The 57671-nt window shown below is 73.6% G+C and carries 44 protein-coding genes and 1 pseudogene; 20 read left to right on the top strand and 25 right to left on the bottom strand.

Translation table 11 applies throughout. The features are described 5' to 3' along the window. Window positions 1-68: 68 nt before the first annotated feature. Both V2S66_RS12570 and V2S66_RS12565 read right to left on the bottom strand, forming a co-directional pair. Window positions 69-989 carry a sugar phosphate isomerase/epimerase family protein gene (locus V2S66_RS12570; protein ID WP_330794735.1) on the bottom strand — a complete coding sequence of 307 codons (921 nt, stop codon included), beginning with the start codon at window positions 987-989 and terminating at the stop codon, window positions 69-71. A gap of 1 nt (window position 990) precedes the next feature. Then, window positions 991-2175 (bottom strand): Gfo/Idh/MocA family protein, encoded by a 1185-nt coding sequence (locus V2S66_RS12565; protein ID WP_330795041.1) that lies wholly within the window; start codon window positions 2173-2175, stop codon window positions 991-993. Window positions 2176-2333: 158 nt separating this feature from the next. Between V2S66_RS12565 and V2S66_RS12560 the strand changes: the two genes are divergently transcribed. Next, complete coding sequence (locus tag V2S66_RS12560) at window positions 2334-3506, top strand: ROK family transcriptional regulator (RefSeq protein WP_330794734.1); 1173 nt, start codon at window positions 2334-2336, stop codon at window positions 3504-3506. A gap of 123 nt (window positions 3507-3629) precedes the next feature. Continuing rightward, entirely contained in the window at window positions 3630-4730 is a 1101-nt protein-coding gene (locus V2S66_RS12555) for a DUF5954 family protein (RefSeq protein ID WP_330794733.1), read from the top strand. Window positions 4731-4878: 148 nt separating this feature from the next. On the opposite strand, the gene V2S66_RS12550 is transcribed toward V2S66_RS12555, so the two are convergent. The 8 genes from V2S66_RS12550 to V2S66_RS12515 all read right to left on the bottom strand — a co-directional run bounded on the left by V2S66_RS12550 (window position 4879) and on the right by V2S66_RS12515 (window position 14043). Further along, on the bottom strand, window positions 4879-6318 hold the full coding sequence (locus V2S66_RS12550; RefSeq protein ID WP_330794732.1) for an AlkA N-terminal domain-containing protein: 1440 nt from the start codon (window positions 6316-6318) through the stop codon (window positions 4879-4881). Between the two features lie 64 nt (window positions 6319-6382). Next, window positions 6383-6802 carry an NTP pyrophosphohydrolase gene (locus V2S66_RS12545; protein ID WP_330794731.1) on the bottom strand — a complete coding sequence of 140 codons (420 nt, stop codon included), beginning with the start codon at window positions 6800-6802 and terminating at the stop codon, window positions 6383-6385. Further along, window positions 6799-7905 (bottom strand): aldose epimerase family protein, encoded by a 1107-nt coding sequence (locus V2S66_RS12540; RefSeq protein ID WP_330794730.1) that lies wholly within the window; start codon window positions 7903-7905, stop codon window positions 6799-6801. Before V2S66_RS12540 ends, V2S66_RS12545 begins: the two co-directional genes overlap by 4 nt. Window positions 7906-8019: 114 nt before the next feature. Continuing rightward, on the bottom strand, window positions 8020-9036 hold the full coding sequence (locus V2S66_RS12535; RefSeq protein ID WP_330794729.1) for a LacI family DNA-binding transcriptional regulator: 1017 nt from the start codon (window positions 9034-9036) through the stop codon (window positions 8020-8022). A gap of 101 nt (window positions 9037-9137) precedes the next feature. After that, entirely contained in the window at window positions 9138-10175 is a 1038-nt protein-coding gene (locus V2S66_RS12530) for an ABC transporter permease (protein ID WP_330794728.1), read from the bottom strand. Then, window positions 10172-11134, bottom strand: a complete 963-nt coding sequence (locus V2S66_RS12525) for an ABC transporter permease (RefSeq protein ID WP_330794727.1) — start codon at window positions 11132-11134, stop codon at window positions 10172-10174. Before V2S66_RS12525 ends, V2S66_RS12530 begins: the two co-directional genes overlap by 4 nt. After that, the gene (locus V2S66_RS12520) at window positions 11131-12873 is read right to left on the bottom strand and encodes a sugar ABC transporter ATP-binding protein (protein WP_330794726.1); all 1743 of its coding nucleotides are present in this window, start codon (window positions 12871-12873) and stop codon (window positions 11131-11133) included. Before V2S66_RS12520 ends, V2S66_RS12525 begins: the two co-directional genes overlap by 4 nt. A 63-nt stretch (window positions 12874-12936) precedes the next feature. Then, window positions 12937-14043 (bottom strand): ABC transporter substrate-binding protein, encoded by a 1107-nt coding sequence (locus V2S66_RS12515; RefSeq protein ID WP_330794725.1) that lies wholly within the window; start codon window positions 14041-14043, stop codon window positions 12937-12939. 451 nt (window positions 14044-14494) lie between these two features. Between V2S66_RS12515 and V2S66_RS12510 the strand changes: the two genes are divergently transcribed. Then, window positions 14495-16975: an RICIN domain-containing protein gene (locus V2S66_RS12510; protein ID WP_330794724.1), complete on the top strand. Its 2481-nt coding sequence runs from the start codon at window positions 14495-14497 to the stop codon at window positions 16973-16975. A 103-nt stretch (window positions 16976-17078) separates the two neighbouring features. Continuing rightward, the gene (locus tag V2S66_RS12505) at window positions 17079-19715 is read left to right on the top strand and encodes a glutaminase domain-containing protein (RefSeq protein ID WP_330794723.1); all 2637 of its coding nucleotides are present in this window, start codon (window positions 17079-17081) and stop codon (window positions 19713-19715) included. Window positions 19716-19869: 154 nt separating this feature from the next. Here V2S66_RS12505 and V2S66_RS12500 read toward each other — a convergent pair whose 3' ends face one another. Beyond that, window positions 19870-20013 (bottom strand): hypothetical protein, encoded by a 144-nt coding sequence (locus V2S66_RS12500; protein WP_330794722.1) that lies wholly within the window; start codon window positions 20011-20013, stop codon window positions 19870-19872. A 10-nt stretch (window positions 20014-20023) separates the two neighbouring features. Further along, complete coding sequence (locus tag V2S66_RS12495) at window positions 20024-20302, bottom strand: hypothetical protein (protein WP_330794721.1); 279 nt, start codon at window positions 20300-20302, stop codon at window positions 20024-20026. A gap of 470 nt (window positions 20303-20772) precedes the next feature. On the opposite strand from V2S66_RS12495, the gene V2S66_RS12490 reads away from it, so the two are divergent. Next, window positions 20773-22800: a SpoIIE family protein phosphatase gene (locus V2S66_RS12490; RefSeq protein WP_330794720.1), complete on the top strand. Its 2028-nt coding sequence runs from the start codon at window positions 20773-20775 to the stop codon at window positions 22798-22800. On the opposite strand, the gene V2S66_RS12485 is transcribed toward V2S66_RS12490, so the two are convergent. Beyond that, on the bottom strand, window positions 22787-24307 hold the full coding sequence (locus V2S66_RS12485) for a hydrolase (protein ID WP_330794719.1): 1521 nt from the start codon (window positions 24305-24307) through the stop codon (window positions 22787-22789). The two genes, V2S66_RS12490 and V2S66_RS12485, sit on opposite strands and share 14 nt — an antisense overlap. A 332-nt stretch (window positions 24308-24639) precedes the next feature. Between V2S66_RS12485 and V2S66_RS12480 the strand changes: the two genes are divergently transcribed. Continuing rightward, a complete protein-coding gene (locus V2S66_RS12480; RefSeq protein WP_330794718.1) occupies window positions 24640-26037 on the top strand; it encodes an NADP-dependent succinic semialdehyde dehydrogenase in 1398 nt (465 codons plus the stop codon). Window positions 26038-26039: 2 nt separating this feature from the next. On the opposite strand, the gene V2S66_RS12475 is transcribed toward V2S66_RS12480, so the two are convergent. From V2S66_RS12475 to V2S66_RS12465, 3 genes and pseudogenes are all read right to left on the bottom strand, one after another. Further along, window positions 26040-26330, bottom strand: coding sequence for a hypothetical protein (locus V2S66_RS12475; RefSeq protein WP_330794717.1), 291 nt, complete (start codon window positions 26328-26330; stop codon window positions 26040-26042). 124 nt (window positions 26331-26454) lie between these two features. Continuing rightward, entirely contained in the window at window positions 26455-26769 is a 315-nt protein-coding gene (locus V2S66_RS12470; RefSeq protein WP_330794716.1) for a hypothetical protein, read from the bottom strand. A gap of 153 nt (window positions 26770-26922) precedes the next feature. After that, window positions 26923-28272: pseudogene (locus V2S66_RS12465) on the bottom strand (glycoside hydrolase family 27 protein); the annotation flags it as partial. 281 nt (window positions 28273-28553) lie between these two features. Between V2S66_RS12465 and V2S66_RS12460 the strand changes: the two are divergent. From V2S66_RS12460 to V2S66_RS12435, 6 genes are all read left to right on the top strand, one after another. Beyond that, window positions 28554-29822 carry an FUSC family protein gene (locus V2S66_RS12460; RefSeq protein ID WP_330794715.1) on the top strand — a complete coding sequence of 423 codons (1269 nt, stop codon included), beginning with the start codon at window positions 28554-28556 and terminating at the stop codon, window positions 29820-29822. A gap of 225 nt (window positions 29823-30047) precedes the next feature. Beyond that, a complete protein-coding gene (locus V2S66_RS12455; RefSeq protein ID WP_330794714.1) occupies window positions 30048-34328 on the top strand; it encodes a discoidin domain-containing protein in 4281 nt (1426 codons plus the stop codon). 276 nt (window positions 34329-34604) lie between these two features. After that, window positions 34605-36044, top strand: a complete 1440-nt coding sequence (locus V2S66_RS12450) for a ricin-type beta-trefoil lectin domain protein (protein WP_330794713.1) — start codon at window positions 34605-34607, stop codon at window positions 36042-36044. Window positions 36045-36348: 304 nt separating this feature from the next. Further along, window positions 36349-36861 carry a mycothiol transferase gene (locus V2S66_RS12445; RefSeq protein WP_330794712.1) on the top strand — a complete coding sequence of 171 codons (513 nt, stop codon included), beginning with the start codon at window positions 36349-36351 and terminating at the stop codon, window positions 36859-36861. Window positions 36862-36955: 94 nt separating this feature from the next. Beyond that, window positions 36956-38674 carry an MFS transporter gene (locus V2S66_RS12440; protein ID WP_413966375.1) on the top strand — a complete coding sequence of 573 codons (1719 nt, stop codon included), beginning with the start codon at window positions 36956-36958 and terminating at the stop codon, window positions 38672-38674. Window positions 38675-38702: 28 nt separating this feature from the next. Next, window positions 38703-39206, top strand: a complete 504-nt coding sequence (locus tag V2S66_RS12435; protein WP_330794711.1) for a MarR family winged helix-turn-helix transcriptional regulator — start codon at window positions 38703-38705, stop codon at window positions 39204-39206. An 8-nt stretch (window positions 39207-39214) separates the two neighbouring features. On the opposite strand, the gene V2S66_RS12430 is transcribed toward V2S66_RS12435, so the two are convergent. After that, complete coding sequence (locus V2S66_RS12430; RefSeq protein ID WP_330794710.1) at window positions 39215-40738, bottom strand: DHA2 family efflux MFS transporter permease subunit; 1524 nt, start codon at window positions 40736-40738, stop codon at window positions 39215-39217. Between the two features lie 241 nt (window positions 40739-40979). Between V2S66_RS12430 and pgm the strand changes: the two genes are divergently transcribed. Beyond that, window positions 40980-42620, top strand: a complete 1641-nt coding sequence (gene pgm / locus V2S66_RS12425; protein ID WP_330794709.1) for a phosphoglucomutase (alpha-D-glucose-1,6-bisphosphate-dependent) — start codon at window positions 40980-40982, stop codon at window positions 42618-42620. A 42-nt stretch (window positions 42621-42662) separates the two neighbouring features. Here pgm and V2S66_RS12420 read toward each other — a convergent pair whose 3' ends face one another. The 5 genes from V2S66_RS12420 to V2S66_RS12400 all read right to left on the bottom strand — a co-directional run bounded on the left by V2S66_RS12420 (window position 42663) and on the right by V2S66_RS12400 (window position 47004). Beyond that, a complete protein-coding gene (locus tag V2S66_RS12420; RefSeq protein ID WP_330794708.1) occupies window positions 42663-44429 on the bottom strand; it encodes an ABC transporter ATP-binding protein in 1767 nt (588 codons plus the stop codon). A 189-nt stretch (window positions 44430-44618) separates the two neighbouring features. Then, complete coding sequence (locus V2S66_RS12415; protein ID WP_330794707.1) at window positions 44619-45386, bottom strand: chaplin; 768 nt, start codon at window positions 45384-45386, stop codon at window positions 44619-44621. A gap of 231 nt (window positions 45387-45617) precedes the next feature. Next, the gene (locus tag V2S66_RS12410) at window positions 45618-46163 is read right to left on the bottom strand and encodes a CYTH domain-containing protein (RefSeq protein WP_330794706.1); all 546 of its coding nucleotides are present in this window, start codon (window positions 46161-46163) and stop codon (window positions 45618-45620) included. A gap of 161 nt (window positions 46164-46324) precedes the next feature. Continuing rightward, entirely contained in the window at window positions 46325-46576 is a 252-nt protein-coding gene (locus V2S66_RS12405) for a DUF5133 domain-containing protein (RefSeq protein WP_330794705.1), read from the bottom strand. 251 nt (window positions 46577-46827) lie between these two features. Continuing rightward, window positions 46828-47004, bottom strand: a complete 177-nt coding sequence (locus V2S66_RS12400; RefSeq protein ID WP_330795060.1) for a hypothetical protein — start codon at window positions 47002-47004, stop codon at window positions 46828-46830. 376 nt (window positions 47005-47380) lie between these two features. On the opposite strand from V2S66_RS12400, the gene V2S66_RS12395 reads away from it, so the two are divergent. Continuing rightward, entirely contained in the window at window positions 47381-48679 is a 1299-nt protein-coding gene (locus tag V2S66_RS12395; protein ID WP_330795037.1) for an MFS transporter, read from the top strand. 600 nt (window positions 48680-49279) lie between these two features. Here V2S66_RS12395 and V2S66_RS12390 read toward each other — a convergent pair. Further along, on the bottom strand, window positions 49280-49705 hold the full coding sequence (locus V2S66_RS12390; RefSeq protein ID WP_330794704.1) for a YchJ family protein: 426 nt from the start codon (window positions 49703-49705) through the stop codon (window positions 49280-49282). Window positions 49706-49889: 184 nt separating this feature from the next. Between V2S66_RS12390 and V2S66_RS12385 the strand changes: the two genes are divergently transcribed. Then, the gene (locus V2S66_RS12385) at window positions 49890-50273 is read left to right on the top strand and encodes a hypothetical protein (RefSeq protein WP_330794703.1); all 384 of its coding nucleotides are present in this window, start codon (window positions 49890-49892) and stop codon (window positions 50271-50273) included. A 46-nt stretch (window positions 50274-50319) separates the two neighbouring features. Here V2S66_RS12385 and V2S66_RS12380 read toward each other — a convergent pair whose 3' ends face one another. After that, window positions 50320-51861, bottom strand: coding sequence for an ATP-dependent DNA ligase (locus V2S66_RS12380; protein ID WP_330794702.1), 1542 nt, complete (start codon window positions 51859-51861; stop codon window positions 50320-50322). Between the two features lie 86 nt (window positions 51862-51947). Here V2S66_RS12380 and V2S66_RS12375 point away from each other — a divergent pair, with 86 nt between their 5' ends. Then, the gene (locus V2S66_RS12375) at window positions 51948-52571 is read left to right on the top strand and encodes an alpha-ketoglutarate-dependent dioxygenase AlkB (protein ID WP_330794701.1); all 624 of its coding nucleotides are present in this window, start codon (window positions 51948-51950) and stop codon (window positions 52569-52571) included. Between the two features lie 60 nt (window positions 52572-52631). Here V2S66_RS12375 and V2S66_RS12370 read toward each other — a convergent pair whose 3' ends face one another. Beyond that, window positions 52632-54116, bottom strand: coding sequence for an MFS transporter (locus V2S66_RS12370; RefSeq protein ID WP_413966382.1), 1485 nt, complete (start codon window positions 54114-54116; stop codon window positions 52632-52634). Between the two features lie 494 nt (window positions 54117-54610). On the opposite strand from V2S66_RS12370, the gene V2S66_RS12365 reads away from it, so the two are divergent. From V2S66_RS12365 to V2S66_RS12350, 4 genes are all read left to right on the top strand, one after another. Continuing rightward, window positions 54611-54742 carry a hypothetical protein gene (locus V2S66_RS12365; RefSeq protein WP_330794700.1) on the top strand — a complete coding sequence of 44 codons (132 nt, stop codon included), beginning with the start codon at window positions 54611-54613 and terminating at the stop codon, window positions 54740-54742. After that, window positions 54739-55221, top strand: a complete 483-nt coding sequence (locus V2S66_RS12360; protein ID WP_330794699.1) for a DUF5709 domain-containing protein — start codon at window positions 54739-54741, stop codon at window positions 55219-55221. The genes V2S66_RS12365 and V2S66_RS12360 overlap by 4 nt, the downstream gene beginning before the upstream one ends. A gap of 64 nt (window positions 55222-55285) precedes the next feature. After that, window positions 55286-55981, top strand: a complete 696-nt coding sequence (locus tag V2S66_RS12355) for a hypothetical protein (RefSeq protein WP_330794698.1) — start codon at window positions 55286-55288, stop codon at window positions 55979-55981. A 206-nt stretch (window positions 55982-56187) separates the two neighbouring features. Next, window positions 56188-57183, top strand: a complete 996-nt coding sequence (locus tag V2S66_RS12350; RefSeq protein WP_330794697.1) for a sensor histidine kinase — start codon at window positions 56188-56190, stop codon at window positions 57181-57183. The last annotated feature ends 488 nt before the right edge of the window (window positions 57184-57671 follow it).

Genomic DNA, 57671 nt, shown 5'->3' with positions numbered 1-57671 from the left:
GCGAGGTGTACGGCGGGTGCGGGTGGAGCACCGGTCGGGGCGGCGGCGGTGCCGGTCGGGTCGGCGGCCTAGCCGACGATGAGCGGACGCAGGGTGCGGTGGGCGATCTCCAGGCCCTGGGTGACGCGCTCGACGTCGCCGCTCCAGACCGGGTCCTCGTGCTCCACCGAGAGCACCCCGGTGAAGCCGCCCTCGTAGAGCGTGTCGACGATCCGGCGCCAGTCGACGTCCCCGAGGCCGGGCACCCGGTAGCGCCACCAGCCGCTGTCCCAGCCGTCGGCGCGCTCGACCGTGCGGCCGAAGAAGCCGTACCGGTCCCGGGCGCGCGGGTCGAGCTGGGCGTCCTTGGCCTGGGCGTGCGGGATGCGGTCCACGTACGGCCGCAGCGCGGCGACCGGGTCGATGCCGAGCCACAGCAGGTGCGACGGGTCGTAGTTGAGGTAGAGGCCGAGGCCGAACATCCACTCCCACAGCTCGGGGGAGTAGGCCAGGTTGCCCGGGTAGCCGTCCGGGTGCCAGCCCTCCATCACGCAGTTCTCGATGATGATCTTCACGCCGCGCTCGCCGGCGTACTCCACCAGCGGCGGCAGCACGCGCTCGGCCAGCGCGATGTTCTCCTTGACCGACAGGCCCGGATGCCGGCCGACGAACGTGCCGACGTAGTCGACGCCCAGCAGCCGGGCCGCGTCCACGTTGGCCCGCACATGGGCGGCGATCTGCGACCTGCGGTCCTCGTCGGGGTGCAGGTTGTTCTCGTAGTACGCCAGCGAGGACAGCGTCAGGCCGTGCTTGTCGAAGAGGGCGCGCACGCCGTCGGCCTGCCGCTCGCCGAAGTCCGCCACGTCGATGTGGCTCGCCTCGAAGTCCCGGGAGCCGGTGGACGGCCAGGTGGCCACCTCCAGCGCCTCGTAGTCGTGCGCGGCCGCCCAGGCGGCGATCTCGTCGAGCGGCAGTTGCGGAAGGCAGGCGGTCAGGAAGCCCAGCTTCATGTCAGGAGACCTCTTTCCAGGACCGTTGCGCCGCCGAGTCCAGCACGGTCTCGGTCAGGCGCACCATGCGGGCGGCGTCGTCGAAGGTGGGCAGCGCGGCGGGGCGGCCGCCGTCCCCGTCCCCGTCGCCGCGGATCGCGGCGTGCACGTCGCGCACGAAGGCGGCGAAGCAGTCGAGGTAGCCCATCGGGTGGCCGCCGGGCACCGTGGACAGCCGGGCCGCGGCCGGGGAGAGCAGCGCCGGCTCGCGCAGCGGCGTGGTGTTCTCGCCGCGGCTGCCGACGAAGAGCGACTCGGGGTTCTCCTGGTCGAAGGCGAGCGAGGTCCGCGCGCCGTCCACCTCGAACCACAGCCGGTTCTTGCGGCCGGGGGAGATCTGGGAGACCGTCAGCGCGCCGGTCGCGCCCTGGTCGGTGCGGAACAGCAGCTGCACCGCGTCCTCGGTGGCGGGCCTGCCGGCCCCTGCGGCCTGCCGCTGCGCCTCCGGGCCGGCGGCGCGGACGGGGGGAGGGCCGTCCGCGCCGTGCCGGGGCACCGTCTGGGTGACCGCGGTGAGGTCGGCGATCCGGTGCCCGGTCACCCACTCCACCAGGTCGCACCAGTGCGAGCCGATGTCGGCGAAGGCGCGCGAGGGGCCGCCGGTCACCGCGTCCACCCGCCAGTTGGTGTCGCCGGGCAGCGAGAGCCAGTCCTGCAGGTAGTGCCCGTGCAGCAGCCGCACGTCGCCGGCCCGCCCGTCGAGCACCCGGGCGCGCGCCTCGGCGGCCATCGGGTGGTACCGGTAGACGAAGGGCACCGCCGCGACCCTGCCGCTGTCGGCCGCCAGCGCGGCCAGCGTGCCGGCCGCGTCGGCGGAGGTGGTCAGCGGCTTCTCGCACACCACGTGCTTGCCCGCACGCAGCGCGAGCACGGCGAGCCGGGCGTGCGCGTCGTTGGGCGTGCAGATGTGCACCACGTCCACGTCGTCGCTGGTCACCATCGCCTCGGAGCTGTCGAAGGCCCGCTCCACGCCGAGCGCGGCGGCGGCCTCCTTCGCGCGGGCCGGGGTGGAGGCGCTGATCCCGACCACCGGCGCGCCGCTGCGGCGCACGGCGTCCAGATGGACCCGTCCGATCATGCCCGCGCCGGCGATGGCCGTGCGCAGGGACGACGACCTGCCGGCCGTCGAGCCCGGAGCCGATGGCATCTGAGCCACAACTGCCCTCCCTTTCCGCTTTCCAGAAACGCTAGCCACCCGTCTTTCGGTTGACAATGGCCATATTTACGCTAACTTCTGTCATAAATAAGCGCCCGCGACTCGCGGGCTCCGGGGCCTCCCGGGCACGGACGAAGGGCGGACCCCACGTGACGGCAGCAGCCGACCGGCAGTTGGCCGCGCTCAGCGAACTGGCCGGCCTGGTGGCCGGCGGCACCACCCGCCGCAGCCAGCTCGCCACCGCGACCGGACTGTCCCGCGCGGCCGTCGCCCAGCGGGTGGACCTGCTGATCGCGAAGGGCCTGCTGGTGGAGACCGGCACCGTCGCCACCGAGCGCGGCCGGCCGCCGCTGGCGCTGCAACTGGCCTCGCACGCCTCCGTCGTCTGCGCGGTCGACCTCGGCGCCACCCACAGCTCGGTCGCCGTCGCCGACCTCGGCGGCTCCGTCCTCGCCGAGGCCACCGAGGTGCTGGACATCAACGACGGCCCCGAGGCCGTGCTGACCGGACTGCACGAGCAGGTCGGCCGGCTGCTCGCCGGCTGCGGCCACCCCCCGGCGCACGTCAAGGCGATCGGCATCGGCGTCCCCGGACCCGTCGAGGCCCGCACCGGCACGGTGATCCGCCCGCCGATCATGCGCGGCTGGGACGGCTACCGGGTGCCCGGCTTCTTCGCCGGCCGCTACGACGCCCCGGTGCTCGTCGACAACGACGTGAACATGATGGCGCTCGGCGAGTACGCCCAACGGCCCGCGACCGCCCACCTGATGTACGTCAAGGTCGGCACCGGCATCGGCTGCGGCATCGTCTCCGGCGGCTCGGTGCACCGCGGCGCGTCCGGCGCGGCGGGCGACATCGGCCACATCCGGGTGCCCGGCCAGGACCACGTGCTCTGCCACTGCGGCAACACCGGCTGCGTCGAGGCGGTCGCCTCCGGCGCCGCCATCGCGGCGAAGCTGCGCGAGGCCGGGCTGCCGGTCGCGCACGTCGCGGACGTCGTACGGCTGGTCGCCGCCGGCGACCCCGCCGCCCGCCGCCAGGTCCGACTCGCCGCGCAGCGGATCGGCGACGTGCTCGCCTCGCTGGTCAGCTTCTGGAACCCGGACACCATCGTGCTCGGCGGCAGCATCGCCAGCCTGCACGACGACCTGCTCGCCGACATCCGCGCCGCGGTCTACCGCCGCGCGCTGCCGCTCGCCACCCGCACGGTGGCGATCGAGACCACGCTGCTCGGCCGCAGGGCCGGCATCGAGGGCGCGCGCCGGCGCGCCGTCCACCATCTGCTCTCCCCCGAGGGCATCGCGCGGATGCTCGCCGGCTGACCGCCGCCTGCCTGCCGCCCGGTCGGCGGCCAAGCGTCCGGGGTGGCCCGGCGCGGCCCGCGGACCAAGATCCTTTGTCCGAATCGGCCGCGTAGCGGTGGGCAGGATGGGCATGCTGGTGGCATGAATCCGAGCACCGACGACGATCCGTCGCATCGCACGGGCCGGCTGACCGCGGCGGAGGAGGAACCCCTCACGGCGCTCGCCGACATCGAGGCGTGGAAGGCCCGCAAGCACTATCCCTCCACCCTCTTCGCGGGCGGTCCCGTCTTCGGCGCTGCACACGAACGACCCGACGGCGGCTGGGAGTTGCACCCCTATTTCGCCGGTCTCGCGCCCCAGGACGCGCGCGACGGGCTCGCCGCCCACCTGCGACTCCTGGCCCGCTCGGCGACCGACCGCGGCGACGACGGGGCCGCCGCGGAGTACCTCGCCGCCGCAGGGCGGCTGGACCGCGAACCGCTGGACGCGATCCGCGTCGGCGCCGAGCGGTTCCGGGTGGTCAGGGCCGAACGCTTCATCAGGATGGGGCCCGACGGACCGGAACCGCCGCGCCGCAGCGACCCCGACGCGGGCGCGGGCCACCGCGGCTCCGGCGACCTGCACGCCAGCGACGACCCCGCGGCGGGCCTGGTCATCCACCCGGCGGAGGCGACGCAGGACGGCGCCGCAGGCGTGCTCAGGGTCGAACTCCTCGCCGCGCTGCGGAAGAAGGGGACGGTGCCGCGCGAGGTCCACGAGGACTCCCGGCTCGCGGCGGGCAGCCACCCCGGCGGGGTGCTGCTGCCGGCCACCTTCATGGCCGCGGAGCGTGAGGGCGGCCGCTGGCGGCCGCACTCCACCGGCACCGCCGCCACGCCCGGCGACGCGCGCGACGGACTCGCCCTGCACCTGCGGGTCATGGTGCCGTGGCAGCAGGACCTGACGGTGGCCGAACGCGAGGTCTACAAGCGGGCAGCCGACCGCCTCGACGAGCAGCACTGCGACGAACTCGCCGTCGCCGGACGCCACTTCAGGATCGTCCGGGTCGAACGGCTGGTCCGCGTCGGCCCCGAGGGCCCCGAAGGCCCCCGCCCCTCCGACGCCGACCCGGTCCCCCCGCCCCTCGCCCACGACCCCGCGGCCCCCGACGAGGACGACTCCCCGCCCCCCGAACCCGACGAGCGCACGCGCAGGTTCCTGGCGCTCTTCGAAGAGGAACGCACCCGCCGCACCCGCCTCTGACCCCCCGAGGGGGGGGTTCGCGGGCCACCGGCCGGTGGGGCTGTTGCTGTCGTCGCCGGGCCACTGGCCGGTGGTGGGTCGCTCGCGCCGTTCCCCGCGCCCCTGGTGGCGCGCAGCGCCCGGCGCGGTCTGGGCCGGGGGCCGAGGGTCATGGGGCGGCGGCGGACGCCCAGAGGTGGTGGGTGGCGTAGGACCTCCACGGCCGCCAGGCCGACCCCGCCTCGGGAGAACCGCCCGCCGTGGAGCCCCGGTCCACTGCCAGCACATCAGGATCACCCAACCCCCGCATCCTGATCAGCCGCGCCGCGGAGGGCCCGACCCCGGGCAGCGCGAGCAGCGCCCGCTGCGCCTCGTCGCGGTCCGCGCCGGCGTCGAGCCGTACCGTGCCCTCCACGAGGGCGCGGCTGAGCGTGCGCACGGCCGCCGCCCCGGAGGCGTCCGCGAGGTCCGCGGTGGCGAGCGCCGACGCCGTCGGGAAGAGGAAGGCGAGGGTGCCGCCCGCGGACGGCAGCGGGTCGCCGTGAGCCGCGGCGAGCAGCGCGCCGCGCCGGCGGGCGTCCGCCGGGTCGAGCCCGGCGCCGAGCACCGCGCGGACCGCGAGCTCCTCGGGGTCGGCCGCGCCGGGCGAACGCAGCCCCGGGCGGGCGGCGACCAGCGGGGCCAGCCGCGGGTCCGCGCCGAGCCGCTCGGCCACCGCGTACGGATCGGCGTCCAGGTCGAACAGGCGCCGGACGCGCTGCGCGGCCGTGGTGAGGTCGCGCAGGTCGGCCAGGTGCAGCCGGCAGTCGAGCCAGCCGCCGCCCGCCGCACCGGGACCCCGGACGCTCTCGGCGACCTCGGCGACGCCGGGGCCGTGCGGCAGCCGCAGGGTGCGGCGATAGAGGCGGGCGCCCGGCGAGCCGGTGACCTCCTCCACACCCGGCACCGCCCGCGCGGCGAGGAAGCCGAAGACCTGCTCGCCGTCGTAGGGCCCGCGGTACGCCAGCCGCAGCGGCACCCCGTTCGCGCCGGACGCCCCCGCGGCGCGGCCCGGTCGGGCGGCCCGCAGCTGGGTCGGCGTGGCCGCGTAGATCTCCCTGATCGTCTCGTTGAACTGCCGCACGCTCGCGAACCCCGCGGCGAACGCCACCTCGGCGGCCTGCATCGAGGTGGTCTGGAGCAGCACCCTCGCGGTGTGCCCGCGCTGCGCCCTGGCCAGCGCGATCGGTCCGGCGCCCAGCTCCGCGGTGAGCTGGCGCTGCACCTGGCGGGCGCTGTAGCCGAGGCGTGCGGCGAGCCCGGCGACGCCCTCGCGGTCGACCACACCGTCGCCGATCAGCCGGACCGCCCGGCCGACCACGTCGGCCCGCGCGTTCCAGGCGGCCGAGCCGGGCACCGCGTCGGGGCGGCAGCGCCGGCAGGCGCGGAAGCCGGCGCCCTGCGCGGCCGCGGCGGTCGGGTAGAACGACACGTTCTGCCGTTTCGGCGTCACCGCGGGGCAGCTCGGGCGGCAGTAGATCCCGGTGGTGGCCACGGCGAAGAAGAACATGCCGTCGAACCGCGCGTCCCGGCTGCGCACCGCCTCGTATCTGCTGTCCTCCGCTGCCATGCGTCCAGTATCGGGGGCCGCGCGCAGCCCCGCCGGCGGATTTCGGACGCCGCGTCCCGACGGCTCAGCCGGGCCTGACCGCGCGCGGGCCGATGCACGCGGCGCCCGTCGCGACGACCCGGGCGCGCAGCCCGCGGTCGGCGGTCGCCACCACGCAGGGGCGGTCCGGCGCCGCGACCCTGGCCAGCGCCGCGAGTTCGGCGATCAGGTCGTCCCCGCTGCCCCGCGCCGACTCCACGCGGACCTCGTCCACCGGCTCGACGCCGCGGGCCGCGCCCTCGACGACGAGCACCACCTCCAGCGGGACGCCGACCGCCCATGCGGGGGCGTCGGCGTCGGCGGTCAGGCCGGCCGCGGCCAGCGGGGCCAGCGCGTCGCGCAGCCGTTCCGCGGCGCCGCGCCGGTCCCGCCACCAGCCGTCCGGCACCGAGCCCACCACATTGGCGCCGTCGACGATGAGCAGCGGGCGGCCCGGCCCGCTCATGCGGCGCCCCCGGCGCCCCCGGCGCCCTCGGCGGCCAGGTGCGGGAAGCGGAGTTCGGTGCGGCTGCGCCACGTCTCGCCGGGCCGCAGCACCGTCGAGGGGTACTCGGGGCGGTTGGGGGAGTCCGGCAGGTGCTGCGTCTCCAGGCAGACCGCGCTGTGCCGGCCGTGCGGCCCGCCGTCCGCGCCGGCAGGCCGGCCGTCGAGGCCGTTGGCGGTGTAGACCTGCACGCCGGGTTCGGTGGTGCGGACCTCCATCGTCCGGCCGCTCGCGGGGTCGTGCAGCACCGCGGCGGTACGCGGCAGGTCCGGCCGCGCCGGCGGCCGCAGCACCCAGCAGTGGTCGTAGCCGTCCGCGGACTTGATCTGCGGGTCGGGGTCGTCGATGCCGTCGCCGAGCGCCCGCGGGGCGGTGAAGTCGAACGGCGTGCCCGCCACGTCCTGCGGCGGCCCGTACGGGATCGCCTCCGCCGTCACCGGCAGGAAGCGGTCCGCGTCCACCCGCAGCGTGTGCCCCAGCACGTCGCCGTGGCCGGCGCCGGCCAGCGTGAAGTAGGCGTGGTTGGTCAGGTTGACGACGGTGGCCCGGTCGGTGCGGGCGGTGAAGTCCAGCGCGAGGGTGCCCTCGTCGTCCAGCGAGTAGGTGACGGACGCCTCCAGGGCGCCGGGGAAGCCCATGTCGCCGTCGGGGCTGTGCAGCGAGAGCCGCAGTGCTCCGTCGGGCAGCGGCCGCGCCTGCCACACCCGCCGGTGGAAACCGTCGGGGCCGCCGTGCAGGGTCTGCCCGCGGTCGTTGACCGGCAGCGTGTGGGTCTGCCCGTCCAGCGTGAAGCGGCCGGCGGCGATGCGGTTGGCGTAGCGGCCGACGACCGCGCCCAGGTAGGCGCGGCCCGCCGCGTAGGCCGCGGTGTCCGGCAGCGAGAGCACCACGGACTCGGCGCGGCCGGCCCGGTCGGGGACCCGCAGGGCGTGCAGGATCGCGCCGTAGGTGAGGATCTCGGCGCCGACGCCCGAGGGCGACGCGAGCCGCCAGCGCTCCACCGGCCGTCCGTCGGGGGTGGCGCCGAACGGTTCGCTGGTCGGTGCGGCGGCGGAACGGGGCATGGGCGGTCCTCGGGTTCGGCGGGCTGGCTTCGGGGGCGCCGCGAGCGGCGCGGGGCGGCGCGCGGTACTCCGCGCACGGCGCCGCGGCGGCGCCGTGCGGGGCGGAACCGCACGTCAGACGGGGGACGGCGCCGTCGACTCCCGGGCGATCAGGGTATATCCCGGCTGGATGCGCTCCGCGCTGACCTGCGGCGCGCCGGTGAGCCGGGCCACCACCCGTTCGACCGCGAGCCGCGCGATGGCCTGCTTGTCCGGCGAGACGGTGGTGAGCGCGATGGTGGAGAACCGGCCCTCCTCGACGTCGTCGAAGCCCGCCACCGACACGTCCTGCGGCACCCGCAGCCCCCGTTCGACCAGCGCCCGCATGGCGCCGAGCGCCATCAGGTCGTTGTACGCGAAGACCGCGTCGGGCCGCTCACCGCGGTCGAGCAGCGCGTTCATCGCGGCCGCGCCGTCCCATCGGCCGTACGCGTCGGTCGCCGCCACCAGCGACTCGTCGCAGGGCAGGCCGGCGGCGGTCAGCTCCTCGCGCCAGCCGCGCAGCCGCAGGTGCGCGGGGCGCCTGGCGATCTCCCTGCGGGCCCCGATGAAGGCGATCCGGCGGCGGCCGAGGCCGGTCAGGTGGCGGACCGCGGTGCGCGCGGCGGCCACGTTGTCGATGGCGATCTGGTCGTAGGGCGCGTCGTACTCGCGCTCGCCGAGCAGCACCAGCGGCGCGTCGTCGCGGCGGCCGAGCAGGTCGGAGGTCTCCAGCTCGATCGGGCTGAGGATCAGGCCGTCGATGACGTGCGCGCGGAAGCCCTGGGTGACCAGCACCTCCTTCTGCCGCTGGCCCGCGGTGTGGTCGAGCAGCACCGTGTAGTCATGGCGTGCCGCCGCGTCGATCACCGCCCCGGCCAGCTCGGCGAAGTACGGGTTGCCGAGTTCCGGCACGGCCAGCGCGATGATGCCGGTCCTGCCCTTGCGCAGATGACGCGCCGTCAGATTCGGCCGGTAGCCCAGCTCGTCGATGGCCCGCTGGACGCGCTCGCGCATCGCGGGGGTGACATGCGGGTAGTTGTTCACCACGTTGGAGACGGTCTTGATGGACACGCCGGCCAGCTGCGCGACGTCTTTGAGGCTGGCGCCCACGGAGTTCCTTCCCTCGGCATCCGTACGGGAGACACGGCGGTTCCGGGCCTCGGTGTGCGCGGCGCCGCGCCGCCCCGAGGGCGGCGCGGCACGGCGCACGGTCAGGTGCCGCGCCGGGCGGCGGACAGATACCGCTGCGCGACCACCACGACGATCAGGAACCCGCCGCTGACCACCGACTGGTAGGAGGAGTTGAGCGAGCCGATCTGGTTGATCAGGTTCTGGATGACGCCCAGCAGCAGCACCCCCCACAGCGTCCCGGACACCGACCCCGCGCCGCCGACCAGCAGCGTGCCGCCGATCACCACCGCAGAGATCGCGTCGAGTTCCATGCCGACCCCGATGATCGTCACGCCCGAGGACAGCCGTGCCGCGTTGAGCGCGCCGGCGAGCCCGGCGAGCAGCCCGCTGAGGGTGTAGACCAGCACCTTCGTACGGGCCACCGGCAGCCCCATGAGCAGCGCCGCGTCGCCGCTGCCGCCGACCGCGAACAGCGCCTGGCCGAAGGAGGTGCGCTGCAGCACCACGCCGCCGGCCACGAACAGCGCCACCGCGATGAGCACCGGATAGCCGAAGCCCCACACCGCGCCGCCGCCCAGCTTCTGGAACGCCGAGCCGCGCGGCACGAGATACGTGGTGGCGCCCTCGTGGGTCAGGGCGAGCAGCAGCCCGCGGGCGCCGAGCAGCGAGGCCAGGGTGACGATGAAAGGGGCCATCCCGGCGCGGGCGACCAGCAGCCCGTTGATCGCGCCGATCGCCCCGCACACCGCGAGCGGCACCAGCAGCGCCGGCAGGAAGCCGTACTGCGACGCCCACGCGGCCAGGACGCCGCCGAGCGCGAACACCGACCCGACGGACAGGTCGATGCCGCCGGTGATGATCACCATCGTCATGCCGAGCGCGACGATCGCCAGGAACGACGCCTGGATGGTGACGCCCCGGGTGTTGTCGAGTGTGCGGAAGGCCGGGAAGAGGGCCGCGGAGATCGCGCAGAGCAGCACCAGCACGGCCAGCGCGCCCTGGCGTTGCAGGAGTTCGGCGGCGCGCTGCCGACCGGACGGACGCGCCTGCGCGGTCGGGGTGAGCGAGCTGCTCGCGGCCGTCGCGGGCGCGGACTTGAGGTTCAGGGGTGACGTCATCGCGATCGGCGCTCCCGTGCGGCGTAGACGGCGAGCAGGATGATGCCCGCCTGGACCATCTGGGCGGTCGAGTCGTGCAGGTTGTGGGTGACGAGGGTGGCGTGCAGCAACTGCATCAGCAGCGCGCCCATGACGGTGCCGAGCACCCGCACCGAACCGCCGGTCAGCGGGGTGCCGCCGACCACGACGGCGGTGATCGCGGAGAGTTCCATCAGATTGCCGAGCGAGGAGGGGTCGCTCGCGGTCAGCCGCGCGGTGGCCAGCACCCCGGCGAGCGAGGCCAGCACGCCGCAGATCACGTAGACCCCGATCAGCACCCGGCGGACCGGCAGCCCGGCCAGTGCCGCGGCCGCCCTGTTGCCGCCGACCGCGACCAACTGGCGTCCGAAGGTGGTGCGTTGCACCAGCAGTGCGACCAGTACCGCGAGGCCGGCGGCGATCAGCACGACCGCCGGGACGCCGGCCGCGCTCGCCGTGCCGAGGTTCAGCAGGTCCTTGTTGCGGATCTCCTTGAGCTGCCCGTCGGCGATCACCAGGGCCAGGCCCCGGCCGCCGACGAACAGCGCGAGCGTGGCGACGATCGGCTGCAGGCCCACCAGCGCCACCAGCGAGCCGTTCACCAGCCCGACGACGACACCGGCGAGCAGCGCCACCAGCAGCGAGGGCAGCAGCCCGTAGCCGAGGTAGAGCGGCAGCACCGAACTGGCCAGCGCCATGGTCGATCCGACCGACAGGTCGACGCCCTCGGTGCCGATCACCAGCGCCATGCCGAGCGCGACGATCACCACGGGGGAGACCTGCACGGCCTGGGTGCGCAGGTTGTCCGCGGTCAGGAAGTGGTCGGTGAACAGGCCGTTGAAGGCCAGCAGTGCGACGACTGCGGCGTACACCCCGTACCGCTGGAGCCAGTCGGCGATCCGCGGCCGGTCGATGCCGCGGGGGAGGGCCAGCGAGGTCATGAGGTCTCCTCCGTCGCGTCGTTCGCCCCGAACTGCTTCGCGGTGGCGGCCGGTTGCGGCGGACGCTCGGCGTCCGCGCCCGCGCCCGCGCCCGCGCGCGCATCCGTGTCGGCATCGGCGCCGGGGCCGGTGTCCGCGGCGGCCTCCCTCCGGGGCTCCGCGTCCGCCTCCGCGAGCACGGACAGCAACGCGCTCTCCGAGACGTCGTCGCCGGTGAGTTCACCGGCCACCGCTCCGGCGCGGAGCACGACGATCCGGTCGGCGCCCTCCACCAGTTCCTCCAGGTCGGAGGAGATCAGCAGCACAGCCAGCCCCTCCTTCGCCAACTCGTCGATGAGCGCCTGGACTTCGGCCTTCGCGCCGACGTCGATCCCGCGGGTCGGCTCGTCCAGCAGCAGCACCCGGGGCTCCAGGCAGAGCCAGCGGGCCAGCAGCACCTTCTGCTGGTTGCCGCCGGACAGCTCGCCGACCTTCTGCTCGGGGCTCGCGGCCTTGATCCGCAGTCGCTTCATGAAGATCTCCACGACCCGGTCCTGCCGCCCCCGCGAGACCATCCCGCCGCGCGAGAGCCGGGGCAGCGCGGCGAGCACGATGTTCTCGCGCACCGACAGGCCCGGCACGATGCCCTCGGCCTTGCGGTCCTCGGGCAGCAGGCTGATGCCCGCGCGGATCGCGGCCGGCGAGGTCAGCCGGCGCAGCACCGTCCCGCCGATCCGGACCTCGCCGGAGTCCAGCGGCAGCGCCCCGGCCAGCGCCTTGGCGGTCTCGCTGCGGCCGGAGCCCAGCAGACCGCCCAGGCCCAGCACCTCGCCCGGCCGCAGTTCGAGGCCGATGTCGTGCAGGACGTGACGTCGCGTCAGGTCCTGTGCGGTGAGAACGGGTTCGCGCGCCGCGTCGTGCCCGTCGCCGAAGCTGGTGGTGCCGCTGCGGCGCACCTCGGCGATCTCCCGGCCGAGCATCAGCGACACCAGCTTGACCCGCTCGGTGTCCTTCAGGTCGCCGGAGTGGACCAGCCGGCCGTCTCTGAGCACCGTCACGCGGTCGCAGATCCGGTACAGCTCGTCCATCCGGTGGCTGACGTAGACGATGGCGATGTCACGGGCGTGGAGTTCGCCGATGACCCGGAAGAGCGTCTCCACCTCGCGCGGTTCGAGCGAGGAGGTCGGCTCGTCCATCACCACCACCCGGGCCTTCACCGAGACCGCGCGGGCCAGTGCCACCATCTGCTGGGTGCCGACGCCCAGGGTGTGCAGCGGCCGGCGCGGGTCCGCGCCGACCCCGAAGCCGCCGAGCAGTTCGGCCGCCTCGCGGTGCATCCGCGGGAAGTCGATCAGCCCGAACCGGTTCTTCGGCTCCCGGCCCAGGAAGATGTTGCGGGCCACGCTCATCAGCGGGACCAGGTTCACCTCCTGGTAGATCGTGGAGATGCCCGCCTGCTGAGCCTCGTGCGGCCGGTGGAAGACCACCGGCTCGCCGCCGAGCCTCAGTTCGCCCTCGTCGGCGCGGTGCACGCCGGTGAGGATCTTGATCAGCGTGGACTTGCCCGCGCCGTTCTCCCCGACCAGCGCGTGGATCTCGCCCGCGCGCAGGGTGAAGGTCACGTCGTCGAGGGCGGTCACGCCCGGGAAGCGCTTGCTGACGCCGAGCGCCTCAAGGACGGGCGCGGGGGCAGGCCCGGCGCCGGGCGGCGGCTGGCCGGGCGGCGCGGACGGCGCCGCTGCGGCTTCGGGTGGTGCCATGGTCAGGCCTTCCGGGTTCGCGGTGGTCCGATGGTGACGGGGGAGTGCGGCCGCGGGGCCGGGTCAGAACGCGCCGGCCACCGACGCCGCTGCGTTGCCCTCGTCGTAGGCGCGGTCGGTGATGATCACGTTCTCCGGGATCGCCTCGCCGGAGTAGAACTTCTGCGCGGTGGCGAAGGCCAGCGGGCCGAACCGCGGGTTGGACTCGATGACGGCGTTGTAGTGGCCGTCCACGATCGCCTGCACGGCGTTGCGGGTGCCGTCCACCGAGACCACCTTGACGTCCTTGCCCGGCTTCTTGCCCGCGCTGGTCAGGGCGGTGACCGCGCCGAGGCCCATCTCGTCGTTCTCCGCGTAGACCGCGGTGATGCCGGGCTTGGACTGGATCAGCTGCTCCATCACCTGCTGGCCCTTGTCCCGGGTGAAGTCGCCGGTCTGCTGGGCGACGATCTTCAGGCCGGGGGCCTTGGCGGTGAGTTCGTCCACGAAGCCCTTGGTGCGGTCGGTGGTCACGTTGTTGCCCGAGGCGCCGAGCAGGATCGCCACCTGGCCCTTGCCGCCGGTGGCCTTGACCATCGCGTCGGCGGCCCGCTTGCCCTGCTCGACGAAGTTCGAGCCGAGGAAGGTCACGTAGTCCTTGCAGGACGTCGCGTTGATCTTGCGGTCGATGGTGATCACCGGGACGTGCTTGGCGGCCGCGGCCTGCAGCGCCGGCTCCAGGCCGTCGGAGTTCAGCGGCGCCACGATGAGCAGCTGCGCGCCCTGCGCCAGCATGTCCTGGATGTCGCTGATCTGCTTGGGCAGTTGCGACTGCGCGTCGGTGGTGAGCAGCTTCTTGACGCCGATCTTCTTCGCCTCGTCCTTGATGGACTGGGTCTCGGCGATGCGGAACGGGTTGTCCTCCTTCTCCGACTGGGAGAAGCCGACGACGGCGTTCTTCAGGTCGAGCTTGGGGGCGCCGTACGCGCTCAGCGTGCAGCCGCTGCCGGCCGGCACGGTGGCCGACTGGGTGACCTGCTGCTGGGCGGCCTGGTCGGAAGCGCCGGGCGTGGCACCCGAGTTGCCGTCCTCGGACTTGGAGCAGGCGGTGGCCGCGATGCTCGCGGTGGCCAGCAGCAGACAGGCGGCGGCGAGCGAACGGCTTCTGCGTCCGGACAGGCGTATGGTCATGCTCACGACACTCCTTGGGTTCGGCGACGGCCCGGATGCGGGTGCGGCGGGCGCTGTGCGGGTGCGACGAGGGGCGGGCCGTCCCAGGGGGACGGACCCGGCGGGCCATGGGCCGAGCGGGGCCGGGCGCCGGCCGCCGGGTGTGCCTTGTGAGGCTTTCCCGTGCTCGGGTTTACAACGTTATACAGATCGGCACTGCCGACGACAAGAAGGCTGTCGTACTTTTCGAAACCGCTCCCAACCGGCGCGTTCGGCGCTTGGCGGCACCGTAGTCGGCGCTCTCCGGCGGGGTTGCGCCAAGATCGGCGCGCCTTCCCGCCGCTCTTCCCGGCAACTTCTGCGCACCCCCTGGACATGCCGTCCGGTCCGTGCTGTCATGCCGGTTGGCATCGCTCTTTCCAACGTTGGAAGAACATGTACCGGATGCCCCGAGGCGCCCAGGAGGCCCCGCATGCCCCTGAACCGCAGGCACTTCGTCACCACCGCGCTGACCGCCGCGGGAGCCGGCGCCCTGCCGCTGGCGTTCCCCGGCGCCGCGCAGGCCGGCACCCCGCAAGCAGACGGCGCGCAGAACGCCGGCGCCACCGCCACCGCACGGGTCGCCCCGGCGCGCGGCGGGCTCTACGCACCCAACGCGGCGCCGCTGGCCCCCACCGCGTTCCTCCGGCTGCCGCCCGGCGCGGTCACCGCCCACGGCTGGCTGGACGGTCAGCTGCGCCAGCAACTCGCCGGGCTCTGCGGCCAGTACGCCGCCACCTCGCACTTCCTGGTGATGGCGAACAGCGGCTGGGCGCACCCGCAGCTCGCCGGCTGGGAAGAGGTCCCGTACTGGCTGCGCGGCTACGTCGACCTGGCCGTGCTCACCCAGGACGCCACCGCGCTGGCCGCGGTGCGCCGGTGGATCGACGCGATCGTGGCGACCGCCGCCTCCGACGGGTTCTTCGGACCCACCGCACTGCGCACCTCGCTCGGCGGCGGCCCGGACTTCTGGCCGTTCCTCCCGCTGACCTGGGCGCTGCGCAACTGGCAGGAGTACAGCGGCGACAGCCGGATCATCCCGCTGCTCAGCGGCTTCTTCCGGTTCATGAACGCGCAGGGCCCCTCGGCCTTCAACCAGAGCTGGGTCTCGGTGCGCTGGGGCGATGGCCTGGACACCGTCTACTGGCTCTACAACCGCACCGGCGACGCCTCCCTGCTCAGTCTCGCCGACAAGATCCACGCCAACGGCGCCAACTGGGTGAACCACCTGCCGTCGCTGCACAACGTCAACATCGCCCAGGGCTTCCGCGAGCCCGCGCAGTACGCGCTGCGCTCCCCGTCCACCGCGCTCACCCAGGCCGCGTACCAGAACTACACCTCGGTGATGACGAGTTACGGGCAGTTCCCGGGCGGCGGCTTCGCCGGCGACGAGAACGCCAGGCCCGGCTACGGCGACCCGCGGCAGGGGTTCGAGACCTGCGGCATCGTCGAGTTCATGGCCAGCCACGAGCTGCTCGGCCGGATCACCGGCGACCCGGTGTGGGCGGACCGCTGCGAGGAGCTGGCCTTCAACTCGCTTCCCGCCGCGCTCGATCCGTCCGGCAAGGCGGTGCACTACATCACCAGCGCCAACAGCGTCGACCTGGACAACACCACCAAGACCGAAGGGCAGTTCCAGAACGGCTTCGCCATGCAGGCGTACCTGCCGGGTGTCGACCAGTACCGCTGCTGCCCGCACAACTACGGCATGGGATGGCCCTACTTCACCGAGGAGCTGTGGCTCGCCACCCCCGACAACGGACTGGCCGCCGCGATGTACGCGCCCAGTTCGGTCACCGCCAAGGTGGCCGACGGCACCGCGGTCACCGTCGCCGAGACCACCGACTACCCCTTCTCCGACACGGTCACCCTCACCGTCACCACCCCCAAGGCGCTGGTGTTCCCGCTGTACCTGCGCATCCCCGGCTGGTGCACCGCCCCGCAGGTCACCGTCGCCGGAGCCGCGGTGAGCGCCGCCGCCGGCCCGTCCTGGACGGTGGTCAACCGCACCTGGCACAGCGGCGACACCGTCGTCCTGAAGTTCCCGCAGAACACCACCCTGCGCACCTGGCCGGGCAACCACGGCGCGACCGCCGTCGACCACGGCCCGCTCACCTACGCCCTCAACATCGGTGAGAACTACGTGCAGACCGCGGGCAACGCGCAGTTCCCCTCGTACGAGGTGCACGCGACCACGCCGTGGAACTACGGGCTCGCCCCCAACGACGGCACCTGGACCTTCGTGCGCGGCAGCGGACCGGTGCCCGCCAACCCGTTCACCCACGACGGCACTCCGGTGAAGATCACCGCGCCGGCCCGGAAGATCGCCGAGTGGCAGGCCGACGGGCAGCACGTGGTCACCCCGCTGCAGGACTCGCCGGCCCTCAGCACCGCGGCCGTCGAGACGGTCAGCCTGATCCCGATGGGCGCCGCCCGGCTGCGGATCTCCGCCTTCCCGACCGTCTCGACCTCCGGCCACCAGTGGAGCCACACCGCGGACTACCAGAAGATCCGCAACAAGAACTCCGGCAAGGTCATGGGCGTCGACGTGATGTCGACCGCCAACAGCGCCCACGTCGTGCAGTTCGACGACAACGGCACCGCCGACCACCAGTGGCAGCTGATCGCCAACGGCGACGGCTGGTACCGCATCCGCAACCTCAACTCCCAGAAGGTGCTGGGCGTCGACCTGATGTCGACGGCCAACAGCGCCCAGGTGGTGCAGTTCGACGACAACGGCACCGCCGACCACCTGTGGCAGCTGGTCGACAACGGCGACGGCTGGTACCGCATCCGCAACAAGAACTCCGGCAAGGTGCTCGGCGTCGACCTCATGTCGACCGCCAACAGCGCGCCGGTGGTGCAGTACGACGACAACGGCACCGCCGACCACCTCTGGCAGTTCTTCAGCTGAGCCCCGCCCCGGCGCCCCACACCCCGTAGACCCCCGCAGTTCCCCGCGCAAGTCCCCGCCGCAAGCCCCCACTCCCTTCGCGACCAGGACGGATCCCCCCACCGTGACCTCCGACGAGTCCCGCGTGCCCGCACACCCCGAACCCGGCCCCGCATCCGGCCCAGGACCCCGCCCCGGCCGGCGCGACATGCTCAGGTGGACCGCCGCGTTGACCGCGGCCGCCGCCGGCGGCGGCCTCTTCACCGCCGGTCCCGCCCGAGCGGCAGCCCCCGCCGCCGCAGCGCCGGGCGCCGCCGTGCCCGCCGCCTCGACCTTCGCGCCCCTCCGGCCGCCCGCCGTCCCGCTGGCCGTGCGCTCCCCGTACCTCTCCACCTGGCTGCCAGGCGACAACCTGGCCGGCAGCTGGCCGACCTTCTGGACCGGGCACATCACCGCGCTGTGCGGCCTGGCCAGGATCGACGGCGCCGGTTACGTCTTCGCCGGCGCGCCCTCGGTGCCCGGCACCACGCTGACCACGATGCAGCAACTCTCGCTGCAGCTCACCGCCACCCGCTCGATCTACACGCTCAGCGGCGGCGGCGTCACCCTCACCGTCACCTTCTTCTCGCCCGTCGACCTGGGCAACCTCCAGCGCCAGTCGGTCCCGCTGTCGTACGTCACCGTGCAGGCCGCGAGCAACGACGGGCGCGCCCACACCGTCGACCTCCACCTCGACGTGTCGGGCGAGTGGGTGCACGGCGACACCTCGACGCCCATCACCTGGGCGCAGACCCAGGCCGGCGCCATGACCGTGCTCAGCTGCCAGCCGGCGAGCCCCGGCGTGCTCGCGGAGAACGGCGACATGGCGTCGTGGGGCCGCATGGTGCTCGCCGCCCCCACGGCGGGACTGACCTGGCAGATCGGCCAGGACACCGTGCTGCGGGCCGCGTCGGCCGGCTCCGGGCGGCTGGCCGGGAGCGTGGACGCCGGCCAGCCCCGCGCGATCAGCGACCGGTGGCCGGTGCTCGGCCTCAACCGCGACCTCGGCACCGTCAACCCCGGGACCGCGTCCGCGGAGTTCACCGCGGTCCTCGGCCACGTCCGCACGCCGGCGGTCAGCTATCTGGGCAGCCAACTCCAGCCCTGGTGGACGCGGTTCTGGGGCTCGTGGACCGACATGGTCAGCTGGTTCGGCGCCGACCACGGCGCCGCGCTCAGCGCCGCCACCGCCCTGGACCAGCGCATCCACGACGACGCGGCCGCCGCGGTCGGCGGCGGCGCCACCGGCGAGCACTACGCGGCGGTCTGCGCGCTCGCGCTGCGCCAGGCGGTCGCGGGCACCGAGCTGGTGAGCAGGAACGGCAGCCCGTGGGCGTTCCTGAAGGAGATCTCCTCCGACGGCAACATGTCCACCATCGACGTCACCTACCCGGCGTTCCCCGCCTACCTCTACCTCTCCCCGGCGTACCTGCGGCTGCTGCTGGAACCGCTGCTCGACTACGCCGAACACGGCGGCTGGCCCAAGGAGTTCGCCGAGCACGACCTCGGCTCCGGCTACCCCAACGCCACCGGCCACAACGACGGCAACGAGGAGGACATGCCGGTCGAGGAGTCGGCGAACACGCTCGTCATGGCGGCGGCCCTGCTCCAGCGGCTGCCCGCCGCCGACGCGGCGTCCTTCGTGCAGGCGCACTACGCGATCCTCAAGCGCTGGGCGGACTACCTCGTCGCGAACGCCCTCGACCCCGGCTACCAGAACCAGACCGACGACTTCACCGGCTTCATCGCGCACAGCGCCAACCTCGCCCTCAAGGGCATCGTCGGCATCGGGGCGATGGGCGTCGTCGCCGCCGTGGCGGGCAACACCGCGGACGCCAAGCACTACACGACCACCGCCCGCGGCTACATCAGCCGCTGGACGTCGCTCGCCGAGGACTCCTCCGGCAGCCACCTCAAGCTCGCCTACGACCAGGACGGCACCTGGAGCCTGAAGTACAACGGCTTCCCCGACCGGCTGCTCGGCCTCGACCTGGTGCCCACCGGCACCGCCGCGCGGGAGGCCGCCTGGTACTCCTCGCACGCCGGCGCCAACGGCGTCGTGCTCGACCCGCGCAACGACTACACCAAGGGCGACTGGGAGGTGTGGACCGCGGCCTGGCTGGCCGACCACGGCGCCACTCGCGACGCCCTCGTCAACGGCGTCTTCGCCTTCGCCAACAGCACCCCCCAGCGGGTGCCGCTCAGCGACTGGTACGTGGTCGCCACCGCGGCGCAGCGCGGCTTCCAGGACCGGCCGGTGGTCGGCGGCATGTTCGCGCTGCTGCTGAAGCCGGCCGGCTCCACCGTCGCCTGGCACCGCATCCAGAACCGCAACTCCGGGAAGGTGCTGGCGGTCTCCGGCATGTCCCTCGCCGACAGCGCGGAGGTCACGCAGTACACCGACAACGGCACCGCCGACCACGTCTGGACGCTGCTCGACAACGGCGACGGCACCGTGCGCATCCAGAACCGCAACAGCGGCAAGGTGCTCGCCGTCCACGACCAGAGCACGGACGACGGCGCGCACGCCCAGCAGTACCAGGACAACGGCACGCCCGACCACACCTGGCGCTTCGTCGACAACGGCGACGGCTGGTCGAAGATCGTCAACGTGCGGTCGGGCAAGGTCCTCGCGGTGGACGGCATGTCCCAGGCGGACAGCGCACAGGTCACCCAGTGGACCGACAACGGCAGCGCCGATCACCTGTGGCGGCTCATCTGACACCGCCCCCGAGCACCGGCACGAAGCGCGAGTGGGCGCGCGCGAGTGCCGGGAAGGGCGCGTGGCGGCCGGCCCGCGGCAAGCACAGGCCGGCCGCCACGCGCCCGCACGTCAGCCCGGTGCCGGGCCGGGAACCCCCGGCCCGGCACCGGGCTCAGCCGCCGGTGAGCGCGGCCCGCGCGCAGGGCCCGCAGCCCCCCGGCGGATCGCAGCCCAGGCTGCGATCGCTCTGCACCTGCTCGACGCCGCGCACCGCCGCCTCGTCGTACCCGCCGGTCGCCGGCAAGCGCGCACGCACGTGCGACCGCTCAGTACAGCGGCGGCGGCGCCGGGATCGGCGACGGCTCCGGGGTCGGCGGGACGGGCTGCGGCGTCGGCGAGGGCGGCACCGGGCCGGGACCGGGGCCGGGCGGCACCGGCTCGGGGCCGGGCTGCGGCGTCGGCACCGGATCGGGCGCAGGACCGGGCACCGGGTCCGGCACGGGCTGCGGTCCGGGCGCCGGAGAAGGATCGGGACCCGGTGCGGGCTCGCCCGGCCCCAGCGGCGCGGGGTGCGTGGGGAAGGGTTCGGGTGTCGGCTCGGTCATCGCGTTCTCCGGTCCTTCTGACGGGTCGGGCGCGCCGGGAGCACCCGGCGCGTCGGGCTGCTCGGGCGGCCGGGGCGCCTCGGGCGGTCCCCGTGCGGCGCCCCCGCGCCCGGACCCCTGCACTCGTACCCGGTCGGCGCGCCCCCATGCCGCGCCGTCCCGTGGAGCGCTTTCCCACCTGACCGCGCCCGTGGACCGGGCTGCGGACCGGGCTGCGGACCGGCCGATGCCCCGGCCCACGACCCGCCCGGCGCGGCCACCGTGAAAGCGAGGCAGGGAGACAGCCGCCCCACCGGGTGGATAATGGCAGCAATGCCGATATATCCGGCCGTGCGCGGCCCGACCCCCGGAACAGGCGGATGACAGCTCCCCAGCGCCCGGAGCGCGGCTACGACCCTCGCGTGGGGCTCTCCTCGTCGAGGCGGAGCGGCACGCGCCCGCTGTCCATCGGCCCCGGGGACCGGCTCGCCATGAGCGGGATCGGGAGCTTCGACTGGGACCTCGACCAGGGCCTGCTCGACCTGGACGAGGTGGCCCTGGAGGTCTTCGACCTGCGGCCGGAGGAGTTCGACAGCCGCCCCGACACGATGGTGCTGCGGGTGACGCCCGAGGAGGGCGCCAGGATCGACGCGGCGCTGCGCAAGGTGCTGGACTCCGGCCGCCGCAGCTACGCCGGGTACTTCCAGGTCACCCGCCGTGACGGCGTCAAGCAGTGGACGCACACCCAGGGCACCGTGCTGCGCGACGAGCAGGGCGTGCCGCACCGGCTGGTGGGCATCGTGCGGGACGCCGGCGAGTCCGACCAGCCGCTCTCCCCGGACGGCACCCTCCCCGAGGCCGACCTGCGCAGCGTGTCCTCGATCCTGCAGGGCACCGCCGAGGCGCTCTCCCACGCGGTGACCGTGGAGGACGTGACCGCCGTGCTGACCGGGGCGGGCAGCCTGGCGCGGTTCGGCGCCGACGCGCTGGCGCTCGGCGTGGTGGAGCAGGGCAACCTGCGCATCGCGGTGGTCAGCGGCGCCTCCCCGATCGCCTTCAACAACGCGCGGGTGCGCAGGCTGGACCAGTCGCTGCCGCTGTGCGAGGCGGTCGTCACCCAGCAGCCCCGCTACTCGACCTCCTTCACCGAGCTGGCGGAGCGCTTCCCGCTGCTGCCGCCCTACCTGGCGGACACCGGGATCGACGCGGCGGCGTTCCTCCCGCTGATCGCCGAGGCCCGCTCCATCGGCGGGCTCGCGCTGTTCTTCCGCGGCCGCGAGCGCTTCACCCGCGAGCACCGGGAGCTGTGCGGCGCGCTGGCCGGCATCCTCGCCCAGTCGCTGCAGCGGGCCACCCTCTTCGACCAGGAGCGCGAGTTCGCCACCGGCCTGCAGTCCTCCATGCTGCCGCGGCACATCCCGCGGTTCGAGGGCGCCGAGGTCGCGGTGCGCTACCACTCCGCGTGGAGCGGCCGCGAGATCGGCGGCGACTGGTACGACGTGGTGGCGCTGCCGCAGAACCGGGTCGGGCTGATGGTCGGCGACGTCCAGGGCCACGACACGCACGCCGCCGCCGTCATGGGCCAGCTGCGGATAGCCCTGCGGGCGTACGCCGCCGAGGGCCACTCGCCCTCCACGGTGCTCGCCCGCGCCTCGGGGTTCCTCGCGGAGCTGGACACCGAGCGCTTCGCCACCTGCTCGTACGCCCAGGTCGACCTGGCCACCGGGACGGTGCGGGTGGCGCGCGCCGGGCATCTGGGCCCGCTGATCCGGCACAACGACGGCAGGACCGGCTGGCCGAACGTCCGAGGCGGCCTGCCGCTGGGACTGGCCACCACCCTCGACCTGAACGAGTTCCCCGAGACCCGGCTCGACCTGGTGCCGGGGGAGACCCTGGTGTTCTGCACCGACGGCCTGGTCGAGGAGCGCGGCCTGGACATCACCATCGGCATGGAGGCGCTCGCCGAGGTGGTGCGCGACGGCCCGCAGCGCCCCGAGCAGCTGGCCGACCACCTCGCGGACCACCTGTGGGAGCGCTGGGGGTCCAACGACGACGTGGCCCTGCTGATCATGCGGCGCGCCCCCGACCCCGGCACCCGTCAGGCGCCGCGCATCCACCAGTACGTGCACCAGGCGGACCCCGAGGGCCTGGCCGACGCGCGGTCCGCGCTGCGCCAGGCGCTGGCGGGCTGGGAGCTGGCGGAGATCGCCGACGACGTGGAGCTGGCCGCGGGCGAACTGCTGGTCAACGTGCTGCTGCACACCGAGGGCGGCGCGGTGCTCACCCTGGAGGTGCTCCCCGAACCGGTGCGCAGGGTGCGGCTGTCGGTGCAGGACCGCTCCAGCGTGTGGCCGCGCCGCCGGACGCCCGGCGAGGCGGCCACCTCGGGCCGCGGGCTGCTGATGATCGAAGCGCTCGCGCAGCGCTGGGGCGTCGAGCCGCGGGGCGACGGCAAGGCCGTCTGGTGCGAGTTCGGCCCCGCGGCCGACGCCGGGTCCGCGGTGCTCAGCCCACGGTGAGCGCGGTGTCGTCCACCACGAAGGACGTCTGCAGCTTGGAGCCCTCCACGCCGGTGAACCGCAGCGTGACCGTCTGCCCCGCGTAGCCGCTCAGGTCGGCGGTGTGCTGCTGGTAGCCCGACACCGCGTTGGCGTTGGAGTACGAGCCGACCGTGGCGAGCACCGTGCCCGAGGAGTTGAGCACCTGCACCTTCAGCGTGTCGTACGCGGTCGAGCCGGTCTCGGCGGTGTCGACGTGCAGCCAGTAGGACAGCGTCGCGGAGCAGCCGGCCGGGACGGCCACCGACTGCGAGACCGTGTCGGTGGTGGCGGTGCCGTATCCGTCCAGCCACGCCTTGTACGAACCGCTGTGCGCGGCTTCCTGGGTGGAGTTGTTGATCACGCCGCTCGATGCGGTCCAGGACGAAGTGCCGGACTCGAAGCCCGGGTTGAGGAGCTTCTGGCCGGGGGAGGCGCAGGTGCCGGTGCCGCCGGTGGTGGTGCCGCCGGTGGTGGTGCCGGTGGACGTGCCGCCGGTGGTGCCGCCGGTGCCGCTGCCGGCGAGCCACGCGGTGGCGTTCAGGGCGAGCGCGGCGTCGGTGCCGGCCGGGTCGTTCCAGCCGTCGTAGAGGGTGTTGCCGGACTGGCCGGTGCCGTCGTCGGCCGGCGAGCTGTCGCCCCAGATCGCCACCCGGCCGCTGCCGAAGGAGCTGGTGACGAAGAAGGCACCGGTGTTGCCGGAGTAACCGGTCCGGTACAGCAGGCCCTTGACGTTCGGGTTGTCGCCCGGCTTGAGCGTGAAGGTGGTGCCGTCCCGCAGGATGCTGCCGGTCACCGCGCCGAACGGGCCGTGCAGCACCGGGTTCGAACTGTCACTGATCGCCCGCGGGTTGTCGGTGCTGACGTCCAGCAGGTCGACGGAGAAGCCGAACGGGTCGGTGTTGTCGACGCCGTTGCTCGTCAGCAGGTCGTTGACGACGCACGGCGAGTCGCAACCGTCGTTGTTGCGGTCGCTGTTGTTGTGGTCGGAGATGATGAACAGCCCGCCGCCGTTCTGCACGAACGTCATCACCGCGGTCTTCTCCGCGGCGCTGAGCTTCACGTTCGGCTCGTCGATCACGAAGGTGTCGAACTTGCTCAGGTCCTGCGCGGACGTCCCCCCGTAGGTGATGGTCCTCCCCGACGGGAGGGTGTTCAGGACGTAGCCGCCGGACTTCTGCAGCGCCACGCCCCACGAGGAGAGCGCGCCGGTCCAGTCCGTCTCGGAGCTGGGCGTGGAGTCCTGGCCCAGCGGGTCCGGCTGGCTGGTGCTGATGATCCAGTCGGCGTTGCCGGCCGTCTCGGCCTTGGTGTTGTCGAAGAGCACGCGGTGGGCGGTCGCCGCGGCCGGCGCTACCCCGGCGGCGTGCCCGGCCGGGGCGGCCTGCGCGCTACCCGCGGCGAGTCCGGCGGCGCCCAGGGCGATCGCGCCCAGCGCCGCGGCGGCGCCGATCAGCACGCGGCTGTGCGGGGTACGGGTTCCAAGCATCCGTCAACCTCCAGGTGGGGGGCGGTCAGTGGGCGGGAGATGGCTGGTGCGGGAGCATTCTGCGCGCGTAGAACCTGGCTGCGGTGTGCCGTGCGTAACCAGACGGTGAACGCTGCCGGTCGGCTGGTGCGGCCGGTAGCGGAAGGTCTTCGCGGCGCGTTGCGCCGCCCGGGTGGCCGGGCGGACCGGCCGGACGCGGAGCCCTCGCGGCCCCGGCGGGTCGGGGGCAGGATGGGCGGGGAGCCGCATGCTCCCGGGCCGCGCGGGTACGCGGCCGGGTCGAGGGCCGGGTGCAGCGCCGGGTCAAGGGTCGCATCACCAGGAGGAACGCCATGCCGATCGCCACCGTGAACCCCGCGACCGGGGAGACCGTCAGGACCTTCGAGCCGCTGGGCGCCGAGGGGATCGAGGAGCGGATCGACCGGGCCGAGCGCACCTTCCGCGACTACCGCCGCACCGGGTTCGACTCCCGCGCCGCGCTGATGACGGCCGCCGCGGACCTGCTGGACAAGGAGCGGGACGACATCGCCCGGGTGATGACCCTGGAGATGGGCAAGACGCTGTCCGCGGCCCGCGCCGAGGCGGCCAAGTGCGCGAAGGCGATGCGCTGGTACGCGGCCAACGCCGAGCGGCTGCTCGCCGACGAGCACCCGGCCGAGGCCGACGTCGCCGACAGCGGCGCGCACCGGGCCTTCGTACGCTACCGGCCGCTGGGCGTGGTGCTCGCCGTCATGCCGTGGAACTTCCCGCTCTGGCAGGTCGTGCGGTTCGCCGCGCCCGCGCTCATGGCGGGCAACACCGGCCTGCTCAAGCACGCCTCGAACGTCCCGCAGACCGCCCTCTACCTCGGCGACCTCTTCCACCGGGCGGGCTTCCCGGCCGGCTGCTTCCAGACGCTGCTGGTCGGCTCCGGCGCCATCGAGGGCGTCCTGCGCGACCCCCGGGTGGCCGCCGCGACCCTCACCGGCAGCGAGGGCGCGGGCCGCGCGGTCGCCTCGGTGGCCGGCGACGAGATCAAGCCGACCGTGCTGGAGCTGGGCGGCAGCGACCCCTTCGTGGTGATGCCGTCGGCCGCGGACGAGCTGGACCACGCCGTGCACACCGCGGTCACCGCCCGGGTGCAGAACAACGGGCAGTCCTGCATCGCGGCCAAGCGCTTCATCGTCCACGACGCGGTGTACGACGGCTTCGCCGAGCGCTTCCGGCGGGCCATGGGCGCCCTGGTGGTCGGCGACCCGATGTCCGACCGCACCGACATCGGCCCGCTCGCCACCGAGCAGGGCCGCGCCGACCTGGAGGAGCTGGTCGAGGACGCGCTGGCGCGCGGCGCCCGCGCGCTGTGCGGTGCGGGCCGGCCCGAGGCGCTGCGGCACGGCTGGTACTACCAGCCGACCGTGCTCGCCGACGTCTCGCCCGCGATGCGCATCCACCGCGAGGAGGCGTTCGGCCCGGTCGCCACGCTCTACCGGGTGCCCGACCTGGACACCGCCGTCGCCGTGGCCAACGACACGCCCTTCGGCCTGAGTTCGAACGTGTGGACCCGGGACACCGACGAGCAGCGGCGCTTCGCCGCCGACCTGGAGGCCGGCGGGGTCTACTTCAACGGCATGACCGCCTCGCACCCCGCGCTGCCCTTCGGCGGCGTGAAGCGCTCCGGCTACGGGCGCGAGCTGTCCGGGCACGGGATCCGCGCGTTCTGCAACGTCACCACGGTCTGGTACGGGCGCTGACCTCAGCAGAACCATCCGTCCTGTACCCAGCCGTGCCGGTTGATCTGCCCGTAGGCGAACCCGTACACCCATGACCCGTCCAGCTGCTCCACCAGGAAGGTCTGCCCCCGGTAGAGGGTGCCGGTCCAGGCGCCGAGCGGCTGGGTCCTGACGTCGAGGTCCTGGGCGCAGACGGTCTCGCGCACCCCGACCCGGCCGTTCGCGGCCTGCGCGGGAGCGGCCAGCGCGACCAGGGCGGAGGCGGCGAGCACGGCGGCGGCCGCGGTCGCGGTCGCGGAGGCAGTACGCAGCATGGTGTGGCTCCTTGTGACGGTCCTGCGGTACGAGCGGGTGGCGCGCGCGGGGACGCGGAGGGGACGCGGTCGGGTGGCGGTGCCGGGACGAGGCGGATGGGGCGGGCGGCGGCGCGGCCCGCGGTCACCAGGAGTCGTAGCCGCCGATGCACTCGATCCGCAGGTAGCCCCAGTCGTTCGGGCCGTAGTCGAAGCTCGCGGCCCAGCCGTTGTAGACGGGGTGGGAGCCGGGGGTGTGGCCGATCTTGTCGCCGTACCCGAGCACGCGCTTGAGGCCGACCGGGCCGCTCGCGCTGTCGTAGTTGGCGTAGAAGCTGGCGCTCTGGCACACCACGACGGCGTGCTCGGGCGGCACCGCCGCCTCGGCGGCGGGCAGCAGGGCGGTGGCGATGGGGGCGGAGAGCACGCAGGCGGCCAGGAGGGTGCGGCGTCGTCTCATGTCACGTCCGGGAGTGAGGGGGGTGCCGGATGCTACGCGCGTCAACTCTAGAGGTCTGACGCGCCCCTGACAACTATCGAATGCCGGTGCGAGGGCGGCCTCCGGGAACCGCCCGGGGCCGCCCGCCGGCGCCATGACGCCGCGTCAGCCGGTGGCGGGATCGGGATCGGCCGCCGGCCCGTGCGCCGCGACCCGCAGCATGACCGTGCCGTGCGCCGGCACCGAGGCGCTGATCGCCCCCTCGGTGGTCGAGGTCTCCTTGGACCACAGGTCCTCGAGGGTGTACCAGGGCGCGCCGCCCAGCCCGACCGCCTCCGCGGTGGTGCTGATGGTGGCCGCCGAGCCGTTCTCGTTGGTGAGGGTGACCGCGCGGTCGCCGCCGGCCAGCGGCTTGGTCATCACGTCCAGGCCGCCGGCGTTCGACACCACCGTGCCCTGCCGGCCCAGCGGGTCCTGGTCGACCGCGATGACGTCGGTGTTCCTCAGGACGGCGAGCGTCTCGGCGCTCGCGGTGCGCAGGTCGCTGCCGATCAGCAGCGGCGCCGCCATCTCCGACCAGAGGCTGAAGTGGGTGCGGTACTCGGTGTCCGTCATGCCGCCGTTGCCGACCTCCAGCATGTCCGGGTCGTTCCAGGCGCCGGGCCCCGCGTAGGCGGCGAGCGGCTGGTTCTGGTGCACGATGCCGATCATCTTGGCCCACGTGTCGCCGATGTCGAGGGTGGTGCGCCAGGAGTTGCCGACGGCCGGCGCCCAGGTCCAGGGCTGGGTGCTGCCCCACTCGCAGATGCTGTAGAGGATCGGGCGGCCGGTGGCCTTCAGCGCGTCACCCATCGCCTGGTAGCGGGCCTGCGTCCGGGCGCTGTCGTCGAGTCCGGCGTTGTTGCAGTTGTCGTACTTGAGGTAGTCGACGCCCCACGACGCGAAGAGGTCCGCGTCCTGCTGCTCGTGGCCGAGACTGCCGGGGAAGCCGTTGCTGTCGCAGGTCTTGGTGCCCGCGCTGGTGTAGAGCCCGAACTTCAGGCCCTTGGCGTGCACGTAGTCCGCGACGGCCCTGATCCCGTCGGGGAAGCGCTTCGGGTCGGGGACCAGGTCGCCCGCGGCGTCCCGGCTCGGCAGCGCCCAGCAGTCGTCGATGTTGACGTAGGTGTACCCGGCGTCCTTCAGGCCCTCGGAGACGAAGAGGTCGGCGATGCCCTCGACCATGGCCTCGTCGAACTCCGCCCGGCAGTGGGTGGAGTTCCAGTTGTTGAAGCCCATCTGCGGGGTGCGGGCCAGTCCGTTGCCGACCGCCGCGGCCGGGGGAGCGGCGGCGATCTGCGCGCTGACGGCGGTACCGGCCAGCGCGGTGGCGCCGGTCAGGCCGCCCGCGGCGAGCGCCAGCGAGGCGGCCGACGCGGTCAGCCGGCGGCGGAGGGCGGACCCGGTGCGGCGCGCGGCGGCAGGGCCGCGCGGGTGACGGAGAGTGGTCGTGGGGGCGGGGCGCTGGTGCTCTGTGTGCGGCATGCGCGGCTCCGAGACAGTTGAATAGCGCACAATCCAACGGGGTCGAACGAAAGCGACCGCATCACGGCGTCACCACGCGACGCGTCGGTGACACGCTCGGCGGGCCGCCGCGGGAGACGGTTGAACGTGTGAAACCCGGGGCGATCCCGTCGCGCCGCCACCGTCCCGCGGTGTCGACCGACTCTAAGGTGAGCCGAGCGACGGACCGGGCAGCCCCGGCGGCGACGCGCCGAAGGGTGGGCCGGAGCAGTGAGATCGCCGAGAGCGGGAAAGGGCACGGGATGCCCGACGTACCAGAGCCCATGGTCAAGCTGGTCCGATGGACCGCCGAGCCCGCCGCCGCCCAGGTCCTGCGCTCCACCGCCGCAGCCGTCATCGCCTATCAGGTGGCGGTGTGGCTGCTGCCCCAGCCGGCTCCGCTGACCGCGCCGCTGACCGCCCTGCTGGTGGTGCAGGTGACCCTCTACTCCACTCTGCGCACCGGCATCAACCGGGTGAACTCGGTCGTGGTCGGCGTGCTGATCGCGGTCGGCTTCAGCGCGCTGCTCGGCCTGAGCTGGTGGAGCCTCGGCCTGATCATCTTCGTCTCGCTGCTGATCGGCCGGTTCGTGCGGGTCGGCGAGTTCGTCATCGAGGTGGCGATCAGCGCGATGCTGGTGCTCGGCGTCACCCAGGTGGCGAACACCGCCTGGGACCGGGTCTACGAGACGCTGATCGGCGCCGGCGTCGGCATGCTCTTCAACCTGCTGTTCGCGCCGCCGGTGTGGGTGTCGTCGGCCGGCGACTCGATCGACACGCTGGCCCGCCGGATGGCCGCGCTCTTCCGCGACATGGGCGGCGAGATCGCCGGGCACCTGCCGGTGGACCGGGCCGCGGCCCGGTTGCACGAGGCGCGCCGGATCGACCACGCCATCGTGGAGGTCGACGCCTCGCTGCGGCAGGCGGAGGACAGCCTGCGGTGGAACCCCCGGGTGCGCGAGGGGGTGCTCTCGCGGATCGTGCTGCGCACCGGCCTCGACACGCTGGAGATCTGCGCCGTCGTGATGCGGGTGGCCTCCCGCACCCTCACCGACCTGGCCAAGCACCGCACCGAGGAGTCGCTCTTCCCCGACGAGGTGGCGGCCGAGCTGCAGGACCTGTTCGGACACGTGGCGAACGCCATCCAGAGCTTCGCGGTGCTGATCACCAGTCAGGTGGCGGAGAACGCGGAGCAGGCGGAGGAGCGGCTCGGCCAGGCGCTGGCCGACAGCGCGGTCAGCCGCGACCGCACCGCCGATCTGCTGCTGACCGGGGTGCGGGAGCACCCGCGGCAGTGGCAGCTGCAGGGCGCGCTGCTGGCCGAGGTGGACCGGATCCTCGACGAACTCGCGGTGGACAAGCGCTCCGAGCGGCTGGTCGAGGAGCTGGACCGGTACGGCTCCGAGCTGAGCGAGCGCCACCCCCGGCTGCACCTGATCCGGCGGCGGCTGGCCGCGACCGCCGTGGTCCAGCGCACCTCGGCCCCGATGCGGGCCGCCCTCGGCCGGTCCAACGGGCGGTCGGAGGACTGACCTCCGGTCGCTCCCGCACCGCGCACACCCGAATCGATGCCGTCCCGGGCGTAGACGCCGCCGTAGCGCGTCTGTAACACTGCGCCAACATGCCTGCAAATTCTGAGCAGATCAGCGAGGGATTCGCATGGAGAAGCGCAACTTAGCTGGATCAACCCCGCACGAAACGGATTGTCGAGTAGTTCGTCTCCTGATCCTCCAGACCCCACGACACAGAGGGACGCCATGAGAACGAAGCGCTCCATCCCACGGCTGCTGGCGGGGGTGACCGCCGGAAGCCTGCTCCTGATCGGTGGTCAGGCCCTTCCGGCCATCGCCGCGGGAGGACCGAACGCGGCCGCAGGCAAGACGGCCGCGGCCAGCAGCACCAGCGGCGCGAACAGCGCGGCCCACCTGAACGACGGCAACCAGAACTCCTACTGGCAGAGCTCGGGCAGCGCCCTTCCGCAGTGGGCGCAGGTCGACCTGGGCGGCAGCCGGCTGATCGACCAGGTGCAGCTGAAACTCCCCGCCTCCTGGACCTCGCGCAGCGAGACCCTCGCGCTGCAGGCGAGCGACGACGGCACGCTCTTCGACACGCTGGTCGGTTCGGCCACCTACTCCTTCAGCCACTCCGCGGGGAACACCGTCAAGGTCTCCTTCCCCGCCTCCGTGGCCCGCTACGTGCGGGCGGACGTGACCGCCAACTCGGCGTCGAAGTCAGCCCAGCTGTCCGAGATGACGGTGCACGCCGCCGCGGCGTCCACCGTCAACCTCGCCGCCGGGCGCCCCACCGCCGAGTCCAGCCACTCCGACGTCTACCCCTCGGGGAACGCCGTCGACGGCAACGCCAACACGTACTGGGAGAGCGCCAACAACGCCTTCCCGCAGTGGCTGCGCGTCGACCTCGGCTCCGCGGTGCCGGTCAACAAGGTGGTGCTCAAGCTCCCGCCGGCCACCGCCTGGGCCACCCGCACGCAGACCCTCGCCGTGCAGGGCAGCACCGACGGGCAGAACTTCTCCGACATCGTGCCCTCGGCCGGATACGTCTTCGACCCGGCCACCGGCAACACCGTGACGATCACCTTCAACCAGGCCACCACCCGGTACCTGCGGCTGAACGTCACCGGCAACACCGGCTGGCCGGCCGGCCAGATATCCGAGTTCGAGGCGTACGGGCCGACCACCGGCGACACGCAGGCGCCGACCGCGCCCGCCGGCCTGGCGTACACCCAGCCCGCCTCCGGCCAGATCAAGCTGACCTGGAACGCGTCGACCGACGACACCGGCGTGACCGGGTACGACGTCTACGCCAACGGCACCCTGCGCACCACGGTGGCCGGCAACGTGCTGACGTACACCGACAGCCAGCCCGACACCGCGACGGTGACCTACACCGTCAAGGCGCACGACGCGGCGGGCAACCAGTCGGCGGCCAGCAACAGCGTGACCCGCACCGGCACGTCCGGTGACACGCAGGCGCCGACCGTGCCGGGCAGCCTGGCGTACACCCAGCCCGCCTCCGGCCAGATCAAGCTGACCTGGAACGCGTCGAGCGACAACACGGCCGTCACCGGCTACGAGGTCTTCCGCAACGGCGCCCAGATCGGCACCACCGCGGCCAACGTGCTGACCTACACCGACAGCCAGCCGGACAGCGCGACCGTGTCGTACTTCGTCCGGGCCAAGGACGCCGCGGGCAACGAGTCGGGCAACAGCAACACGGTGACCCGCAACGGCACCACGCCGCCCCCCAACGGCACCAACCAGGCGCTGGGCAAGCCGATCACCGCCACCTCGACGGTGCAGAACTTCGTCGCCGCCAACGCGAACGACGGCGACACGAACACCTACTGGGAGGGCAGCGGCACCAGCTCGCTGACCGTCCAGCTGGGCGCCAACGTCGACACCAGCCAGATCGTCGTCAAGCTCAACCCGAGCAGCGCGTGGGGCCCGCGGACCCAGACCATCGAGATCCAGGGCCGCGAGCAGAGCGCGTCGGGCTTCACCCAGCTGGCGGCGCCCAAGAGCTACTCCTTCGACCCGGCCTCCGGCAACTCGGTGACCATCCCGGTCACCGCGCGGGTCGCCGACGTCAAGGCGATCTTCAGCTCCAACTCCGGTGCGGGCGGCGGCCAGGCGGCCGAGCTGCAGGTCATCGGCGTTCCCGGGCCGAACCCCGATCTGACGGTGAGCGCGCCGACCACCTCGCCGGCGGCGCCGGTGGAGACCGACCCGGTCACCGTCAGCACCACCGTGAAGAACTCCGGCACCAACGCCTCGGCGGCCACCAACGTCAACTTCTACCTCGGCACCACGAAGGTCGGCACCGCCAACGTCGGCGCCCTGGCGGCCGGCGCGAGCAGCACGGTGTCGGCGAGCATCGGCGCCAAGGACGCGGCCACCTACCAGCTGACCGCGAAGGTCGACGAGGCCAACACGATCGTCGAGCAGAACGAGACCAACAACAGCGCCACCTCCACCCTGGTGGTCAAGCCGGTCGACACCTCCGACCTGGTGGCCGCGCCGGTCGCCTGGTCGCCCGGCAACCCCTCCGCGGGCAACAACGTCGCCTTCTCGGTGGCGATCAAGAACCAGGGCACGGTCGCCTCGGCGAGCGGCGCCCACGGCGTCACCCTGACCGTCGCCGACGCCACCACCGGCGCCGTGGTCAAGACGCTCACCGGCAGCTACAGCGGCGCCATCGCCGCCGGAGCCACCACCAGCCCGGTCAACCTGGGCAGCTGGACCGCGGTCAACGGCAAGTACACCGTCAAGACGGTGATCGCGGTGGACGCCAACGAGCTGTCCCTCAAGCAGGCCAACAACACCAGCAGCCTGTCGCTCTTCGTGGGCCGCGGCGCCAACATGCCGTACGACTCCTACGAGGCCGAGGACGGCGTCCTCGGCGGCGGCGCGACGGTGCTGGGCCCGAACCGCACCATCGGCGACCCCGCCGGTGAGGCGTCCGGCCGCAAGACCGTGCACCTGGCGGCCAACGGCGCGTCGGTCTCCTTCACCACCCGCAACAGCACCAACACCCTGGTGACCCGCTTCAACATCCCGGACGGCACCGACTCCACCACGCTCGACGTGTACGTGGACGGCACCTTCCTCAAGACGATCACCCTGTCCTCGAAGTTCAGCTGGCTGTACGGCGACGAGGCGAGCCCGAGCAACTCGGCCGGCTCCGGCGCCCCGCGGCACATCTACGACGAGGCCAACGTGCTGCTCGGGACCACCGTCCCGGCCGGCCACACCATCAAGCTGCAGAAGGACGCCGCGAACACGGCGGCCTACTACAACATCGACTACATCAACCTGGAGCAGGCGACCCCGGTCGCCAACCCGGACCCGACCAAGTACGTGGTGCCGGCCGGCTTCACCCAGCAGGACGTGCAGAACGCGCTGGACACCGCCCGCCAGGACACCACCAAGCTCGGTGTCTACCTGCCGGCCGGCGACTACGCGACGGCCAACAAGTTCACCGTCTACGGACGGGCGATCAAGGTGGTCGGCGCCGGTCCCTGGTTCACCCGCTTCTCCACCCCGCAGGCCCAGGAGAACACCGACGGCGGGTTCTCCCTCCAGTCGGGCTCCGACGGGTCGAGCTTCACCGGCTTCGCCTTCTTCGGCAACTACACCAGCCGGATCGACGGCCCCGGCAAGGTCTTCGACCTCACCGGGATCGGCAACCTCACCATCGACAACCTGTGGATCGAGCACACCATCTGCGGGGTCTGGGGCACGAACGTCGACAACTCGACGATCACCAACCTCCGGATCCGCGACACCTTCGCGGACGGCGTCAACCTGACCAACGGCAGCAGCGGCAACCTGGTCAGCAACGACGAGGCCCGCTCGACCGGCGACGACAGCTTCGCGCTGTTCCCCGCCATCGACAACCACAACGAGCAGGAGACCAACAACACCTTCCAGAACCTCACCGTGCAGACGGTGTGGCGCGCGGCGGGCCTGGCGGTCTACGGCGGCGGCGGCAACAAGTTCAGTAACCTGTACATCGCCGACAGCCTCACCTACCCCGGCATCACCGTGGGGTCGCTGCAGTTCGGCGGCATCCCGGCGCTCGGGTTCGAGTCGAGCCCGCAGACCACCTTCGACAACATCTCGCTGGCGCGCGACGGCGGCCACTTCTGGGGACAGCAGTCGTTCCCGGCGCTGTGGATCTTCTCCGCCGAGTTCAAGCTCCAGGGGCTGCGGTTCAGCAACATCGACATCACCGACCCGACGTACTCGGGGATCATGTTCCAGACCAAGTGGAGCGGCAGCACCTCGCTCAACCCGATCACGGACACAGTGTTCACCAACGTGAGCGTGACCGGGGCGCACAAGAGCGGCGACGCCTTCGACGCCAAGTCCGGATTCGGCCTGTGGGCCAACCCGCAGCCGGAGACCGGCCAGGGTCCCGCGGTCGGCTCGGTGACCTTCAACGGACTGCGCGAGAGCGACAACGCGGTGGACATCCAGAACACCACCACCACGTTCACCATCACGGTCAACAACTGACCCCGAGGCAGGAGGAGATCAGCTCTCCGAACTGAACAGCGCCAGGGGCGTGCCCGCGTTCGGCAACTGAACGCGGGCACGTCCTGCTGCCCACGTATCGGCCGACTCCGGGCGAAAAGGATTCAGTTGGTGAACGCGGGGGGTTGACGCGGCATTGGTCTAGTCCTACCTTCGCCGGTGCGCCCCACAGCCACGACGGCGTTCTCCGTTCACTCCGCTGAACACATCAGGGAGCGAGCGGGGCCCGGCCGCCCGCCCACGGAAGGCCTCCCCCACATGAGAAGACCCCGCATCGGCCGCAAGGGGCTCGTCGCCCTCGTCGCGGCCCCCGCACTCGCCGCCGGCGTCCTGCTGGCCACCGGCGGCACCGCACAGGCCGCCGCCAACGCCGGCCCCGGGTTCCCCGCGCAGTACGCGGCCCCGTACGCGGAGGTGTGGAACTCGCCCAGCGCGCTGACCACCGTCCGCAACGCCACCGGCCTGAAGTACTTCACCCTCGCCTTCGTCATCGACGGCGGCGGCTGCAACGCCACCTTCAACGGCGACACCTCGATCACCGACGCGAGTTGGACCTCGGCGATCAACAGCCTGCGCTCGGCTGGCGGCGACGTCATCGCCTCCTTCGGCGGCGCGTCCGGCAGCGAGGAGGCGCTGGCCTGTACGTCCGTCTCCGCGCTGGAGACCCAGTACAAGCGGGTCATCGACGGACTCAACCTGACCCGGCTGGACTTCGACATCGAAGGCGGCGCGCTGGACAACACCACCGCCAACGACCGCCGCAACACCGCGCTGGCCGCGCTGCAGCAGCAGTACGCGGCGGCCGGCAAGAAGCTCGACATCGACTACACGCTGCCGGTCGACCCCAGTGGCCTGGAGTCCAACTCGCTCAGCCTGCTGAACAACGCCAAGAGCCACGGCCTGAACGTCAACCTCGTCAACATCATGACGATGGACTACGGCTCGGCGATGGACATGGGCAACGCCGCCATCAGCGCCGCCCAGGGCCTGCACACCCAGCTCGGCCAGATCTGGAACACCAAGACCTCCGCCCAGCTGTGGGCGATGGAGGGCAACACGCCGATGCTCGGCGTGAACGACACCACCAGCGAGGTCTTCTCCACCTCCGACGCCCAGGACCTGGCCAACTTCGCCAAGACCAACGGCATCCAGGAGCTGTCCTTCTGGGCCCTCGGCCGCGACAAGGCGTGCGCCAGCAACGGCCAGCTCTCCGACTCCTGCAGCGGCACCTCGCAGTCGGCCTGGCAGTTCTCCAGCATCTTCAACGGCATCACCGGCAGCGGCGGCGGTGGCACCACCCCGCCGCCGAGCGGCGCCACCGGCCCGGTCCGCTCCGGATACGCCAACAAGTGCGTCGACGTCGCCGCGGCCGGCACCGCCAACGGCACCGCGGTCCAGCTCTACGACTGCAACGGCACCACCGCGCAGAACTGGACGGTCGGCGCCGACGGGTCGCTCCAGGCCCTCGGCAAGTGCATGGACGTCGCGTCGGCCGGCACCGCCAACGGCACCAAGGTCCAGCTGTACGACTGCAACGGCACCGCCGCGCAGAAGTGGCACAAGTCCGGCAGCACCCTGGTGAACGACGGCTCCGGCCGGTGCCTGGACGCCACCGGACCCAGCTCGGCCAACGGCACCCGGCTGCAGATCTGGGACTGCGCCGGCGGCACCAACCAGCAGTGGACGCTGCCCTCCTGACGGCGTGAGGAGCCGGGGCCGGGCGGGGGGTTCGCTCCCGCCCGGCCCCGGCGCGTGCGCGGGAGTGCGCGCCGGAGTGCGCCCGGGTGGTGCGGACGCGTCCGCGGTGCAAGAGCTTCCAGCAAGCGCTGCAAAAAGGCTACAGAATCTCGGTATTAACGGATGCGTGGTCGCCGGAGATCGGACGGCGCATCCCGTCCGGGCGTTGCGGGAAGGTAGCCGCCGCCTTCGCCGTTCACAGTGGGCACAGGAGTGAACACAGTTGCGACCGGACGTACGACCGGCCACCCCACGGGAGACTCGATTGAACACCGCGGAACTGCTCGCCGACGCCTTCGGGCGAATCCAGAAGACCGTGCACGGCGCGGTCGAGGGACTGACCCCCGACGAGATCGCCGAGCAGATCGAGCCGGGCGCGAACAGCGTCGCCTGGCTGCTCTGGCATCTCGCCCGGGTCCAGGACGACCACGTCGCCGACGTGGCCGGCCGTGACCAGGTCTGGACGACGGAGGGTTGGGAGAAGCGTTTCGGCCTGCCGTTCGAGGCCGCCGCCACCGGCTTCGGCCACGGCTCGGAGCAGGTGGCCGAGGTCCGGGTGCCGGACCCGGCGCTGCTCACCGGATACTACGACGCCGTCCACGAGGCGACGCTCGACTACGTCAGGGGGCTGTCCGACGAGGACCTCGACCGGGTGGTCGACACCCGCTGGGACCCGCCGGTCACCCTCGGGGTCCGCCTGGTCAGCGTGATCGACGACGACATCCAGCACGCGGGCCAGGCGGCCTTCGTGCACGGCGTGCTGCTGCGCAGGCGCTGACCGGCCCGATCGCGCCGCCCTCCCCACCCGGACGATGCTAGAGTTACTTAACCTAAGTTAAGTAACCGCAGCCCGGGTGGGGAGCAACGGCCACATGGCGACCGAAGACGAAGCGGCGACACGAATACCGCGCAAGGCCCCGCGCTTCGACGCAGGCCACCCGCACTACAAGTGGATCGCGCTCTCCAACACCACGCTCGGCATGCTGATCGCCACGATCAACTCCTCGATCGTGCTGATCTCGCTGCCCGCGATCTTCAACGGCATCGGCCTCAACCCGCTCGAACCCGGCAACGTCAGCTACCTGCTGTGGATGCTGATGGGGTACATGCTGGTCACCGCGGTCCTGGTGGTCACCCTCGGCCGGCTCGGCGACATCCTCGGCCGCGTCAAGATCTACAACGCCGGCTTCCTGATCTTCACCGTCACCTCGGTGATCCTCTCCGTCGACCCGATGCACGGCGGCGGCGGAGCGCTCTGGCTGATCGGCTGGCGCGTCGCCCAGGCCGTCGGCGGCTCCATGCTGATGGCCAACTCCGCGGCGATCATCACCGACGCCTTCCCGGCCCGCCAGCGCGGCATGGCCCTGGGCGTCAACATGGTCGCCGGCATCGCCGGCTCCTTCCTCGGCCTGGTCCTCGGCGGCCTGCTCGCCGAGTGGAACTGGCGCTCCATCTTCTGGGTCAACGTGCCCATCGGGCTGATCGGCACCGTCTGGGCCTACCGCTCGCTGCACGACACCGGCATCCGCCGCCCCGCGAAGATGGACTGGTGGGGGAACGTCACCTTCGCCGTCGGCCTCACCGCGCTGCTCGCCGGCATCACCTACGGCATCCAGCCCTACGGCGGCCACACCATGGGCTGGACCAACCCGTGGGTGCTCGCCGGCCTCATCGGCGGCGTGCTGATGCTGGTCCTCTTCTGCCTGATCGAATCCCGGGTCGCGGAACCGATGTTCCCGCTCGCGCTCTTCCGCAACGCCTCCTTCGCCGGCGGCAACGCGGCCACCCTGCTCGGCTCGATCGCCCGCGGCGGCCTGCAGTTCATGCTGATCATCTGGCTGCAGGGCATCTGGCTGCCGCTGCACGGCTACGACTACGCCGACACCCCGCTGTGGGCCGGCATCTACCTGCTGCCGCTGACCGTCGGCTTCCTCGCCGCCGGGCCGGTCGCCGGCGCCCTGTCCGACCGCTACGGCGCCCGGCTGTTCGCCGCCGCCGGCTTCGTCGTGATGGCCGGCTCCTTCGCCGGACTGCTGCTCATCCCCACCGACTTCAGCTACTGGGTCTTCGCGGTGGTGGTCTTCCTCAACGGCCTCGGCGGCGGCCTGTTCGCCGCGCCCAACACCTCCGTCATCATGGCCAGCGTCCCCGCCGAGGCGCGCGGCGCCGCCTCCGGTATGCGCGCCACCTTCCAGAACGCCGGCATGGTCCTGTCCATCGGCGTCTTCTTCTCGCTGATGGTGGCCGGCCTCGCCGGATCACTGCCGCACACCCTCAGCTCAGGACTGACCGCCCAGGGCGTGCCCGCGGCCAACGCCCACCAGATCGCGAACCTGCCGCCGGTCGGCACGCTCTTCGCGGCCTTCCTCGGCTACAACCCGATCCAGCAGCTCCTCGGCCCCGACCTGCTCGCCAAGCTCCCCGCGGGCAACGCGCACACCCTCACCGGACGGCAGTTCTTCCCCCACCTGATCTCCGGACCCTTCCACGACGGCCTCGTCGTGGTGTTCTCCCTGGCGATCGTGATGTCCTTGGTCGCGGCGGCGGCCTCGCTGGTCCGCACCCGCAAGGCCCACATCGAGCAGGACTGAGACCGTACGACCCCGGAGGCGCCCCGCCATGACCGACACCGACGGGCGCGGGGCGCCCTCCGCCGCACGGGCACAGCCCTCCTCGGCCGCCGTCGCCCGGCTGCGGCTCATCGTCGCGCGCCTCTACCGGCAGCTCGCCCAGGCGTCCAGCGACGACCTCGACCTCACCTACGCCCAGCTGTCCGCGCTGGCCAGGGTGCAGGCGCACGGCCCGGTCCGGCTCGGCGAACTGGCCGCGCTCGAACAGGTCGCCGCCCCCTCGCTGACCCGCACGCTGCGGCCGCTGGCCGCCGCCGGGCTGATCAGCAAGGAGGCCGACCCCACCGACGGCCGCTCCCTGCTGGTCAGCATCACCGCCGAGGGCGGCGCCCACCTGGACCGCATCCGGCGCGCGCGCTCCGAGCTGCTGGCCCGCCGGATGTCCCGGCTCAGCCCCGAGCAGAGCGACACGCTGCTGGCGGCGCTGCCCGTACTGGAGCTGCTGCTCACCGAGCAGGAGACGACCCCTGCCCCGCAGGCACCGCCGCCCTGAGCGCCGGCTCAGCGGGACACGCCGCCCGAACCGGGCTCCAGCGGAGGGGCGTTGAGACCGCAGTTCGCCCGGCACTCCGGGCGGGCGAACTGCTCGTGCAGGGCTTCCTCCTCGCGCAGCGCCCCGCGCGGCACCAGCAGCGCGGCGAGCGCGGACGCCGCCACGCACAGGCCCGCGCAGATCACCATCGCCCGCCCGAACGCGGCGTTGACCTTGTGCGGCGAGCGGTACGCCTGGTCGGACAGCCCGATCAGCAGCGGCAGCGCGGCCACCACCAGCAGCTGCGCGACCCGCGCGGCCGCGTTGTTGACGCCGCTGGCCACACCCGCGTGGTCGACGTCCACCGAGGCCAGCACCGTCGCGGTCAGCGGCGCCACGAACAGGCACATGCCCAGCCCCTGCACCACCACCGCGGGCAGCACGTCCAGCCAGTACGACGAGGAGCCGGGCGAGACCCGGATGAGCAGCAGCAGCCCGGCGGCGGTGAGCAGCGGGCCCAGCGTCAGCGGCAGCCGCGGGCCGATCCGCTGCGCCAGCGCGCCGGACGGCGCCGACAGCAGCAGCATCAGCACGGTGATCGGCAGCGTCGCCAGGCCCGCCCGCAGCGCGCTGTACCCGGCGGCGATCTGCAACTGCACCGGCAGCACGAAGAACACCCCGCCGATCGACGCGTACAGACACAGCGTCACCAGGTTCATCGACGTGAACAGCCGCGAGGAGAACACGTGGAGCGGCAGCATCGGGTGCTCGCGCCGCCGCTCGGTACGGAGGAAGGCGGCGCCGCACAGCAGCCCGGCGAGCGCCGGCAGCCCCACCGACAGCAGGGACGGGTGGGCGGACGCCGAGATCAGCGCGTAGGTCACGCCGGCCAGGCACAGCGCGGCCAGCGCGGCGCCCCCGATGTCGAACGCGCCGGAGGCCCCCCGGTCCCGGCTCTCCGGCACCCGCCGCGTCGCGATGGCCACCACGACCGCGGCGATCGGCAGGTTGACGTAGAAGATCCACCGCCACCCCGGGCCGTCGACCAGGTAGCCGCCGAGGAACGGCCCCACCGCGCCCGCCACGCCGCCGAGCCCCGACCACGCGCCCACCGCCTTGGCCCGGTCCTCGGGGCGGAACGAGGACTGCACCAGCGCCAGCGACCCCGGCGTCAGCAGCGCGCCGCCGACGCCCTGCAGCGCCCGCGCCGCGATCAGCGTCCCGCTGTTCTGCGCGGCCCCGCACAGTGCGGACGCCACCGCGAACCACACCACACCGATGACGAACACCCGCCGCCGCCCGTAGCGGTCGCCGAGGCCGCCGCCGAGCAGGATCAGGCCGGCCAGCGTCAGCAGATAGCCGTTGACCGTCCACTGCAGGGCGGCCAGCGTCGCGTCCAGGTCCTCGCCGATCCGCGGCAGCGCGATGTTGACGATGGTGCCGTCCAGCAGCGCCATGCCGGAGCCGAGCACCGAGCAGGCCAGCACCCACCGGCCGGCCGTGGAGGCCAGCTGTACGCCGCCCCCGGTCGCGGACTGTTCCGCCGTCGCCATCGCACACGCCTCTCAGGTGATCGTTCCCGGCCTTCCGGTCACAGTCTGCGCCGATTGGCGGCCCCGTGCGGCAGACCGGCCGAAACGGGCGTGAGAATGGCCCTGCCGGGCAGGTCACCCGGGGCTGCGGCGCCCAGCCGCACGCCCCGGCCCCCGCCCCACCGCACGAGACACCACGCAGTACGAGACACCACGCAGTACGAGATGTCCCTGAGCACGAGACGCAACGAAGGAGACGCGGATGCCGCACGAGCGGGCCGGAAAGCCGGCCGGGCCGGAAGACCTGGTGGACGTCCCCCGGCTGGTCACCGCCTACTACGCTCTGCACCCCGAACCCGATGACCCCGCCCAAGCGGTGGCCTTCGGCACCTCCGGCCACCGCGGGTCCTCCACGGCCACCGCCTTCAACGAGGACCACATCGCCGCCACCAGCCAGGCGATCTGCGACTACCGGGCGCAGCAGGGCACCACCGGACCGCTCTACCTCGGGGCGGACACCCACGCGCTGTCCGAGCCCGCCCGGGTCACCGCACTGGAGGTCTTCGCCGCCAACGACGTGACCGTCCTCCTCGACGAGCAGGACGGCTGGACGCCGACACCGGCCGTCTCGCACGCGATCCTCGTCCACAACCGCGGCCGGGCCGAGCAGTTGGCGGACGGCGTGGTCGTCACCCCGTCGCACAACCCGCCGAGCGACGGCGGGTTCAAGTACAACCCGCCCAACGGCGGGCCCGCCGCGTCCGACGCCACCGGCTGGATCCAGGACCGGGCCAACGCCCTGATCGCCGGCGGCATGAAGGGCGTCCGCCGCATCCCGTACACCCGCGCGCTGGCCGCCGACACCACCGGGCGGTACGACTTCCTCGGCCGCTACGTCGACGACCTGCCGTCGGTGCTGGACCTGGACGCGGTACGGCAGGCCGGCGTGCGGATCGGCGCCGACCCGCTGGGCGGCGCCTCGGTCGGGTACTGGGGGCGGATCGCCGAACGGCACGGCCTGGACCTGACGGTGGTCAACCCGGTCGCCGACCCCACCTGGCGGTTCATGACGCTCGACTGGGACGGCAAGATCCGGATGGACTGCTCCTCGCCGTACGCGATGGCCTCGCTGATCGCGCGCAAGGACGACTACCAGGTCGCCACCGGCAACGACGCGGACGCCGACCGGCACGGCATCGTGACGCCCGACGGCGGCCTGATGAACCCCAACCACTACCTGGCCGTCGCCATCGACTACCTCATCGGCCACCGCCCCGACTGGGGGCCGGAGTCGGCGATCGGCAAGACGCTCGTGTCCTCGTCGATGATCGACAAGGTCGTCGCCGGCCTCGGCCGCCCGCTCACCGAAGTCCCGGTCGGCTTCAAGTGGTTCGTGGACGGACTGCTCGGCGGGACGCTCGCCTTCGGCGGCGAGGAGTCGGCGGGCGCGTCGTTCCTGCGGCGCGACGGCAGCGTGTGGACCACCGACAAGGACGGCATCCTGCTGGCGCTGCTGGCCGCCGAGATCACCGCGGTCACCGGCCGCACCCCTTCCGAGCACTACGCCGAGCTGGCCGGCCGCTTCGGCGCCCCCTCCTACGCCCGGATCGACGCCCCCGCGGACCGCGAACAGAAGGCCGTACTGGCCAAGTTGTCGCCCGAGCAGGTGCCCGCGCGGGAGTTGGCGGGGGAGGAGGTCACCGCGGTGCTCACCGAAGCGCCGGGCAACGGCGCCGCGCTCGGCGGCATCAAGGTGTGCACCGAGAACGCCTGGTTCGCCGCGCGCCCCTCCGGCACCGAGGACGTCTACAAGATCTACGCGGAGTCCTTCCTCGGCGACGACCACCTGGCGCGGGTGCAGCAGGAGGCCAAGGCGATCGTCGCTGACGCGCTGGGCGGCTGACCGCCGCCGGGACGGTGGCCGGCCGGCCACCGTCCCGGCAGATCAGGCCAGTTGGGCCGACTGCAGGCCCGCGTACGCGCCGCCGCCGCGCAGCAGCTCCGCGTGCGAGCCGACCTCGGCGATCCGGCCTTCGTCCAGCACCACGATCCGGTCCGCGTTCCTGATCGTGGACAGCCGGTGCGCCACCACGAAGACCGTACGGCCGCGCACCAGCCGGCTCAGCGCCTGCTGGACCAGCGCCTCGGAGCGCGAGTCCAGCGCCGACGTCGCCTCGTCCAGGACCAGCACCCGCGGGTCGCGGATCAGCGCGCGGGCGATGGCCAGCCGCTGCTTCTGCCCGCCGGACAGCCGGGCGCCGCGCTCACCGACCACGGTGTCCAGGCCCTGCGGCATGCGGTCGATGAACTCCAGCGCGTTGGCGTCGCGCAGCGCGGCTCGCACCGCCTCCTCCGGCACGTCCGTCATGCCGTAGGTGACGTTCTCCCGGACGCTGCCCTCGAAGAGGATCGACTCCTGCGGCACGACCGACAGCCAGCTGCGGTAGTCCCGCAGGTCCATCGTCTCCATGTCCACGCCGTCCAGCAGGATCCGGCCGCGGCTGGGCCGCAGGAAGCCGATCACCAGGTTGAGCACGGTGGACTTGCCCGCGCCCGACCCGCCGACCAGCGCGATGGTCTCGCCCGGCCGCACGTCCAGGGTGAAGTCCTCGACCGACGGGCGGTCGCTCTCGGGATACGTGTGGCCCACCCCGCGGAACTCGAACCGGCCCAGCACGCCGCTCACTTCGGCCTTGCCGTCGTTCTGCTCCAGGTCCGGCGCCTGCAGCACCTCGCCGATCGAGCGGACCGACTCCAGGCCCTTGCCGATCTGCGGGGTGAGCGTGAGCAGCGTGGTGACCGAGGCGGTCAGGCTGGAGAAGTACGCGCTGAGCATCACCACGGTGCCGGGCGTCACGCTCAGCCAGCCGTAGTACGCCACCAGTGCGGAACCGGCCAGGCAGGCCACGCCGATCGCGTTGAGCACGATCCAGGCGATCGAGCCGAACCAGCCGTTCAGCCGGTCCAGCCGCAGCCCCGCGTGCAGCACCTCGCCGAGGGTGCGGTCCACCCGGTGCAGCGCGGTGTTCTCCAGGCCGTGCGCCCGGGTGATGGGGATCAGCGTGGTCATCTCGCTGACACGCGAGGACAGTTGCTCGACCTGCTGGCGGAACATCTCGTTGCGGTCGCGCAGTCGCCGGCGCAGCCGCACCACCAGCACCGCGGAGGCCGGCACCACCACGAGGTAGACGGGCAGGAAGGCCGGCGCCTGGATGCCGATGACGACCAGGCCGCCGGAGAGCGTGGCGATCGCCGCCAGCCCGTTGTCCGCGGTCTGCTGGGCGGCGGTCTCTATGGTCTCCACGTCGCGGATCACCTTGGCCTGCAGCACACCGGCGCTGACCCGCGAGTGGTAGCCGATCGACAACTGCTGCATCCGGTGGCACAGCGCGGTGCGCAGCCGGGTGCCGGTGCGCCGGATCGAGCCCTGCATGCAGCGCACGTACGCCAGGTGCAGCGGCAGGTTCAGCACCAGGATCACCAGCAGCACCGCGGAGTTCCACCACAGCACCGATATCGGCTTGTGCTCCACCACGACGTCCACCACGTTCGCGGTGATCAGCGGCAGCAGCCACACCGGGGTGTGCTTGCCGAGGAACGCCAGCACGGCCAGCGCGACCCGGCGGCGGTCCGGATGGAAGAGGTAGAGGAGGGTACGGACGGGATGCTCGCCACGGTAGCGGTGGCTGAGCGTGCCTTGCGGCAGCGCCATTGCGGAACTCCTCGGATCACGTCTTCGATCACGTCTTCACAGGGGTCACCCCCGGTAGGCGGGGCGGGGGTGTGAAGGCTTGCGCGGATGCGGTCACTTCTGCGCTGAAGTGTTCATGTGCGCGCATAAAAGCATAGGGGCCGGGCGCCCCGTGGCGCCCGGCCCCTCCCTGGTGGTGACTGACCGCCGTCACGCGGCCCGGCCGGGACGGGAGCGGCGGTAGAGCACCGCACCGCCGAGCAGCAGGCCCGCGCCCGCCGCGGCCGCGGCGCCGATCCCGTCGGCCCCGGTGTGCGCCAGCGCGGGGCCGGCCGCCCGCGGCGCCACGGCGGGCGCCGCGGGGGCGGGGGAGCGCACCGCGGTGACGGGCGGCGTCCCGTGGTTCACCGACGTGTTGCCGATCGAGGGGTTGCCCACGCCCACCACGTTCACCGAGTTGCCGGAGAGGTTGACCGGCAGACTGACCGGGACGTGCAGCGAGTTGCCCGACAGCAGGCCGGGGGAGCCGTGCGGGCCGCCCGCGGCGAGCGCGCCGCCGGCCGTACGCGCCCCGCCGGGCACCGCGCCGTCGGCGGGGCGGCGCGGCCCGCCGGAGACGACCCGCTCGTCCGCGGGCGCGCCGGCGTGCCGCCCGGAACGGGCCACCGGGCGGGCCCGGCGCTCCGCCGAGACGCCCGAGGTCTGCGAGGACGAGCCGTCGGCGCAGGCGTCCGCGTGCGAGACGTCGGCGCACGAGTTGCCCATCGCCGGGTTGAGCAGGCCGATCACGTCCACGGTGTTCCCGCAGACGTTCACCGGGATGTCGACCGGCACCTGCACCGCGTTGCCTGACAGGACGCCGGGCGACCCCGCGGTCTCCCCGCCGGCCGCCGAGTCCGCCTGGGCGTATCCAGCGGACGCCAGCACACCCCCGGCGACCATCGCGGTGACGAGTCCCTTTCGGGCGACCCTGTTCATACGCTTCCCTGCCTTCCGCACACTCCCGCGGACCGCTGGTCGGCCGTCCGCCACGGACCGATGTCCGCACGCAGCACAACGCGCAGGGGGCCAATCAGGTCATGCCCGCGGCAGGTTTCATCCCCACGGGTGAACCGGGGATGAAACCAGGACCAGGTCTCCGGTACAAGCCGCCCCGTGCGGGGGACCGCCGTCGCGACAGGCCGCGGGAGGCGTGCGGCGCGGCCTTCGTCACTGCGGCCGGATGCCGAACCCCGCCAGCCATCGCAGCAGTTCGGGGCGGTCCGTGGCGCTGAGCCGGCCGCCGGAGAAGCGCGGATCGTGACTCACCTCCGCCACCGCCGCAGCCGGCCCGGCGAAGGCCGCGGCCTCCTCGTCCGAGCCGAACTCGGCCTCCGCGAGGACCAGTCCGTGCAGCGGCGGTTCGAACACATCGACGCCCAACGGCGGCAGGCTGTACCGCGACTTGCGCAGCACGCGCGCCGGCAGCGCGGCGAAGACGTCGTACTCGGCGGGGGAGAGGTAGGCGGTGGTGATCAGCCCCTGCACCCCGCCTGCCGGCCGGTCCGCCGGGATCTTCTGGGTGAGCTTCAACTCCGGCGGACCGTCAGGCCGGTCGGCGCGGCGCAGCCGCACGCGGGTGCCGGTGAGGTAGCGGTCGGTGATCCGGCGGGCGGGGCCGGGCAGCGACTCGGGCGCCGCGGCGAGCAGGAACCGGCGCTCGCGTTCGACGCGTGCGTACGTGCCGGGGACGAGGGGCGTAGAGAGGTGGGCCATCCCGCCAGGGTGCCTGTCCGGCAGCCGGCCCGCGCGTGCTTTTCCGTGCCGTGAACGCCCTCGACGCCCGGAACGCGTCGAACACTGTGAAATGCCGCGAACGGCGTGTACGGGGTGAATGCCGCGAGTGGCGCGATTGCGGCGAGTATCGCGAACCGGGTTCAGGCCGCGCTCTCGTCGGGCAGGGCGCGGCGCTCGGTGAAGGCGTTCCGGTCCACGTGGGCGCGGGCCGCGGCCAGCGCGGGTCCGATCTCCCTGGTGCCGGTCGACACGCACAACGTGTAGACGGTGTCCTGAAGTTGCTGCCCCAGCCGGGGGTCGACGCGGCCGGGCTCCTGGGCCTCGACGTGGTCGCGGAGCGTCTCGTAGCGGTCCAGCAGGGTTCGCAGCACGGTCGGGTGGGCCATCAGCATGGGTGCGTCCTCGATGGTCGGTCGGTGCGCCGTCAGGGGGTCAGGGGACGGAGAACTCGAGCCCCGCTTGCCCGACCCAGGAGCATGCATGCGCGATACACCGGAAGTTTTTCCCGGCGGCCCTGCGACCAACGGCCTGAACTGCCGTTTGTGCGCGGCGCGTTAGCCACGTCACACGCGGGCGGCGCGGCACCGGGCGGCGGGCCGCCGCCCGATCAGGCGGCGGCGCCGGCGCCCCGGCCGGGCCCGCGTCAGTCGATCCCGCGCAGGATGTGCGTCTCGGTCGGATCGTCCTCGTAGCCGGCCAGCCGGATCGGCGCACACCTGGACCAGACGTCCAGGGGGCGCTCCTCCGCCAGCAGGGCCGCACGGACCTGGTCCGCCGTCGCGGCCACGGTTTCTTCGCCTTCGACCTGATCTGATGACACCGCGCACTCCTTAGCGTCGCGTGGCCGGATCCGCCGGACGCGGCCATGTCCAGGGCGTCGGCGGGCCCGGAAGGGATCCTTCATCGGGCGGAGCGGACGCGGTGGCGCCATGGGTCGCCCCACGTTCTGGGGCGGTGGGGCACTGCCGGAGACGGCCGGGGTGGCGGCGCGTTCCAGGACGGGCATCGGGGCCAGGTACTTCCCCGGAGAGCCTGCCCGTCCCGGACAGCGTATGCCCGCAAGCACGCTGTCACCAGCCGGTTTGCGCGTGTCCCCGGCCACCCGCGGGCGGCGCCGCCCGGCCCGGTTGTTACCGTTTGCCGTGCTCAACAGCGAGAAGGACCGCAGCGGCAGGACTGGGCCATCCGGGTCGGGGATACCCGGCGCGCCGCCCCCGAGGCGCCGCCCCCGGCTCTCCCAGGTGCTCGCGGACATCTCGCCGCTGCGCGACCACGCCGACTTCCGCCGCCTGTGGTTCGGCAACACCGTCTCGTACGTCGGCCAGCAGATGACGGCGATGGCCGTCGCGCTCCAGGTCTACGCGATCACCGGATCGAGCTTCTACGTCGGCCTGGTCGGCCTGTGCTCGCTCGTCCCGCTGATCGCCTTCGGGCTCTACGGCGGCGCCGTCGCGGACGTCGTCGACCGGCGCAGGCTCGGCCTGATCACCGCGTTCGGGGCCACCCTGCTGTCCGCGGCGCTCGCCGTCGTCGCCATCGCGCACCTGCGGTACGTCGGCGTCCTCTACGCGATCGTCGCGCTCCAGGCGGTCTGCTTCGCGATGAACTCGCCCGCCCGCTCGTCGATGATCCCGCGGCTGCTGCCGCCGGAGCAGCTGCCGGCCGCGAACGCGCTGGCCTCGCTGGCCGGCGGCGTCGGACAGATGGCGGGACCGATGCTCGGCGGCGTCTTCGTCGGCCTGTGGGGCTACCAGGCGGCGTACCTCATCGACGTCGCCGCGTTCACCGCCTCCCTCTACGCGATGTGGCGGCTCCCGGCGATGCTGCCCGGCGACACCGAACCGGGCACGGCGCCCGGCGCGGCGCCCCGCCGCAGGCCGGCCCGGCCCTCGGTGATGGAGGGACTGCGCTACCTCGCCGCCCGGCCCAACCTGCGGACCACCTTCGTCTCCGACCTGTGCGCGATGGTGCTGGCCCAGCCGCGCGTGCTCTTCCCGGCGATCGCCGGGCTCTGGTACGGCGGCGACACCCGCACGGTCGGCCTGCTCGCAGCGGCCCCCGCCGCGGGCGCCCTGCTCGGGAGCGTCTTCTCCGGCTGGCTCGGCCGGGTCGACCGGCAGGGCCTGGCGGTGCTCGTCGCCATCGCCTCCTGGGGCGCCGCCGTCGCCGTCTTCGGCCTGACCAGGAACCTCTGGCTCGGCCTGGTCTTCCTCGCCCTCGCGGGCTGCGCCGACACCGTCTCCATGGTCTTCCGCAACACCATGCTCCAGGCTGCCGCCCCCGATGACATGCGCGGCCGCCTCCAGGGCGTCTTCCTCGTCGTCGTGGTCGGCGGCCCCCGCCTCGGCGACTTCCTCGCCGGCTCCGCCGCCGACGTCTTCTCCCCCGCCGCCGTCGTGATCGGCGGCGGCCTCGCCTGCATCGCCGCGATCACCCTCGTCGCCACCCTCCAGCGCAGCTTCGTCGCCTACGACGCCAGGTCCCCCATCGCCTGACCGCCCGCCCGTGCCCTGCGGGCGGCGGGTGCGGAATCACGTCGCGTGGACGTCACTGTGGGCGCGTGCGCCTGGCCGTGCGGGCCTGCGGCGTCGAGTCCCTGCCGCACCGGTTGCGCGAGGCGCACCGCGTCGCGCGGCGGTCCGGGAATCGTGCTGCCTGCCGGCAGCCCCGGCCGGGGCGGGCGGCAGGGCGGCGGCGGTGCCGCGGTGTGCGTCGGCGGGCCCGGCGCCTGAGACCGCGGGCCGCAGGGCGTCAGCCCGGAGATCGTCCGGCGCAACCCGGTGGCACTGGTGCGTCGGCCGCGCGGGGGCGGACCGCTGCGTCGCGAGACCGTCTCGGTGCCGTCGGCGGTCGGGTGCCGGTCCGGGATCGCGCTGCCTGCCCGGTGGCCTCTCGCCGGGGCCCGCGGACCCGCCGCGTATGGGGGCGAGCCGCCGGACGCCACGCCGGAATCCTTCGGGCGCCGCCGGGGCGTGCTTCGCGTCGGCTGCGCGTGAGCCGGACCGCGTGGCGTGTCCGCGCCGGGCGGGCGGGCCCGGCGCGCAAGGCCGCGGGGAGCCGGGCGGCAGCTCGCGCGGGTGCGGGCGGGGGCCCGGTCAGGGCAGGGGGGCGACGTAGACCCAGTGGCCGTGCTCGCGGAGGAAGCGGCTGTTCTCGTGCTGCTCGCCGTCGTGGCCGTCGAGGCGGTAGTGGGCGGTGAACTCGACCGTGCCCTCGCGGTGGAAGGCGGTGCCGCCGGTGGTGGCGAGGATGTCCAGGGCGGTCCAGCGGACGGCGTGGTCGAGCTGGAGCTGGGCGGGCCGGGTGCCGGCGGACCAGGTGCGGAGCAGATAGGCGGGGTCGCGGACGGCGAAGGCCGCGTAACGGGAGCGCATCAGCCGCTCCGCGGTGGGGGCCGTGGAGCGGCCGGTGTGGAAGGGGCCGCAGCACTCGCCGTAGGGGGCGCCGAGCCCGCACGGGCAGGGCGCCGCGGCGGCGGGGGAGGCGGGCGGTGCGGAGGGGGCGGGGCGGCGTCGCGGCATCCCCCGATTGTGCCGGACCCGGGGCGGCGCCGAACGAATCAGCCGAATGGGCGTCCCCCATGCGGGGGACCTCGGGGTTTCCGGCGGCGCGCATCGGAAATGCGCTCAGCATGGCGCACATCGGCCACCCGCACCGGCCTGGCGCGGGCGCACACTCCGAGCCCTCCGCCTGGAAGGAACCATCGTGAGCTCCCCGCAGGACCAGCCCGCAGACCCGGCCGCCCAGGTCGCGGTGACCGTCGACAGCTGCGCCAAGGAGGACGCCCGTACGGTGTTCGCCGCGCTGCACACCACCTTCGCGTCCGACCGCGAGCCGGACGACACCCCCGCCGACGCGGAGAGCGGCCGGCCCATCGTGTGGGCCGCCACCTTCGACGTCTCGCGCACGCTGGGCCTGCCGGGCCCGACCCGGCTCGACGAGCCCGTCACGGTCACCGCCCAGGGCGGCTACCGGGCGGTCGACCGGTTGCGCGAGGGTCTCGCCGAGGCGTTCTCGGTCCGCGTGGTGGGGACCGCCTCCGGGGACCAGGAGGAGGAGGTCCAGCTACGGCTGGAGAGCCGGGCATAGCAGCCGGGCGCAGCAGCCGGGCGCTGCGCGCGGCCTGCGCGGCCGTTCACCCGCTGCCGTGCGCGGCCCGCACCGTCGCGATCGTGTCGGCCTCCGACGGCTGCTTGTCCTCGCGGTAGCGCAGCACCCGGGCGAACCGCAGCGTCAGCCCGGCCGGATAGCGCGGCGAGGTCTGCACCGCGTCGTAGGCGATCTCCACGACGAGCTCGGGGCGCACCGTGACGGTGTAGCCGTCGTCGCGGACCGCCAGCTCCTGGAGCCGTTCCGTCTGCCAGTCGAGCATGGCGTCGGTGAGGCCCTTGAACGTCTTGCCGAGCATGACGAACGAGCCGTCCGCCTCGCGCGCCCCCAGGTGGAGGTTGGAGAGCTTGCCGGTGCGGCGGCCGTGCCCGCGCTCGACGGCGAGCACCACCAGATCGAGCGTGTGCACCGGCTTGACCTTCAGCCAGGAGGCGCCGCGCCGCCCCGCCGCGTACGGGCTGGCGGCGCCCTTGACCACCACCCCCTCGTGGCCGCGCTCCACGGTACGGGCGAAGAACTCCTCGGCGGCAGCCGTCTGCGCCGGGTCCTGCGCGTCCTCCACGACGAGCCGGCGCACCCGCAGCTCCTCCGGCACCAGAGCCTCCAGCGCCTCGTGCCGGTCGGCGTAGGGGAGGTCGAGCAGATCCCGGCCGTCGACGGACAGCACGTCGAAGAAGACCGCGTGCACCGGTGTCGCCTCGGCCGCCGCGGTGACGTCCAGCCGGGAGCCGACCCGGCCCGCGGTCTCCTGGAAGGCGCGCGGCCGGCCCGCCTTGTCGAAGGCGAGCACCTCGCCGTCGAGGATGAAGCGCTCGGCGTCCAAGGCGGCGGCGCTCGCGGCGATCTCCGGCAGCCGTGCGGTCACGTCGTCCAGCGTGCGGGTGTAGATCCGCACGGCCGCCTGCTCGCGGTGCACCTGCACCCTGATCCCGTCGAGCTTCTCCTCCACCGCGCAGGCGCCGAGCTTGCCGACCGCCTCGGCGACGCTCTTGGCGCCGCTCGCCAGCATCGGCAGCAGCGGCCGGCCGACCGTCATGGAGAACTCGTCCAGCGCCGCGGGGCCGCGGGCCAGCAGCGCCCGCGCCACCGGTTCGAGACCGCCGGCGAGCATCACCGCGCGCCGCACCCGCGCGGGCGGCGCCTCGGTGGCCGCCGCCAGGCCCTCGGCCGCCGCGGCGTCCAGCGCGCCCTGCCGCACTTCGCCGGTGACCAGGCCGAGCAGATAGCGCTGCTCCCGGTCGGTGGCCGCGCCGAACAGGTCCTGCAGCAGCGAGCGCCGGGCGGTCTGCGAGCCGGTGCCGGTCAGCTCCCGCACGGCGGTGAGCGCCGCGTCCACGGCGGTGACCGTCAGCGTCGCCTCCTCGGCCGGACGGGCCCGGTCCCGCAGCGCCGACCAGCCGACGCCGAGCCTGCCCTGCGGCAGCCGGCCGGACAGGTAGGCGATGGCGATGGGCACGTCCTCGGGCTCCGCCGCCCGGAAGAACTCGGCGAGCAGCGCCGTCTTGCGCGTCCGTGCGGACGTCCGTGCGACCTCCCCGGAGACCCGGGCCACCTCGGCGAAGAGCATGGGCCCATCCTCGCGCCCGGGGGGCGATCGCGCTCCCTCTCCGCCGGCATTCGAATGAGCGTGCGAATATGCGGTAGGATATTGCCATGCAGCATCAGCAGGCGTCCATCTTCGGCACCGGAGCCCCCGGCCTCGGCGACCTGAGCGCCGCGCGCCGCACACAGCTCGGCCGCGGCGCGTGGATCGACGTCCTGCCCGGCTGGCTCTCCGGCGCCGACGACGTCTACGACGAGCTGGCCGGGCGCGTCCCCTGGCGCGAGGAGCGCCGCCGGATGTATGACGACGTGGTCGCCGTACCCCGTCTCCTCGCCCACTACGGCGCGGGCGAGGAGCTGCCGCACCCGGCGCTGACCGAGGCCCGTTCGGCGCTCACCGCGCACTACGGCGACGAGTTGGGCGAGCCGTTCGTCACCGCGGGGCTGTGCCACTACCGCGACGGCCGGGACAGCGTCGCCTGGCACGGCGACCGGATCGGCCGCGGCGACACCCACGACACGATGGTGGCGATCGTCTCCCTCGGCGAGCCCAGGGCGCTGCTGCTGCGGCCGCGCGGCGGCGGCCCCGCGACCGTCCGGCGGCCGCTCGGCCACGGCGACCTGATCGTCATGGGCGGCTCCTGCCAGCGGACCTGGGACCACGCGATCCCGAAGACCCGCGCCGACGTGGGCGGCCGCATCAGCGTGCAGTTCCGCCCACGCGGGGTGCGCTGAGGGTGCGCTGACCGGCCGGGCGCCGGGACCGTACGGGGGGCGGTCCCGGCGCCCAGCCGGTCAGCGCACCCCCACGTCCCGCGGCGCGGCCGGCGGCAGGCCGTCGTCGTCGCGTGGCGCGTCCGACGGACCCGGTACCGCTTCCCCGGCCACCGGCGCGCCGGGAGCAGAACGGGCCTGGCGAGCGGCGCCGCGCCGGCCGGTGGCGATGTCGAGCAGCGCCACCGCCAGAGCGAGCACCACCAGGCCGGTCGCGGTCAGCAGGCCGAGCTGGAAGCCGCCCTGCCAGTCCGCGTGCCGGGAGTCCACCCGGGTGAAGTAGACCGAGCCGACCGCCGCGATGCCCGCCGCGGAGCCGATCCGCTGCGCGGTCTGCAGGACGCCGCCCGCGCTGCCCGCTCGGGCGACCGGCACCTCGCCGAGGGTGAGCGTCTGGTTGGGCGCGACGACCAGGCCGCTGCCGACGCCCGCGAACAGCAGCGGGACCGCCATCGCCCAGCCCACCGAGTGCGTGGTGTCCATCCGCACCGCGAGCGCCGTGCCCAGCAGGCCGACCAGCACGGCCGCCAGCCCGCCCGCGACCAGCGGCCGCCCCAGCCGGGTGGCCTTCCGTCCGCCCACCGCCGCCGCCACACCCGAGCCCACGGCGAACGGCATGATCGACAGGCCCGCCTCCAGCGCGGTGTACCGCATGCCGTTCTGCAGGTAGAGCGTGAGGATGAAGAAGATCGCGGTGAAGCCCGCGAAGTAGACCAGGGACAGCAGCACCCCGAGCCCGTAGGACCGCTGCCGGAAGAGCGTCAGGTCCACGAGCGGCTCGCGCCGCCGGGCGTAGTGCCGCTCCCAGCCGGCGAAGAGCGCGAGGACGGCGACGGCGGCGGGTACCAGCAGCCACTTGGCCGCGCCCGGCCACTGCTCCTGCTGCACGAACGGGAGCAGGAGCAGCACCGTGCCCGCGCCGAGCAGCAGCACGCCCGCCGGGTCCAGGTCCCGGCGCCCCCCGCGGCCGTCGCCGCGCTGCGCGGCGGACGGTCCCGGCAGCAGCCGGCAGGCGGCGGGCAGCACGGCCAGACCGATCGGCAGGTTGACGTAGAACACCCAGCGCCAGCCCTCCTGCGCGCCGAACGCCTGGATCAGCAGCCCGCCGAGCAGCGGTCCCACCGCCGTCGACAGGCCGATCGTCGCGCCGAGCATGCCGAAGGCGCGGCCGCGCTCGGCGCCGTGGAACATCTGCTGGATGAAGCCGGACACCTGCGGCACCAGCACCGCTCCGGCCACGCCCTGCAGCAGCCGCGCCGCCACCAGCCACGTCTCGCTCTGCGCCGCCCCGGCCAGCGCGCTCGTCGCGGTGAAGGCGACGAGCCCGGTGACGAACACCGCGCGCCGGCTGCGCACGTCACCCATCCGGCCGGCCGGTACCAGGACGAGCCCGAACATCAGGGCGTAGCCGGACAGCACCCACTGCAGACCGCTCTGCGAGGCGTGCAGCCCGCCGCGGATGGACGGCAGCGCCACATTGACGATGCTGACGTCGAGAAGCGTCATGAACCCGGCGACCAGGCACACCGCGAGCGCCGGCCACCGCCGCCACCCCCCGCCGGCACCGTCCTTGCCGGCTCCGTCCTCGCCGACGCCGGTGGTGACGGCGGCCGCGTCACGGCCCACCGGGTCCTGCGGTCGCTGCTGGTACGGGGTGCCCACCGGCCGGCCTCCTGCCTCGGATCTCGAACGCCGCGCCGGTCCGAGACATACCGGAACGTACCGGGCCGCACCTGAACGTACCGGTATGCGCGCCGCACCGCCCGAGCGGTCTGCGCCCGGCTCGCCCGCGGGCCGGAGGGCCGCCGCGGCACCCGCTCGGGCTGCGACCGCAGGCGCGCTGACCTCGGGCGTGCGCATGATGGAGACGACGGCGCGGCGGAAGCTGTTTTTGCCCCCCGCGCACGGGTAGGCGACCGTGCGTAGCCGTAGCGGGTCGAATCCGGCCGGTTCGGGTCAAATCCGCTCCGTCCGCCCAGAGCCGAGAGGACGTGAGATCCGTGCGCACCGCAATCCTGGTGGCGCCCGAAGGGGTGGACGAGGCGCCGTGCGTGCGCCCCGTCGGCCACCTGAGCCTGATCCCCGCCGCGCCCGCCGGCGCGGTCCTCGCGGAAGTGGGCGCGCGGACATGAGCGACAGCGGCGACAGCGGCTGGGGCGACGAGGTCTACCAGCCCGACGACAGCGAGATCCGCGAGGACACCGGCCCGCTGGAGGCCGAGGACACCCTGCTCGACCGCGGGCTCGACGACGTGCTCGACGAGGGCTACTCGCCGCCGGACCGGCCGTACGCCGTGGAGGACACCGGAACGACCGCGGGCGAGCAGCAGGCCGGCGAGTCGCTCGACCAGCGGCTGCGGCGTGAACAGCCCGACGAGACCCCGCCCGACGGCGACGGCCTCGGCGACGTCTCCGACACCGACGGCGAACTCCTCGACCCCGAGGCGGGCGACCGCCGCTCGGGCCGGCTGGTCGGCCCGGACGAGGGCGCCCACGGCCGCGCGGACGGCGTGACCGGCGACGACGTCGGCATCGACGGCGGCGCCGCGTCCGCCGAGGAGGCCGCGGTGCACGTGATACCCGACGACGACAACGGCGGCCCCGGGCCGTGAGCGGCCCCGAACCGGCGACGAGCGGAACAGCGCGAGAACAGAGCAGAGCGAAGGAGCGGGCGCGATGAGCGAAGCGAGCGACCCCAAGAACCCGGGCGGCGGTCACGGCCGTGACCGTGCCGCGGCGGCCCCCGCGGACGTCACGGAAACCGCCGCCCCGCACGACCCGGGCGCGCCCGCCGACGGCGCGCGCCACAGCCGGTTCCGCTGGCCGCACCGCGGCGGCCGGGCCGACCACGGGGGCAGGCCCGCCGGGCCCCCGCCCCCGGCCGGGGCCACCGAGATGACCGCCTCCGAGGCCCGCGCCGCCGCCCGCGCCCGCAACCCCCTGAAGGTGCCCACCGGCCTTGGCGCGAGCCTGGCCACCTCCGGCGGACTGCTGCTCGCCATGGTCGAGGACGTACGGATGCGCGGCGGCACCGAGCCCGAGGACCTGCGGCCGCTCGCTGACACCTTCGCCCGCCACAGCGCCGCCAAGGAGGCCACCGTCCGCAAGGTGCTCACCCGGCACGGCGCGCCCAAGGGCCTGGTCGAGCGCGACCGGCACGAAGGCGACCTGCTCCAGGGCATCCTCGACCGCGCGCTGACCGGCCGTCATCCCGAGGAGACCCGCGTGCTGACCATCGACGGCGCGCTGGCGCAGATGTACCAGTACCTCTTCCACGAGCGCCGCGACCTGGTCCCGGCGATCGAACGCCTGGTGCCGGTCGAGGAGAGCGAGAGCCTCGCGGCGGCCTTCCACGCGATCTCGGACGGCTGACCGGATGCGGTACGCCCTCCGAACGCCCGGCGCGCCCCCGCGGAGCACGCGGCCCCGCCCCGGGGGCCCTGCGGAGATCGACTTCCGCAGGCGCATACTGACGCAGTCAGCACCCAGCTGTCCGATCATCCGGAAGGGACCCGGAGCATGAGCACCCAGCCGCACGCCGGACGACGGGTCGCCCGGCCGGCGACGGGGGCGGTGCGATGAGCGAGACGTTCCGGCATCCCGCGCTGTTCTATCGCGGCGACGCGGAGTACCTCGACGCCCTGGTGCCCTTCGTCCGCGACGGGCTCGACGCGGGCGACCGCGTCGCCGTCGCGGTGCCGGGGGAGCGCGGCGAACTCCTGCGCTCCGCGCTCGGCGCGGCCGACGCGGCCCGGGTGCGCTTCACCGACATGGCCCGCGCCGGCCGCAACCCCGGCCGGATCATCCCCAGCGTGCTCACCGCCTTCTGCGACGACCGCGCCGCCGCCTCCGACGCGCAGCGCGGCGTCAGGATCGTCGGCGAGCCGGTCTGGCCGGGCCGCACCGCCGTCGAGTACGCGGCGTGCGTCCAGCAGGAGGCCCTGATCAACACCGCCTTCGAAGGCCGCCCGATCACCATCCTCTGCCCGTACGACGCGTCCGGCCTCCCCGCCGAGGCCCTCGCCGACGCCCACGTCACGCACCCCGCGGTCATCGACGGCGGCGCGGAGCGGTCCAGCCCGGACTACGACCCCCAGCGGGCGATCGCCGCCCATGACCTCGCGCCGGCCCAGCCCGCCGACGCCGCGTGCTTCCCCTTCGAGCGCGAACGGCTCCGCGACGCCCGCCAGTTCGCCGTCGCCTCGGCCGCCGCGCTGGGCCTGACCGGGCGCCTGCTGGACGATCTCGCGCTCGCCGTCGCGGAACTCACCACGAACAGCGTGCTCTACGGTGGCGGCAGCGGCGTGGTCGGCGTGTGGGCCGAGGACGGTCAGGTGGTGTGCCAGGTCCAGGACGCGGGCCTGCTCGCCGATCCGCTCGCGGGGTGCCGCGTCCCGCCTCCCGGACGACCCGGCGGCCGCGGCCTCCTGATGGTCCATCAGATCGCCGACCTGGTCCGCGTCCACTCCGGCGCCGACGGCACCGCCGTCCGCCTCTTCCTCGCCCTCCCCGACCACGACCCGGCCGCCACCCTCGCCGAAGCCGTGACCACCCCCGGGCTCACCCCCGCCTGAGCGCCTCCCGGCGCGCCGCCCCTTTGTGCGCGGGACGTTCGCGGTCCTCGCGTCGTCCGGTGGGCGGGTTCCGGTGTGACGTCCTGGCGTTTTCCTGGCCTCCGGCCGGTGGGTCGGGGGCATTCCGGGGCCGACTCCTCGACTTTGCGGCCTCCCCACGCCCGGGTGGGTGGCGATCAACCTCCAGCCGATGACCCATGCGCGCGGCCGGGCCGCGTCCGCCCCGCCCGGCCGAGCACACGGCCCGCCCACCGCAACAGCCACCTCACGGGGCCGAGCACGCGGACGAGGCCCCCGCCAGAGCCGCCACCCACCCAGACCCACCCACCCCAGCGCGGACCACCCCCGAGACCCACCCACCCGGACCGGCCACCCACCCCCGCGGGGAGCACCCCGGCATCCACCCACCCACCCAGGCCCGGCCACCCGCCCCCGCGACCCCACCCACCCCACTGGGGCGGAGCGGCGGGGCGTACCCCCCACCCGCG

The organism is Actinacidiphila polyblastidii (assembly GCF_036353415.1).
In the GTDB taxonomy this organism is placed as follows: Bacteria; Actinomycetota; Actinomycetes; order Streptomycetales; family Streptomycetaceae; genus Actinacidiphila; species Actinacidiphila polyblastidii.
Note: the sequence above shows the minus strand (reverse complement) of the source record. Positions and strands in the feature narration are given on the sequence as shown.

Excerpts from the sequence above, each read along its gene's own strand:
- V2S66_RS12570 (WP_330794735.1), bottom strand. The coding sequence starts at position 989 with ATGAAGCTGGGCTTCCTGACCGCCTGCCTTCCGCAACTGCCGCTCGAC.
- V2S66_RS12565 (WP_330795041.1), bottom strand. The coding sequence starts at position 2,175 with ATGCCATCGGCTCCGGGCTCGACGGCCGGCAGGTCGTCGTCCCTGCGC.
- V2S66_RS12555 (WP_330794733.1), top strand. The coding sequence starts at position 3,630 with ATGAATCCGAGCACCGACGACGATCCGTCGCATCGCACGGGCCGGCTG.
- V2S66_RS12550 (WP_330794732.1), bottom strand. The coding sequence starts at position 6,318 with ATGGCAGCGGAGGACAGCAGATACGAGGCGGTGCGCAGCCGGGACGCG.
- V2S66_RS12545 (WP_330794731.1), bottom strand. The coding sequence starts at position 6,802 with ATGAGCGGGCCGGGCCGCCCGCTGCTCATCGTCGACGGCGCCAATGTG.
- V2S66_RS12540 (WP_330794730.1), bottom strand. The coding sequence starts at position 7,905 with ATGCCCCGTTCCGCCGCCGCACCGACCAGCGAACCGTTCGGCGCCACC.
- V2S66_RS12530 (WP_330794728.1), bottom strand. The coding sequence starts at position 10,175 with ATGACGTCACCCCTGAACCTCAAGTCCGCGCCCGCGACGGCCGCGAGC.
- V2S66_RS12525 (WP_330794727.1), bottom strand. The coding sequence starts at position 11,134 with ATGACCTCGCTGGCCCTCCCCCGCGGCATCGACCGGCCGCGGATCGCC.
- V2S66_RS12520 (WP_330794726.1), bottom strand. The coding sequence starts at position 12,873 with ATGGCACCACCCGAAGCCGCAGCGGCGCCGTCCGCGCCGCCCGGCCAG.
- V2S66_RS12515 (WP_330794725.1), bottom strand. The coding sequence starts at position 14,043 with ATGACCATACGCCTGTCCGGACGCAGAAGCCGTTCGCTCGCCGCCGCC.
- V2S66_RS12510 (WP_330794724.1), top strand. The coding sequence starts at position 14,495 with ATGCCCCTGAACCGCAGGCACTTCGTCACCACCGCGCTGACCGCCGCG.
- V2S66_RS12495 (WP_330794721.1), bottom strand. The coding sequence starts at position 20,302 with ATGACCGAGCCGACACCCGAACCCTTCCCCACGCACCCCGCGCCGCTG.
- V2S66_RS12490 (WP_330794720.1), top strand. The coding sequence starts at position 20,773 with ATGAGCGGGATCGGGAGCTTCGACTGGGACCTCGACCAGGGCCTGCTC.
- V2S66_RS12485 (WP_330794719.1), bottom strand. The coding sequence starts at position 24,307 with ATGCTTGGAACCCGTACCCCGCACAGCCGCGTGCTGATCGGCGCCGCC.
- V2S66_RS12480 (WP_330794718.1), top strand. The coding sequence starts at position 24,640 with ATGCCGATCGCCACCGTGAACCCCGCGACCGGGGAGACCGTCAGGACC.
- V2S66_RS12475 (WP_330794717.1), bottom strand. The coding sequence starts at position 26,330 with ATGCTGCGTACTGCCTCCGCGACCGCGACCGCGGCCGCCGCCGTGCTC.
- V2S66_RS12470 (WP_330794716.1), bottom strand. The coding sequence starts at position 26,769 with ATGAGACGACGCCGCACCCTCCTGGCCGCCTGCGTGCTCTCCGCCCCC.
- V2S66_RS12460 (WP_330794715.1), top strand. The coding sequence starts at position 28,554 with ATGCCCGACGTACCAGAGCCCATGGTCAAGCTGGTCCGATGGACCGCC.
- V2S66_RS12455 (WP_330794714.1), top strand. The coding sequence starts at position 30,048 with ATGAGAACGAAGCGCTCCATCCCACGGCTGCTGGCGGGGGTGACCGCC.
- V2S66_RS12450 (WP_330794713.1), top strand. The coding sequence starts at position 34,605 with ATGAGAAGACCCCGCATCGGCCGCAAGGGGCTCGTCGCCCTCGTCGCG.
- V2S66_RS12440 (WP_413966375.1), top strand. The coding sequence starts at position 36,956 with ATGGCGACCGAAGACGAAGCGGCGACACGAATACCGCGCAAGGCCCCG.
- V2S66_RS12435 (WP_330794711.1), top strand. The coding sequence starts at position 38,703 with ATGACCGACACCGACGGGCGCGGGGCGCCCTCCGCCGCACGGGCACAG.
- V2S66_RS12430 (WP_330794710.1), bottom strand. The coding sequence starts at position 40,738 with ATGGCGACGGCGGAACAGTCCGCGACCGGGGGCGGCGTACAGCTGGCC.
- pgm (WP_330794709.1), top strand. The coding sequence starts at position 40,980 with ATGCCGCACGAGCGGGCCGGAAAGCCGGCCGGGCCGGAAGACCTGGTG.
- V2S66_RS12420 (WP_330794708.1), bottom strand. The coding sequence starts at position 44,429 with ATGGCGCTGCCGCAAGGCACGCTCAGCCACCGCTACCGTGGCGAGCAT.
- V2S66_RS12415 (WP_330794707.1), bottom strand. The coding sequence starts at position 45,386 with ATGAACAGGGTCGCCCGAAAGGGACTCGTCACCGCGATGGTCGCCGGG.
- V2S66_RS12410 (WP_330794706.1), bottom strand. The coding sequence starts at position 46,163 with ATGGCCCACCTCTCTACGCCCCTCGTCCCCGGCACGTACGCACGCGTC.
- V2S66_RS12405 (WP_330794705.1), bottom strand. The coding sequence starts at position 46,576 with ATGCTGATGGCCCACCCGACCGTGCTGCGAACCCTGCTGGACCGCTAC.
- V2S66_RS12390 (WP_330794704.1), bottom strand. The coding sequence starts at position 49,705 with ATGCCGCGACGCCGCCCCGCCCCCTCCGCACCGCCCGCCTCCCCCGCC.
- V2S66_RS12380 (WP_330794702.1), bottom strand. The coding sequence starts at position 51,861 with ATGCTCTTCGCCGAGGTGGCCCGGGTCTCCGGGGAGGTCGCACGGACG.
- V2S66_RS12375 (WP_330794701.1), top strand. The coding sequence starts at position 51,948 with ATGCAGCATCAGCAGGCGTCCATCTTCGGCACCGGAGCCCCCGGCCTC.
- V2S66_RS12370 (WP_413966382.1), bottom strand. The coding sequence starts at position 54,116 with ATGACGCTTCTCGACGTCAGCATCGTCAATGTGGCGCTGCCGTCCATC.
- V2S66_RS12360 (WP_330794699.1), top strand. The coding sequence starts at position 54,739 with ATGAGCGACAGCGGCGACAGCGGCTGGGGCGACGAGGTCTACCAGCCC.
- V2S66_RS12355 (WP_330794698.1), top strand. The coding sequence starts at position 55,286 with ATGAGCGAAGCGAGCGACCCCAAGAACCCGGGCGGCGGTCACGGCCGT.
- V2S66_RS12350 (WP_330794697.1), top strand. The coding sequence starts at position 56,188 with ATGAGCGAGACGTTCCGGCATCCCGCGCTGTTCTATCGCGGCGACGCG.